Below are 55,746 nucleotides of genomic sequence, written 5' to 3' on the forward strand. Positions count from 1 at the left end.
AGCTCCCCAGCCCTCATACAGCCAGCGAACTACCGCCCACCCACCACGACAAGGGCCACCTAACAAAGCACTACTAGCCGGCCGCCGCACCGCCGGCCGCTGCACCGCCGGCCGCCGCACCGCCGGCCGCCGCACCGCCGGCCGCCGCACCGCCGGCCGCCCGGCCCGCCGTCAGCGTCTTGCCCAGCCACACCTCGGCGTACGGCCGGCGCGCGTCGTACGCCGGGATGGCGGTGAAGCCGTGCCGCGCGTACAACTGCCGTGCCTCCACCAGGTCCACACGGGTGTTCAGCACGATCCGCCCGGCGCCCCAGGCGCGCGCCGTGGACTCGGCCGCCGCCAGCAGCGCCTCCGCGCCGCCGAGCCCGCGCCGGCCGGCCCGTACGTACATCCGTCTCAGCTCGGCCGTACGCCCGTCGAGCCGCCGCAGGCCCACGCACCCGCCCACCACCCGCTCCTCGCCGTGGCGCGCCACGAGCAGTACGCCGTCCGGCGGCGCGAGGTCGTCGCTGGGGTCCTCGGCCAGATGGTGCTCGATCTCCTCCGGTGTGCACCTCCGTCCGTGGTGCAACAGGTACCAGCGGTCGGCCACGTCGACGAGGTACTCCCGCAGCAGCGCGGCCGACTCGGCGGAGCCGACCGGCTGCGGGGCGATGGTCCAGGAAGCGACGGCGTCGGTCATGGCCCGGATCGTCGCACGCGACCCAGCAGGCGCTCAGCCCTTTTTCGGCGCCGCCTGCTGGACGACCTCGAAGGACCACAGCGTCGACCCGGACGCCGCCGGCCGCTGCTTCGGAGCACCCTCGCCACCGCCCTGGTGGGCGGCCTTCATCGGGCCCTCCATCCACGCCGTGAAGTCCTCCTCGCTGCGCCAGCGGGTGTAGACGAGGTACTGGTCGGTTCCTTCGACCGGACGGAGGAGTTCGAACCACTCGAAGCCGTCGGAGTTCTCCACGGAGCCGGCGCGGGAGGCGAAGCGCTGTTCGAGGACCTCGCGCTGTTCGGCCGGGACGGTCAGGACGTTGATCTTGACAACACTCATGGCCCCATCCTGCCGCACGCGCGAGGGGAATCCGGCGAGGGGAGGGCGGAAGCGGTCAGCCCGCCCGGCCCGCGTCCGTCAGGGTGGTGTTGAGCTGGTCCAGGGTCAGGGGCGGGGCCGGGAGGGGGCCGGAGACCTGGGGGCGGAAGCCGTCGAAGAGGAGGGCGAGGTAGCGGCGCCAGGAGCCGGGGGCCGCCGTGGCGGCGGAGGGGACGTAGCGGCCCAGGGCGGCCAGGGCGAACAGGAGGTCCTCCGTCACCACTTCGGGGCGCATCGTGCCCTGCTCCTGGGCACGGCGGACGAGCAGGCCGACCGTCTCGTGGTTGTGCTCGCGCAGTTCGGCCAGGGTCGGGCCCGCCGGGATCGCGGCCGTCATCAGTTCGATCGCGCCCCGGTCGGCGGCCAGCCCTTCGAAGATCCGTTCCATGTAGGCGACGAGCGACGCGAAGGCGTCCTCGCCCTGCCGGGCCTGCTCGCCCGCGGCCATGCTGCGCCCGAGCAACTCGCCGAAGACCGCCTCGATCAGCGCCTCTCGCGTGGGGAAGCGCCGGTAGAGGGTGGCGTTGCCCACGCCCGCGCGGCGGGCGATCTCGTCGAAGGGGACCTCAAGGCCCTGTTCGGCGAAGAGTTCCCGGGCCGCCGCGACGAGGGCCTCCCGGTTGCGCCGGGCGTCGGCCCTCAGGGCCGGGGGCCGCTGTTCACTGCTGCCACTGCTCATGGACCGCACCCTAATGGCCCTTCGGGCGTTGGAATCAGGCCACCTGTGGGAGGTTGTCAGGTGACCTGGGGGTGACCTGCGTCCTTTTGGCAGGACTCAGTAAGGTCTCAAACAGCCCTACGAGGCTGACCGGCTGGGCGACTGGAGGTGCGGCAGAGCGTGGCGGATGCAGAGCGCGGCGGGCTGGGGAGTCCGTCGAGGGCGGGCTCGCGGACCGGCGTGGCCCTGGGAGTCCTGTGGACCCTCGCCGGACTGCTGGCGGTGCGTCAGGCGGCCGTGGTGCTGCGGATGCCGCCGGAGCGCCGGTTCACCGACCTGGAGACGTGGATCGGTGAGAACGGCGTCCTGCACGTCGGCGGATCCCTCTACGAGACCGACCGGTTCACCGGAACGCCCTTCTCCGGCCTGGTCCTGAGACCGCTCACCAAGGCCGCCGAGCAGAGCCTCGGCATCGTCTGGACCCTCGGCACCCTGCTGCTCGTCGTCGCCGTCGCGCTCGTCGCCGCCCGCGCCCTGCCCGGCCGCGCGGACGGCGGGCCCGTCAGCCGCCGCACCGCCCTGCTGGCCGCACCCGTCGCGGTCATCCTGACCGTGGCCTCCCTCCCGGTCCGCAACACCTTCACGCTCGGGCAGACCAGCATCATCCCCGTGCTGCTGGTGCTCCTGGGGTGCTGCCTGCCCCGCGTCGTCCAGGGCTCCGGCCGGGCCAGCGGCGTCCTCGTCGGCATCGCGGCGGCCCTCCAGCCCGCCGTGCTCCTCTTCGCCCCGCTGCTCCGGCTGACCGGCCGCCGCCGCGCCGCCGCGACCACCGGCGTCACCTTCGCGGCCTGCACGGCACTGGCATGGGTGACGATGCCGGACGACTCGTGGACGTACTGGGTGCACCACATCGCCGGGGCCGGCCTCGGCGAGAAGCCCGACGGGCTCGCCAACCAGTCCCTGCACGGCCTGCTGCTGCGCATCGGCCTGCACGGCCCCGTCGAGCTCGCGCTGTACGCGCCGCTGGCGATCGCCGTCGCCGTGCTCGGCCTGCGCCGCGCCGTGCACTACGCCCGGGACGGGCAGCCGCTGCTCGCCACGGCCATCACCGGCTGCGTCGCCGTCGCCGTCTCGCCCACCGCCTGGCAGCACCAGCAGCTGTGGATCCTCCTCGCCGTCGCCGGGCGGGTGGGCCGGCGCCGCTCCGACCGCTTCGTATGGCCGGTGCTCGTCGTGCTCGTCATGACGCTCCCCAGCACGGTCCTCGTGCCGATCAACCCCGTCCTCGCCCCCGTCGGGGAGAACGCCCCGCTGCTGGCCGCCCTGGCCGCCGCCTGCGTGGTGCCGTTCCTCTCCCGCTCCTCCGCGGCGTGGGACGCGCCCGCGCCCACCCCGGTCGCCGAGCCGCAGCGCGGCCGCTTCGCGTGGGTGCCGCTCCTGGGCTTCTTCAAGCGCGCGCTGAACCGCCCGAACCTGCTGCTGGAGCTGATGCTGATACGGGTCGGCTACTGGGTCTACTCGTACGTCCGCGGCCAGGCCCCCGACTCGCGCAGTCTCGCGGAATCCCACGGTCGTCAGATCATCGGCGTCGAGGAGTTCCTGCACATAGACGTCGAGCACGGCTTCAACCACTTCGTGGCGGGCGTCGGCTGGCTCAAGGACAGCATGAATTACTACTACGGCACCTTCCACTTCCTGGTGCCGCTGTCCCTGCTGGGCTACCTGTACCTGCGCCGCCCGGCGACGTACCGCTGGGCGCGCACGGCGCTGGGCTTCGCGACGCTGATGGCGCTCGTCGGCTTCTGGCTCTATCCGCTGGCACCGCCGCGGCTGATGCCGGGCCACGGCTTCATCGACACCGCCAACGGGCCGCAGGACCTGTCCCACCCCGACTTCGGGGCGCTGACGGAGCTGTCCAACCAGTACGCGGCGATGCCCTCGCTGCACATCGGCTGGTCGCTGTGGTGCGGCGTCGTGATCGCGGTGGTGGCTTCGACGTCGTGGACGAAGTGGCTGGGCATGCTGTACCCGCTGCTGACCTTCTCGGTCATCGTCGGCACGGCCAACCACTACGTGCTGGACGCGGCCGGCGGCGCGCTCGTCGTCGCCTCCGGCTTCGGCATCCAGTACGTGCTGACCGGCCCCGGTCGGGGGGCCCTGGCGGTGATCCCGGGGGCGCGGGGCGAGAGCGACGCGCTCAAGCCCGAGCCGGTACGGGCCGGAGGCTGATCCGGCCCGTCCGGGCCCGTCCGGGCGGTGCGGCGGTCAGTCCCCGACCGTGATCAGCGCCGCCGGGTCGGTGACGTCCTTGACGTCGTAGACCGCGTTGAACACCGAGGTCGTGGCGGCGGTCGGGCATCCGAAGCCGCCCGTGACCTTCACCGCGACCTCGGCGTCGGCGACGGTGATCCGTGAGGGAGTGCTCCCGGAGCCGTTGGTGAAGGTGGCCGGGAACGTCACGGGCGCGTCGGGAGCCGCGGTGATGGTGCAGTTGGCCAGGCCGCTGCTCTTGAGCACGAAGCCCCCGGTGGGGATCGTGAGCGAGGCCGTGATGGGCGATCCGTTCTGCATCGAGACGGTCCACGTGCCCGAGGTGGTGACCTTGACGTCCACCGGCAGGCTGGACGAGCAGTCGGAGTAGGTGGGCGCGTTGATGCCGCTGGTCACCGGGCCCGAGGCGTTGGAGTTGGCCGGCGCGTCGGGCACCTTGTTGTTGCCGCTGCCGGCCGAGGGCTCCGAGCTGGAGGCCGCGCAGCTCGCGGTGACGGAGCCGGCCTTGAAGGACGCCTCGCCGTTGAGGGAGGCCGTGAAGGAGTGTCCCGCCGGCCGGACCGTGGTGGACGCCGCGTCCGCGCCCCGGGCCGAGGCGGTGCCCGTGCCGCTCAGGGTCAGCGCGGCGGTGACGGCCAGGCCCGCGCCTGCGGCCAGCAGGGCGCGGTGCCGACGGGGGGTGATGTGGGAGGTCACGGTGACTCCTTGGGTGGGAGGTGGCGTGGTGGTGCCGGTGCCTCTGCCTGCGTCTGTGGCTGTGTCCGTGCCGGGTGCGTCTGTGCATGGTGCGTGTCCGTCCGGGGGCCGGGGAGCGGGGTCCCGGCCGGCTCCGGCGCCGGCTCCAGCGGCGTCCAGGCGAAGATCATGCCGCCGCCGATGACGCCGACGACGGTCCCGAAGAGGAAGCCGCCGAGGTTGGACATCACGAGCGTGGCCGTCGCCACGAGCACGGTGAGGACGCCGGCCAGGCCCCGGTAGTGCGGGGCGAACCACGCGGACAGCCCCATCACGATCATGACCAGGCCCATGAGGACGCCGGGGATCCCCGCGATGCCCTGCTCCAGCATGATCTTCATGGGTGCCAGCGGGATGGCGCAGATCTCGGCGCCCGCGACGACGGCGGCCAGGCCGCCCCAGAACGGGCGGCTCCTGCGCCACCGCCGCCACGCGGCACGCAGCCGGCGCCGGGAGGGTGCCGGGGGGCGGACGGCCTCGGCGCCGCCGCCCGGCACGTCAGAAGCACTCATCCTTGCCGAGCTTGATGGTCATGTTGAGCCCGGAGAGCTTGAACTTCCCGGCGTTGGTCGCCCAGGCGGTCTGGCGCAGGCCCGTCATCTTGATGGACTTGGCCTGCTGTCCGAAGGCGTCCTGCAGGCCCTGCGCGGAGGCCGGCCCCTTGTTGAGGGTCGAGGCGTCCCGGCCGATCTCGATGTTCTCGAACTCGGCGTCGCCGGACATCTGGGTGGCGTCGAGGAAGAGGTCGGTCGCCTCGACGACCTTGCTGCCCTGACCGGCGTGCAGCTTGAGCGAGATGTCGCCGATCATCGGCAGGGTGGTGACCACGGACTGGCACAGGTCGTGGATCTCGGCGTTCTTGATGGCGGTGACGGCGACGGGCAGCAGCTTGCCGCGCGCGTTCTTGTCGATGCCGCCGTACTGGGCGAACCCGTTGCCCGTCAGGCTCGACGCCCCGACCTTGAACTCCTGGCCGGACACGGCGAACGAGGCGGCCAGCGCCCCGTCGGCGAGTGCGACGGCCAGTGCGGCGGTGGCGGCGAAGCCGGGCACGGCGACGACGGCGAACCTGCGCCACCTGACGCGACCCGCCACCTGTCTTCCCTGAGCTTCCTTCATGCGGAGGTCCCCTCGGAGGGTGGAGTACACGAGGGAGCGGGCACTGCGGTGCGCGACGTCGCGCATATGTGCGCCGTCCCGAAGGTGTACCCGAGAGTAAGTCCACCGGTTGAAGCTGACAAGGGTTCAGGTATGGACCGGAAGTCCGGTGGACTCCCTTGGCCGGAAAGGGAGTTGAGGTGCGTGCGGGCCTCTCATGCGTAGGTGACCCGCAGCTCCTTGATCCCGTTCAGCCAGGCCGAGCGCAGCCGGCGCGGCTGCCCGGCGAGCCGGATTCCGGGGGCGGTGTCGGCGATGGCGCCGAAGATGAGGTCGATCTCCAGGACCGCGAGGGACTTGCCCAGGCAGAAGTGCGGTCCGCCGCCCCCGAAGCCGAGGTGGGGGTTGGGGTCGCGGGTGATGTCGAAGACCTCGGGGGCGTCGAAGACCTCGGGGTCGTGGTTGGCGGACGCGTAGAAGAGGCCGACGCGCCGCCCCGCCGCGATGGCGACGCCGCCCAGCTCGGTGTCCTGGGTGGCCGTGCGCTGGAAGGAGACGACGGGGGTCGCCCACCGGACGATCTCCTCCGCCGTGGTGGCCGGGCGTTCGCTGCGGTAGAGCTCCCACTGTTCGGGGTGGGTGAGGAAGGCGTGCATGCCGTGGCTGATGGCGTTGCGGGTGGTCTCGTTGCCGGCGACGGCCAGCATCAGCACGAAGAAGCCGAACTCGTCGGAGCCGAGGTTGCCCTCGTCCTCGGCGGCCACCAGCCGGCTGACGATGTCCCGGGCGGGGTGCCGGGCCGGGTGCCGGGCGCGGTCGGCGGCCAGGTTCATCGCGTAGCCGATGAGCTCCGCCGCGGAGAGCGTGCCGATCTCCTCGGTGACGGCCAGTTCGGGGTCGTCGTAGGAGATCATCTTGTTGGACCAGTCGAAGATCCGGGCCCGGTCCTCCTGGGGGATGCCGATGAGCTCGGCGATGGCCTGCAGCGGCAGCTCGCAGGCGATGTCGGTGACGAAGTCGCCGCTGCCGTGCTCGCGCGCCGCCCGCACGATGGCGCCCGCGCGCTCGCGCAGGGCGGTGCCGAGGGCGCGGACGGCGCGCGGGGTGAAGCCGCGCTGGACGATCCGGCGCACCCGCGTGTGCTCCGGCGGGTCCATGTTGAGCATCATCAGCCGCTGGGCGTCGATCTGTTCGCGTTTGATGCTCGGGTGGAAGCGGATGACCGAGGTGTTGAGGGCCGAGGAGAAGACCTCCGGGCGGGTGGAGACCTCCCGGACGTCCGCGTGGCGTGTGACGGCCCAGTAGCCGTCGTCGTCGAAGCCCGCGAGGCCGTGCGGCTGGGGGATCCACGCCACCGGCGCGCTCCGCCGCAGCCGGGCGAATTCCGGGAGCGGGACGCGGTAGCGGTAGAGGTCCGGGTCGGTGAGGTCGAAGCCGTCGGGCAGCGCGGGACAGGACGACATGGCCACCACTCCACTTCTGACGGGACATCAGAAAGCTGTCGGCCGACGGTAGTGACGAGCCCGTGGACCGGCAAGGGAAACGACGCCATCTGTTGCGGAGCCGGGCCGTGCGCGACCCTTGTGTACCGGGGGTAACGCTCGCAAGACTGCGGGCGGGAAACGGGAACACGTACCACTTCTGCCGGGGGCGCCGGGACGCCCCGCGGACGCGAGGAGAGGACGAGTTGGTCATGGCCGCGGAGCCCGTCATCGTCGAAGCCGTACGCACCCCCATCGGTAAGCGCGGAGGCGCGCTCGCCAATCTGCACCCCGCCTACCTGCTCGGGGAGACCTACCGGGAGGTGCTCGCGCGCACCGGCATCCAGCCCGACTGCGTCGAACAGATCGTCGGCGGCACCGTCACGCACGCCGGCGAGCAGTCGATGAACCCGGCCCGCACCGCCTGGCTCGCGATGGGCCTGCCGTACGAGACGGCGGCCACCACCGTGGACTGCCAGTGCAGCTCGTCCCAGCAGGCCAACCACCTCGTCGCCAACATGATCGCCACCGGCGTCATCGACGTCGGCATCGGCTGCGGGGTCGAGGCCATGTCCCGCGTCCCCCTCGGCAGCGGCTCCAAGCACGGCCCCGGCAAGCCCTTCCCCGACGAGTGGAACGTCGACCTGCCCAACCAGTTCGAGGCCGCCGAGCGCATCGCCCGCCGGCGCGGCCTGACCCGCGAACGGGTCGACGCCCTCGGCCTGCTCTCCCAGCAGCGGGCGGCCAGGGCCTGGGCGGAGGAACGTTTCAAGCGGGAGACCTTCGCCGTGCAGGTGCCCACGACGGAGGAGGAGCAGCTCGCCGGGCAGGGCATGTGGCGCCTGGTCGACCGCGACGAAGGGCTGCGCGACACGAGCCCCGAGGCGCTGGCCGGCCTCAAGCCCGTCATGCCCACCGCCGTCCACACCGCCGGCAACTCCTCCCAGATCTCCGACGGCGCCGCGGCCCTGATGTGGGCCTCCAAGCGCATGGCCCGCGCCCTGCGGCTGCGCCCCCGCGCCCGGATCGTCGCCCAGGCGCTCGTCGGGGCCGACCCGCACTTCCATCTGGACGGGCCCGTCGACGCCACGCGCGCCGTGCTGGGCCGGGCGGGGATGTCCTTGCGCGACATCGACCTGGTGGAGGTCAACGAGGCGTTCGCCTCGGTGGTGCTCTCGTGGGCGCACGTCTTCGAGCAGGACCTGGAGAAGGTCAACGTCAACGGCGGCGCGATCGCCCTCGGTCACCCGGTCGGCGCCACGGGCGCCCGGCTGATCACGAGTGCCCTGCACGAGCTGGAACGGCGGGACGGGGAGTTCGCGCTGATCACGATGTGCGCGGGCGGGGCGCAGGCGACGGGAACGATCATTCAGCGGCTGTGAGGCCGCGGGGTGGTGCCGTTCACGAGCGCGTAGCGCGCACGCACCGCGGCCGGCATCCCCGTACGGGATGCCGGCCGCGGTGGACGTCACACGTCCTGGGGTCCGATCGGTCCGATCGGTCCGATCAGCACCGGTTCCGATCAGTACCAGTGGTGGGTCTGCCAGAAGTTCCAGGCGCCGCAGGGGCTGCCGTAGCGGTCCTTCATGTAGTCCATGCCCCACTTGATCTGGGTGGCGGGGTTGGTCTTCCAGTCGGCGCCGGCGGAGGCCATCTTGGCGCCGGGCAGGGCCTGGACCAGGCCGTACGCACCGCTGGAGGCGTTGGTGGCGGTGTGCTTCCAGCCGCTCTCGTGCTCGACGATCTTGCTGAAGCACTGGAACTGGGCCTCGTTCGAGATCATCTTCCGTGCGATCTCCTGCGTGGCGCTCGTCGAGGGGGCGGCGGCCTGCGCCGGAACGGCGGTCAGGACGGCACCTGCGGTGCCCAGGGCCAGGGCGGCGCCGGCGGCGGCGACGAGCTTGCGGGAGGCGAAGCGGCTGATGGTCGAGAACGTCACGGCGGAAGGTCCTTCCGTCGGGGGCAAGAGCGTGCCGCCCGGAGCGTCGTGCTCCCTGGCGGCTCAACCAACCTGACCGACGCCCGGGGGGTCTGGCAAAGCCCCCTGTGCACGAAGGACCTTCGCAGGACGGCCGCACCGGCCGGCCGGCGTCCCGGGCGCGGAGGCGCGCCGGGTACGGCGTGGCTTCGTATGTGACGGGCCTCATGTGCCCCGCCTCACCGGAAGCGTCAGGGGCGCAGGCCGATGGGCCCCTTACGGTGCGGGTGCGGAGTGGCCCCGGTCACGCGGGTGGGCGGGGCTCCTCGAAGGCGACCGGCGCGTCGAAGGCGGCGCGGCGGGTGGCCCGGCGCAGGGCCTTGAGGACGGTGGGTCCCAGGGTGAGGGTGGCCAGGACCGTCACCAGGGCCCGGGGCAGGTCCCAGCCCAGGGAGGTGGCGAGGCAGTAGGCGACGAAGCGGGCGAGGTTCTCGGCGACGGGGTCGCCGGGCACGAAGGCGACGCCGGAGACGAGGGAGCCGATGTAGGGCCAGCCCTGGAGGTTCATGACCGTGCCGTAGGCGACGGAGGCCACGGACCCGTACGCCGCGAGCATCGCCAGCTCGCGCCGCCCGCGCAGCCGGTCGGGCCCGGGGAGCAGACCGGCGCCCATGGCCACCCAGCCCATGGCGAGCATCTGGAACGGCATCCACGGCCCCACCCCGCCGGTGAGCAGGGCGGACGCGAACATCGACACGGAGCCGAGCACGAACCCGAAACCGGGGCCGAGGACGCGCCCGGCCAGCACCATCAGGAAGAACATGGGCTCGATGCCGGCCGTCCCCGCCCCCAGCGGCCGCAGCGCCGCCCCGGCCGCGGCGAGCACGCCGAGCATGGCGATGGCCTTGGCGTCCAGCCCGCTGTCGGCGATCGTCGCGACGACGACGGCGAGCAGCAGCGGGAGCAGTGCCGCGAACAGCCAGGGAGCGTCCTGCGAGTGCGCGAGCCCGGAGCCGGGGGCGGCGAGCAGCGGCCAGCCGAAGGCGGCGATGCCGATGAGCGAGACGAGCGCGAGCGCGACGACGGCCCGTGGCCCGAGCCGGACGGCCCGCGCCTGCCGGTCGCGGGGGGTGCCCCTGCCGGCCTGCGGTTTTCGGGGCGGCGGGGGCGCTGGGGAACCGCCGGGCTCCGCGGCGGCGGGTTCTGCGACCGGCGGTTCCGCGGTCCTGGGCTGCGTGCCTTCGGGCTCCACGTTCCCCGGCCCCGTACCTGTGGGCCCCGTGGCCGTCCGTCCCTCGCGGGGGCCGCTCGTCACGACGCCTCCCCGAGGGCCGTGCGGATCTGGGGCACCGTGAGCCACGGCAGGGGCGCCAGCACCTTGGCCACCTGGGGGGAGAAGGCCGGGGAGGACACCACGACCTCGGCCGTCGGGCCGTCGGCCACGACCTCGCCCTCCGCGAGGATCACCACGCGGTGCGCGAGCTCGGCCGCCAGTTCCACGTCGTGCGTGGCCAGGACGATGGCGTGGCCCTCGTCGGCCAGGCCGCGCAGGATCTGCACCAGGCGGGCCTTGGCCGCGTAGTCGAGCCCGCGCGTCGGCTCGTCGAGGAGGATCAGCGGCGGCCGCGCCGCGAGCACCACGGCCAGCGCCAGGGCCAGGCGCTGGCCCTCGGACAGGTCGCGCGGGTGCGTGGCGTCGCCCACGCCCGGCAGCAGCCCGGCCACCAGGGCCCGGCAGGTGCCGGGCTCGGCGTCCGCGTCGTCGTCGGCCGCCGCGCACTCGGCGGCGACGGTGTCCGCGCACAGCAGGTCGCGCGGCTCCTGCGGGACGAGGCCGACGTGGCGCAGCAGCTCGCGCGGACCCGTCCGGTGCGGTACGGCCCCGCCCACGCGGACCGTGCCGCGCGACGGCTCGTGCATGCCGACGAGGGTGCGCAGCAGCGTGGACTTGCCCGCGCCGTTGCGGCCCATGAGCGCGACGGTCTCCCCGGCCCGTACGGACAGCCCGACCTCGCGCAGGGCGTCGACGCGCCCGTGCCGGACGGCCAGGCCCGTGACCTCGGCGGCGGCCGCCGCACCCGGCTCCGTGACGGCGGCGGGGCGCCCCACCCTGCTCAGCAGGCGGGCCGCCGCCCCGCGGACGCGTCGCACCGGCGCCGGGGGCCCCGCGTCCGGCACCGGCGGCACGGCGGGCGTCAGGGGCGCCAGCCGCTCCCGCAGGGGCGCGGCCCTGCGGCGGGCGTCGCGCACGGTCAGCGGCAGCGGCGACCAGCCGGCCAGCCGGCCGAGGTCCACGACCGGCGGGTGGACGGGGGAGACGGCCATGACCGAGGCCGGGTCGCCGACGACGGGGGCGGCCCCGGGCCCGGGCAGCAGGATCACCTGGTCCGCGTACTGCACGACCCGCTCCAGCCGGTGCTCGGCGAGCAGCACGGTCGTGCCCAGGTCGTGGACCAGGCGCTGCAGCACGGCGAGGACCTCCTCGGCCGCCGCCGGGTCCAGCGCGGACGTCGGTTCGTCGAGGACCAGCACCTTCGGGTGCGTGGTCAGTACGGACCCGATGGCGACGCGCTGCTGCTGGCCGCCGGAGAGCGTGGCGAGGGGACGGTCGCGCAGGGGCGCGAGGCCCAGCAGGTCCAGGGTCTCCTCGACGCGGCGGCGCATGGTGGCGGGCGGGACGCCGAGGGACTCCATTCCGTAGGCGAGCTCGTCCTCGACGGTGTCGGTGACGAAGTGGGCGAGCGGGTCCTGGCCCACGGTCCCGACGACGTCGGCCATCTCGCGCGGCTTGTGCGTACGGGTGTCGCGCCCGGCCACGGTGACGCGCCCGTGCAGGGTGCCGCCGGTGAAGTGCGGCACGAGCCCGCTGACGGTGCCGAGCAGCGTCGACTTGCCGACGCCGGAGGGCCCGACGAGCAGACACAGCTCGCCCTCGGGGACGGTGAGGTCGACGCCGGTGAGGGCGGGGCGGGGGGCGTCGTCGTAGGAGACCGAGACGTGCTCGAAGCGGATCATTTAGGGGGCCTCCTTCGGGGTGGGTCCGGCAACGCCGGGGTGCTCGGGGCCCCCGACGGCACGGGCGGGGGCGGAGCCCTGCGCCCGCCCGGGGGGCCGGGGGCCGGCCCCCGGTTCCGGGAAGGCGGGGGCACCTTCGAGCGGTGGCCGGGGGAGGGGCCGGGGGTCTCCCTCCGCCGCAGCGGCGAGCGACCTCTGCCCACCGGCCCGGCGGTGCCCACCCGTCATCGCCCCCTCGCGGGAGGCGGCCGGGGCCACGAACGCCGGCAGCAACCCCACCAGTACCGACACCGCCGGCCACACCGGCAGCTCCGGCGCCCCCAGCGGCACCGCCGGCGGGTGCAGGGCCCCCGGGGCGTAGGTGCCCGCCCAGATCATCAGGGCCGCCACCGCCGCGCCCGAGGCCGACACCAGCCAGGCCCGCACGCCCCAGCGGTCGGGGCGGTAGCGGGTGCGCACCGAGCGGCGGCCGCCGAGGCGGAGGCCGGCCAGGGCGGCGGCCAGACCCGCGCCCAGCAACGGCATCCCGTAGCCGCCGCCCGCATCGGCGAGCAGCCCGTACGTACCGGCGCACACGCCCAGCAGGCCGCCCAGCGTCAGGGCGCTCGTGGTGTGCCGCACCGCGCGCGGGACCCGCGCGGTACGGCCGTAGCCGCGGGCGTCCATGGCCGCCGCCAGCGCCACCGAACGCTCCAGCGCCCCCTCCAGCACCGGCAGCCCCACCTGCAGCAGGGCCTTCAGGCCGCGGTCCGGCCGCCCGCGCAACCGCCGGGCCGCCCGCAGCCGCTGGACGTCGGCGACGAGGTGGGGCGCGAAGGTCATGGCGACGACGACCGCCACACCCGCCTCGTACAGCGCACCCGGCAGCGACTTCAGCAGCCGCGCCGGATTGGCGAGCGCGTTGGCCGCGCCCACGCAGACCAGCAGCGTGGCCAGCTTCAGGCCGTCGCAGAAGGCGAAGAGCAGCCCCTCGGCCGTCACCCGGCCGCCGAGGCGCACCCCCTGTGCCCAGTGCGGCAGCGGCACCTCGGGCAGGGTCAGGACCGTGTGCGTACCCGGGATCGGCGAGCCCAGCACGACCGCGAAGGCGAGCCGGATGCCGATGACCACCAGCCCCAGCTTGAGGAACACCCCGTACGAGCGCGCCCACGGGGCGTCCGTGCGCCGGGCGGCGACCACGTACCCGGCCACGCCGACGAGCATCGCCAACAGCAGCACATTGGTGGTGCGGGAGGCCGCGGTCGCCAGGCCCAGGGCCCACACCCACCACGCTCCGGCGTGCAGCGCGGTGCCGCGCAGGGGCGAGCGCATGGGAGAACGCACGGGGGAGCGCAGGGGCGTGCGTACGGGCGAGGGCGGGGCAGCCTGCGCCCCGCCCGTCCCCACCGTCCGGCTCATCGCCCTCGTCCCCGCTGCCCTCGCCGTACGTCCTGCCCGGCCGCCCACCGGCGACCCCGTCCCGCTCGTGCGGTTCATCCGCGGCGACGTCGCCGCGCCTGCCACACCGCCGCGCCGCCGAGCACCGCGACGACCGCGATGCCGCCGATCAGCCCGGCGGACGGGCCCTCGCCGCCCTCGTCCCCGTCCTTCTTGTCCTTCGTCCCCTCCGCCGCGGAGCTCGCGGCGCCCGCGTCGGGCGTGCCCTGCGCGTCCACCTTCTCCCCGCAGCCGGCCTTCGGGTACCCGGCGATCGCGCACAGCAGCGCGTCGGAGTTGTAGCGCAGCGGCTTCGCGACCGCCGCGAGCGCCTCCGCGGCGCTCGCGTCCGGCGCGACCTGCGCACAGGCCGTGCGGGCCGCGGGCGGGCTCTCGCCGCCGGGCGCGTCGGTGGCCGTGCCGAAGTCGATGACGACGGCGAGGCGCTTGCTGCCCTCCTTGGCCGGCGTGCCCTCGCACACCGACCCGAAGCCGGCCGCCGTGCGCGGCTGCGCGGCGTCGGCGGAGTCCTTGCTCACCGCGAAGCGGAAGCCGACGGCCGTGCCGTCGCCGGGGCGCAGCGTGCCCGGCCCCTGCGTCGCGTACGTCCACCCGGAGCCGGAGCCGGAGCCGGAGCCCGTGCCCTGCTGCCAGAACGACCAGTAGCGGTAGCCGTCCGCGTGCGCCGGGGCCGCGCCGAGCAGCGCCAGGAGGCCGGTGAGCAGGACGGCGCCCAGGGCGCGGGTGCCCGTCCGGGTCACAGCTGGGTCTTCTTCTTGCGGCCGCTCATCAGGAAGCCGACGCCGACGCTCGCGACGAAGAACACGGCGACGAACCACCAGACGCCGAAGCCGCCGCCGTCGTCCTTCTTCTTCTCGTCCTTCTTCTCCGAGGAGGACGCGGCGGCCTCCGGCTTCGGGCCCGTCTCGTTCAGCGCGGCCACGAGGTCGGTGCCGCCGAAGTCGCGCGGGTCGCCCCCGGCCGCGTGCGTGGCGAGGACGAGCTTGGCGAGCTTGCCGGGGTTGCCCTTGGCCCACTCGGCGGTGCCGCTCTCCTTGGAACGCAGCCACGCCAGCGGCTTCTCGGCCGCCTCGCGGTGGCCGCCCGCGGCCAGGGCGAGCGCCGCGTCGGCGGTGTTGCCCTGGTCGGGCTTGGCGGGGGCGCCGGGCATGGAGGGCATGAGGTAGCCGCCGTTCTTGGCGAGCGCCTCGGAGAGGTAGCCGTCCACGGCCTCGGCGGCCGCCGGGGCGTCCTTGGGCCGGGCGTTGTCACCGCCGGAGCCGGCCGGGCAGTCCAGTGGCTTGAGGGGCTGGTCGGAGCCCTTCTGCAGCGGCTCGACGAGGTAGCCCTTGCCCCGCGTGGCGAGCCCGGCGGCCGCGCTGGCGAGGTTGTCGGCGCGCAGGCCGTCCTTGTCCTTGAGGTAGGAGAAGGCGCCGCGCTCGCCCTCCTTGCCCTCGCAGCCCAGCTGGAAGGCGAGCAGCGTCTCGACGGGGTTCTTGCCGTTCTTCGCCGCCGCCTTGGCCGGGTCCTGCCCCGCGGCGGCGAACGCGCCGAGGGCGATGGAGGTGGAGTTGGCGTCGGTGGGGCTGCCGGCCTGGTAGCCCCAGCCGCCGTCGTCGTTCTGGTGGGCCTTGAGCCAGTCGAGGCCCTTCGTGACGACCGCGGCGCGCCCGCCGACGGCCGCGAGGCCCTGCACCGCGGCGGCGGTCGCGTCGGTGAACTCCTCCTTCTGCGGGTCGCACGCCTTGGAGGTGTCGGCCCGGTACCCCGGGAAGCCGCCGTCCGCGCACTGCTGCCCCGCCAGCCAGTCGACGGCGGAGGCGGCCGGGCTCGTGCCCGTCGCGTGCTGGGCCATGAAGGCGAGGGACTGCCGGAACACACCGTCGAACTTCGGGTCGCCCGTGCCGTACAGCCCCGGGGCGGCCGGGGAAGGCGAGCCGTCGGCGAGGGCGGCGGGGGCCGCGGCCACGCCCAGGACGGCGGCGGTGGCCAGGGCCACGGCGGCGCGGCGCACGTGGACGGCGGGGGAGGGGGCCATGGAGTGGTACCTCTCGGGTGGGTGCCCGGCACGGTGCCGAGGGTCGCTTTTGCGGTGGCTGAACACTTTATCCGGCCGTTTTCCGGCGCCTCATACCGCCATGTGCACGGCCGTACGCACCGGCCGGGTGTGCGGCCGCCCGTGCCGGCCGTGTGCGGGGCTGCCCGTGCCGGCCGTGTGTGCCGCTGTCTGTACCGGCCGCGTGTGCCGCCGTGCGTACCGGCCGTGTGTGCCGCTGTCTGTACCGGCCGCGTGTGCCGCCGTGCGTACCGGCCGTGTGTGCCGCTGTCTGTACCGGCCGCGTGTGCGGCTGTGCGTGCCGGGCGGGTGTGCGGCCGTCCGCGCCGGCCGCATGCGCGGCTGCCCGTGCCGGCCGCGTCTGCCGCTGTCCGTACTGACCCCGTGTCCGGCACCCGTACCGGCACGCGCCCGCCACGCGTAACGCCACGCGCCCGCCACCCGTACCGGCACGCGCCCGCCACGCGCACCGGTGCGCGCACCGCCCACGGCCGCCACCCCGCCACCACGCCCCCGACGCGGTCACGCGCATGGCCGGCCGCCTCGTCCCCGTGCCTTCCCGTGCCCGCCCGCACCCACTACAACGGAACCGAACGCAAATTCTGATTGAGCGTCAGAAACGGGCGGGAGGCCACCACGATGGGCGCACTCATCGAGCACGGGCAGCTCTTCATCGGCGGCACGTTCACGGAGCCGGCCGCCGGCCGCGGTGCGGACGTCATCGACGTCGTCTCACCCCACACCGAGGCCGTCATCGGCCGCGTCCCGCACGCCTCGCGCGCCGACGTCGACCGGGCCGTGGCCGCCGCCCGCCGGTCGTTCGACTCCGGGGTCTGGTCCGGGCTGCCCCTCGACGAACGCATCGCCGTGGTCGCCCGGATCAAGGACGGGATCGCCGGCCGCTACGAGGAGATCGCCCGGCTCGTCTCCGCCCAGAACGGCTCCCCCTACTCCTGGAGCCTCCTCGCCCAGGCCCTGGGCGCCGTGATGGTCTGGGACTCCGCCATCACCATCGCCCGCGGCTTCCCCCACGAGGAGCGGCGGGCCGGCCTCCTCGGCCCCCTGCTCGTGCGGCGCGAACCCATCGGCGTCGTGGGCGCCGTGGTGCCCTGGAACGTGCCGCAGTTCCTGGCGGCGGCCAAGCTGGCGCCCGCGCTGCTCGCGGGCTGCTCCGTGGTGCTCAAGCCGTCGCCGGAGACGCCCCTGGACTCCTACGTCCTCGCCGAGGTCCTCGCGGCCTCCGGCCTGCCCGAGGGGGTGGTGTCGATCCTGCCCGCGGACCGCGAGGTCGGCGAGTACCTGGTCGGCCACCCCGGCCTCGACAAGGTCTCCTTCACCGGCTCCGTCGCCGCCGGCCGGCGCGTCATGGAGGTCGCCGCCCGGCGGCTGACCCGGGTCACCCTCGAACTGGGCGGCAAGTCCGCCGCCATCGTCCTGCCCGACGCCGACCTCGACGCCGCCGTCTCCGGCATCGTCCCCAGCGCCTGGATGAACAACGGCCAGGCGTGCGTCGCCCAGACCCGCATCCTCGCCCCCCGCAGCCACTACGCCGAGCTCGCCGAGCGCCTCGCCGCCGCGGCCTCCGCGCTCGTCGTCGGCGACCCGCTCGACGCCACCACCGAGGTCGGCCCGCTCGTGGCCCGCCGGCAGCAGCAGCGGTCCCTGGACTACATCGCCCTCGGCCAGCGCGAAGGGGCCAAGGTCCTCGCCGGCGGCGGCCGGCCGCGCGGGCAGGGCACGGGCTGGTACGTCGAGCCGACGCTGTTCGGCGACGTCACCAACGACATGCGGATCGCCCGGGAGGAGATCTTCGGGCCCGTCGTCTGCCTCCTGCCCTACGAGGACGAGGAGGAGGCCGTCCGCATCGCCGACGACTCCGACTACGGGCTCTCCGGCAGCGTCTGGACGCGCGACGTCGAACGCGGCCTCGCCGTCGCACGCCGCGTGCGCACGGGCACGTACTCGGTGAACACCTTCAGCCTGGACATGTTCGGCCCGTTCGGCGGCTACAAGGACTCCGGCCTCGGCCGGGAAGGCGGGCCCGAGGGCTACGCCGAGTACTTCGAGCAGAAGACCATCCACCTGCCGGCCGGATACGAGGGCGCGAAGGCGGAGGGCGCGCCGTGAGCGCCCCGCGCTGGCGGGTGTCGGTCGACCGGGCGCTGTGCGTCGGCTCCGGCCAGTGCGCCGGCGCCGCGCCCGCGGCCTTCCGGCTGGACGGCGCGCGCCGGGCGCACCCGGTGGCGGAGGAGACCGACCCCTCGGCGGCGGTCCTGGACGCCGCCGAGGGCTGCCCCGTCGAAGCCGTCCTCGTCCGTGAACTCGGCACCGGGCGGGCGGTGTTCCCACCGGACGAGCCGGACGCGTAGCATCCATCGAACACCTGGTACGGACATATGTTTACGCATGCGTTCCGCACGGGTTGTTCGTGACACACGTGACTGTCCTGGCCCTCTGCAGCGTGGAAATCTCTTCCCGTCGCAGCCGAGGGGGGTTCCATGGACAAGCGGTACGAGGTCTACTGCCTGGCGGACAGGCACTTCTACGAGATCCCGGACCGGATGTCCGAGCGCTCCGCGCAGCAGGGCCAGGGGCAGGGCCGGAGCGGGGGTGACGGCGAGGGCGCCGGTGACGCCCAGGGCGTCAACGGTCTCTTCGCCACCGCCCGCCGGCCCGTCCCCGACGGCTGGAAGAGCACCCGCCACGGCGACTGGCTCCAGCTCACGCCCGTCGACGCCACCGGCGCCCCGCGCCCCGGACAGCCGGCCCAGGGCTGGAAGATCCACGTCACCGCCACCGCGCAGACCGCCGACGCCACCGCCGCCGCCGTCTGGGACTACTGCACCGCCCGGGACGTACCGTTCAAGTTCGTCCCCACGCCGCGCCAACTGCACCTGCGCAACAGCAAGTACGCGGCCCGCGACCACAGCGGGAAGTTCGCCACCGTCTACCCGGCCGACGAAGCCGCCCTGCACACCGTCCTCACCGGTCTGCACGAGGTCCTCGCCGGCCGCCCGGGCCCGTACATCCTCACCGACCTGCGCTGGCACGAAGGGCCGCTCTACGTGCGCTACGGCGCCTTCGCCCGCCGCTACTGCACCGACGCACAGGGCGCCCTCGTCCCCGCCGTCGAGGACCCCACCGGCACGCTCGTCCCGGACCTGCGCAACCCGGCGTTCCAGACGCCCCCGTGGGTGACCCTGCCCGGCTTCCTGGCACCCCACCTGGCCGCCCGGAACGCCACCACCGTCGGTGATCTGCCCTACCGCATCGAGAAGGCCCTGCACTTCTCCAACGGCGGCGGCGTCTACCGCGGCACCGACACCCGCGACGGCCGCGCCGTCGTCCTCAAGGAAGGCCGGCCCCACGCCGGGCTCGCCGCCGACGGGGCCGACGCGATCGCCCGGCTGGAACGGGAGAAGGACGCGCTGGAACGGCTCGCCGGGCTCGGCGTCGCGCCCGCCGTCCGCGACTGGCTCGCCGTCGGGGACCACCGCTTCCTCGTCATGGACTTCGTCGAGGGCCGCCCCCTCAACTCCTTCTTCGCCGAACGCCACCCGCTGCTCGCCGTCGACCCCGACCCGGCCGCCGTGGCCGACTACACCGCGTGGGCGCTGCGCATCCACCGGGCGGTGGAGGAGGCCGTGGAGCGCGTGCACGCCGAGGGCGTGGTCTTCAACGACCTGCACATGTTCAACATCCTCGTCGCGCCGGACGAACGGTCCGTGACGCTGATCGACTTCGAGGCCGCGGCCCCCGCGTCCGCGAGCGGCCGGCAGATCGTCGCCCACCCCGGCTTCGTCGCCCCGCCGGACCGGACGGGCACCGCCGTGGACCGCTACGCCCTGGCCTGCCTGCGGCTCGCGCTGTTCCTGCCGATCACCACGCTGCTGGCCATCGACCGCGCCAAGGCGGCGCACCTCGCGGACGTCATCGCGGAGCACTTCCCGGTGCCGCGGGAGTTCCTCGACGAGGCCGTCGCCGAGATCGGGGGCGTGGTCGCGGACGAGGTCGTGCCGGTGGGGGCGGCGGCCCCCTCCGGGCGCGGGGAGCCGAGGCGCACGCCCGCCGGGCTGCCCGAGCCGGGGGACTGGCCGCGCAGCCGGGACTCCATGGTCCGGGCCATCTTCGCCTCCGCCACGCCCGACCGTCACGACCGGCTCTTCCCGGGCGACATCGCGCAGTTCTCGGACGGCGGCGGGCTCGGCCTCGCGCACGGCGCCGCCGGCGTCCTCCACGCCCTCGCCGAAACCGGCGCCGAGCGCTACGAGGACGGCGAGAAGTGGCTGCTCGACCGCACCGACCCGGTGCCGCCCGGCACACCGCTCGGCCTCTACGACGGCCTCGCCGGCGTCGCCCTCGTCCTCCACCGCCTCGGGCACACCGAGCGCGCCCTCGACCTCGTCGGCTCGCTGCTCGCCGAGCAGTGGCGGCGCCTTCCGTCCGGGCTGTACGGCGGCCTGGCCGGGGTGGGCCTGGTCCTCGACCACCTGGCCGAGGCCACGGGGGAACGGGCCCTGCGCGAACGGGCGGAGGAGGCGGCACAGTTGCTTGCCGACCGGCTCGCGGGCGCGCAGGCCGGGGCCGCCGGGCGGCGGCGTGCCGGGCTGATGCACGGAGCCGCCGGGCCCGCCCTGCTCTTCCTCGGGCTGCACCGGCGCACGGGTGCGCCCGACCTCCTCGGTCTGGCGGCCGCCGCCCTCCGCGCCGACCTCGCCCAGTGCGTACGGACGCCCCTCGGCTCGCTCGACGTCAACGAGGGCTGGCGGACCATGCCCTACCTCGGCGACGGCAGCGTCGGCATCGGCGCGGTGCTGGACGACTACTTCGCCCACGGTGGCGGGGAAGCCGGCGGGGCGGCAGGCGCGGAGGACCTCGCCGAGGCCCGCACCGCGATCCTCCTCGCCGCCCGGTCCCGCTTCTACGCCCAGCCCGGCCTGATGCAGGGGCGCGCCGGAATGGTCTGGCATCTCAGCCGCACCACGACGCCGGGCGTACGGGAGGGCGACGTGGCCGCCCAGGTGGCCGGGCTCGGCTGGTACGCCATGCCGTACGAGGGCGAACTCGCCTTCCCCGGCCATCAGATGATGCGGCTGTCGATGGACCTCGCCACCGGAACGGCCGGCTGTCTGCTGGCGCTCGGTGCCGCCCTCGGCGGCGACCGGCCGGCGCAGCTGCCGTTCCTTCCGCCCCTGCGGGGGCCCCAGAGCCGGTTCCCCAGCGATGGGGAGCCGTGACCAGCAAGTCCGTTTGTACCGACCCGTTCGTCCCCATGAAAGGAAAGAACCATGGCGCTTCTCGACCTGCAGAGCCTGGAGTCCGACGAGCTGTCCCACGGCGGCGGCGGTGGCGGCAGCAACGTGAGCCTGCTGCTGTGCTGGAGCACGGCGAGCGTCGCGCTCTGCCTGTGACCCACGTCTGCGGGTAACCGCTCTTGGTGGGCCCTCCTGGCGGGGGGCCCATCGGCGCGTCCTCCGGGCGCCGTCGCCGGGCGCGCCGCCCCCTCCCGCAGGGAGCGAACCGGCGGGAGGGGGCGGGGGCGGGGCGGGCCCTGGCAGGGGGCGTAAAGCGATATTTGCGGCGGCGTGCGGAGCTCGCTGCACCAGGTGCAGTCGCCGTAAATATTGCAGCCCCGAGAAGGGCCCGCCCCGTCCCCGCCCCCGCTCCAACCACCCGCCCGGAAGGGGGGCCGCATGGCCGCTACCGCATCGTCCTGCGAGGCGGGCGACCGCGGGGGGCGGATCCTCCGCGACGCGGTGCGGCACAGCGCCGGTCGTACCGTCGTCCTCGCATTCGTCGCCACCGCGAGCACCGCCGCCGCCCTCGCCCTGCCCGCCGTCCTCGGGCACACCCTCGACCTGTTGCTCGCCCGCCGCGACGCGGAAGCCGGGTGCTGGGTACTGCTGTGCGCGGTCCTCGTCGGGGTGCCCGTCGTGCTGGACGCGCTCGACGAGCTGCTCACCGCCACCACCGCCGCCCGGACCACGGCGTGGCTGCGCCACCGTGCGCTGGGGCACGTCCTCGCCGCCGGGCCGCCGGCCACCGCCCGGATCCCGGCCGGCGACCTCGTCACCCGGCTGGTCGGCAACGCCGCCCACGCCGGTACCGCCCCCGCCTCCCTCGCCGGGACCCTCGCCGCGCTCGCCGCGCCGCTCGGCGGCATCGTCGCGCTCGCCCTGACCGACGTGTGGCTCGCCGTGGCGTTCCTCGCCGGGGCCCCCGTGCTCGCTCTGCTGCTGCGGTCCTTCGCCCGCGCCTCCGCCGACAGCCTCACCGGCTACCAGCGGCTGCAGGGCGAGATCGCCGGGCGCCTCGTCGAGGCCCTGGCCGGTGCCCGGACCATCGCCGCCGCCGGTACCGCCGGGCGCGAACGGGCCCGCGTGCTCGCCCCGCTCGCCGGGCTCGCCGAGCACGGCCACCGCATGTGGAAGGTGCAGGGCCGCGCGACGGCCCAGGCCGCCACGCTCGTACCGCTGCTGCAGATCATCGTGCTCGCCGTCGCCGGGTACGAACTGTCCCGCGCCAGGCTGAGCGTCGGCGAGGTGCTGGCCGCCTCCCGCTACGCGGTGCTGGCGGCGGGCATCGGCGCGCTCGTCGGACACCTCAACGCCCTGGTGCACGGCCGCACTGCGGCCGGTCGCCTCGCGGAGGTCCACGCCCTCGCCCCCGTCCGGCACGGCACGCTGCGGTTGCCGCCCGGGGGCGACGGCACGCTGCGGTTGCGCGGTGTGAGCGCGGTGCGGGGCGGGCGGCGGGTCCTGCGCGAGGTGGACCTGACGGTCCCCGGCGGCACCACGCTGGCCGTCGTCGGCCGCTCCGGCACCGGGAAGTCCGTGCTCGCCGCCGTCGCCGGGCGCCTCGCCGACCCGGACGCCGGCGAGGTCACCCTCGACGGCGTCGCCCTGCGCGACCTCACCCGTGAGGAGCTGCGCGCGGCCGTCGGCTACGCCTTCGCCCGCCCGGCGCTCCTGGGCGGGACCATGGGCGGCACCGTGGCCTTCGGCTCCTTCACGCCGGACCGGGACGCCGTCGTGGCGGCGGCCCGGGCCGCCTGCGCCGACGACTTCGTACGGAAACTGCCCGAGGGCTACGGCACGGCCTGCGCCGCCGCCCCGCTCTCGGGCGGCGAGACCCAACGCCTCGGCCTCGCCCGGGCCTTCGCCCACGCCGGCCGGCTGCTGGTGCTCGACGACGCCACGTCGAGCCTGGACTCGGTCACCGAGGCGAAGGTGGCCGGGGCCCTGCTCCACGACGTGGCGGCCCGCACCCGCCTCGTCGTCGCCCACCGCCCCTCCACGGCGGCCCGCGCCGACCGGGTCGCCTGGCTCGACGACGGCCGCGTCCGGGCGGTGGGCACCCACGAGGAACTGTGGCGGCTGCCCGGCTACCGGGCGGTGTTCGAGGAGTGAGCGCGACCCGAAGGGAGGTGCCCTGCGGTGCCGAAGACGCCGATGGGCCGGTGGAGTGACGGGCTGGGGTTCCTGCTGCGCCGGTGGCGCGTGCTCGCCGGGCTCGCCGCATGGTCCGCCGTGGAGGCGGTGCAGACGTTCGCCACCGGCTACGCCCTCGCCCGGGCGCTGGACGCGGGGTTCCTCGCCGGCCGGCCGGGCACCGGCCTCGGCTGGCTGGCCGTCGCCGCCGTGGCCGTGGTCGTGGGGGCGTACGGCACCGGACGGACGTACGGGGGCGTCGCCGCGCTCGTGGAACCGTTCCGGGACGGCCTCGTGCGGCGCGTGGTCGGACGGGCGCTGCGGGACGGGGACGACGGCGAGGCCGTGTCGCGGCTGACGCACCAGGTGGAGATCGCCCGCGACGCCTTCGCGGGCCTGGTGATGGTGGCCCGCTCGTTCGTCTTCACCGCCGCCGGGGCGCTGGCGGGGCTCTTCGTGCTGGCCCCGGTGCTGCTGGCGGTGGTGGTGCCGCCCCTGGTCCTGGGGCTGGTGCTGTTCCTGGCGACCCTGCGGCCCATGGCGCGCCGGCAGGAGGCGTTCCTGGTGGCCGACGAGGCGGTCGCCACGTCGCTGGGCGAGGTCTGCGCCGGTGTGCGGGACGTGACCGCGGGCGGTGCCGAGGAGTACGTGCGCCGGGAGACGGGCGCTCTCGTGGACGCGGAGCTGCGCGCGGCCAACGCCCTGGCGCGCTGGTCCGTGGCCCGCGTCGTGGCGCTGGCGGTGGCGGGCCGCCTCCCGGTGATCCCGCTGCTGGTGGCGGCACCCTGGCTGCTGGCCCGCGGTGTCTCACCGGGGGCGCTGGTGGGTGCTCTGACCTACCTGACCCAGTCCCTGCTCCCGGCCCTGCAGAACCTGATCCACGGCCTGGGCGCGAGCGGTACCCGTCTGATGGTGGTGGCGCGCCGGCTCACCACCCCGCCGCCTGCCCCACGGACCGCCGCCGTGCCGTCCGCCGGCGTCCCGTCGTCGGCCGGCTCGCCCGCCGTCGAGCTGCGCGGGGTCACCTTCGGGTACGGCCCGCACGCCGAGCCCGTGGTGCGGGGGCTCGACCTCGTCGTGCCGGCCGGGGAGCACCTGGCCGTCGTCGGGCCCAGCGGGGTCGGCAAGTCGACGCTGACCGGGCTGGTGGCGGGCCTGCTGGAGCCGTGGAGCGGTGAGGTGCGGGTGGGCGGGGTGCCGGCCGGGGAGCGCGGGGCACGGCGGTCGCGGGTCCTCATCCCGCAGGAGGCGTACGTCTTCTCCGGCACCCTCGGCGACAACTTCCGCTACCTGCGCGACGGTCCCGTCCCCGACCACGAGGTCATGGCCGCCGTCGAGGCGATCGGCGCCGGCCGGCTCCTGAGCGGGGGAGGGCTCGACGCGCCCGTGGTGCCGGGCGCGTTGTCGGCCGGGGAGCGGCAGCTGGTCGCGCTCGTCCGCGCCTACCTGTCGACCGCCCCCGTGGCGCTGCTCGACGAGGCCACCTGCCACCTCGACCCGGCCGCCGAAGCGCACGCCGAGCGCGCCTTCGCGGCGCGGCCCGGCGGCACGCTGGTGGTCGTCGCGCACCGCGCGGGCTCGGCCCGCCGCGCGGATCGCGTCCTCGTCATGGACGGGCCCGGCACCCTCGTCGGGACGCCACGCGAGCTGCTGGCCCGTTCGGCGCTCTACCGCGACCTGCAGGGGGCGTCACAGCCAGCCGGCGCCGCGCGAGATGCGGATCGCGTCGACGCGGTTCCTGGCCCCGGTCTTGCGGGTGATGGCCGCCATGTAGTTGCGCACCGTGCCGTTGGACAGGTGCAGGCTGCGCGCGATCTCCCCGACGGAGGCCCCCTCGGCCGCGAGTGACAGCACGCTTAACTCCCGCCGCGTCAGCGGGATCTCGGCCGCCTGCAGGAAGCCGAAGCCGAGTGACTCGTCGATGTAGCGCTCGCCCTTCGCCACATGCCGTATGCCCTCCACCAGCCGGTCTGGTGAAGCGTTTTTGCTCAGGTACCCCAAGGCCCCCATCTCGTAGGCCCGGCGCAGCGGCCCCGGCCGTCCCGCGGTCGCCAGGGCGAGCAGCGCCCCCGGCTCGCCCCCGTTGCGACATCGGTTCCCCAACTCGCCGAGACCGCATTCCCCGCCCGCGTGGGGGCTGTCCATGTCCACCACGTACACCTCGGGACGCAGCGCCCGCGAGGTGGAGAGGGCCCCGGGCCAGGACGCGGAGGACACCTCCAGGTCCGGTTCTCTGCCGATGAGCACCGCCAGGGCCATGCGCAGCAGATAGGTGTCGTGTATCAGAAGAACTCGGGTCACTTACGTCTCTCCCCGCTCCGTGTAGCGAACCACCTCGGGCACGTCGATAAATACATACCGGCGCGGCCCACCGTTACGGGGGCGGTTACCCCGTCCACGGGGGGCGCAAGGACGCGGGCGGGAGGTCATGCACGCCTCAACTACGGGTGCCCTGCGCCTGCCGAGTCATTCCTGCCGCCGTACGGCGCCTGCCGGGTCGATCAGCCGGCAGGCCGTTTCGATGTCGGTGGCGACCTGGGCGATCGACGCCCGGCCCGACAGCCAGGTGATGAGCGCGGAGTGCCAGGTGTGCTCGATGACGCGCACGGCCGAGAGCTGGAGGGCGGTGGGCCGGCTGCCCGCCGGGCCCATGGCGTCCAGGATGATCGCCGTGGTGAGCCGCGAGACGGTCTCGACCTCCGCGCTCACCGAGCGGTCCGCGAAGGTCAGGGCGCGCACCATCGCGTCGGCCAGGTGCGGCTCGCGCTGCATCGCGCGGAACGCCCGCATCAGCGTCCGGGCGACCCGCGCCGCGGGGTCCTCGTCGGTCGGCGGGCGCTTGCGCAGCGTCTCGTGCAGGTCCTCCAGCTGGTCCTGCATGACGGCGACCAGGAGGTGGACCTTGGAGGGGAAGTAGCGGTAGAGCGTGCCGAGCGCGACGCCCGACGACTCGGCGACCTCCCGCATCTGCACGGCGTCGAAGCCGCCGCGGCCGGCCAGCCGGGCGGTGGCCTGCAGGATGCGGCGGCGCCGGGCTTCCTGACGAGCCGTCATGGGAGCGGCGGGGGTCATGGGGGCGACAGAAGTCATGGCCGGCCCGGGGTCCGTCGTCATATGTCCGTATGTCCCATTCCGTGGCGCCTTGCTCCAGCGGTGCCTGTGCGGCCCGGACGGCACAGCATGGCAGGGGTCGGGCCGTGGCGCGAATCACCCGGCGCTGCTCTTTCGGGCCTCTGACATGCCGGTAGATTCAAGCCTCTGGACGACCCAGTCTGAAACTTGTTCTAGATTAGCGCGACCCGTTACGCTCCGGCGGAACAGCCAGCGAGAAGGAGGCCGGAGTGACCGCTGAGGCCACGGAGGCATCGCTCACGCGAAACCGCAGCAGCCTCCGGGAGCGGAGCGGCGGCGGGGACGGCGAAGGACCGCTGCGCATCGCGCTGCTCACCTACAAGGGAAATCCTTTCTGCGGCGGTCAGGGCGTCTATGTGCGCCACCTCTCCCGTGAACTCGCCCGGCTCGGCCACTCCGTCGAGGTCATCGGCTCCCAGCCCTACCCCGTGCTCGACGACGCCGGGACGCAGGACGGCGACGGCGGCTCCGCCCCCGGCCGGCTGACCCTCACCGAGCTGCCCAGCCTCGACCTCTACCGCCAGCCCGACCCCTTCCGCACTCCCGCGCGCGAGGAGTACCGCGACTGGATCGACGCCCTGGAGGTCGGCACGATGTGGACCGGGGGCTTCCCCGAGCCGCTGACCTTCTCGCTGCGCGCCCGCCGCCACCTCGCCGCCCGCCGCGGCGCGTTCGACGTCGTCCACGACAACCAGACCCTCGGCTACGGGCTCCTCGGCGGCCCCGGCGTCCTCGGCGCCCCCCTGGTCACCACCGTCCACCACCCCATCACCGTCGACCGGCAGCTGGAGCTGGACGCCGCGGCGGACTGGAAGCGCCGTGCCTCCGTGCGCCGCTGGTACGGGTTCACGCGGATGCAGAAGCGCGTCGCCCGGCGCCTGCCGTCCGTCCTGACCGTCTCCGGCTCCTCCCGGCAGGAGATCGTCGACCACCTCGGCGTCGACCCCCGCAAGGTCCACGTCGTCCACATCGGCGCCGACACCGAGCTGTTCTCGCCCGACCCCGCCGTCCCCGTCACGCCCGGCCGGATCGTCACCACCTCCAGCGCCGACGTCCCCCTCAAGGGCCTCGTCCACCTCGTGGAGGCGCTCGCCCGCCTGCGCCGGGACCACCCCGGCGCCCACCTCGTCGTCGTCGGCAGGCGCGCCGAGAACGGGCCCGTCGCCGCCGCCATCGAGCGGCACGGGCTCGGCGGCGCCGTCGAGTTCGTCAAGGGCATCACCGACCGCGAGCTCGTCGACCTGGTCCGCTCCGCCCAGGTCGCCTGCGTCCCCTCCCTGTACGAGGGCTTCTCCCTGCCGGCCGCCGAGGCCATGGCCACGGGCACGCCGCTGGTGGCCACGACCGGCGGTGCCATCCCCGAGGTCGCCGGCCCCGACGGCGAGACCTGCCTGGCCGTGCCGCCCGGCGACGCGGACGCCCTGGCCGCCGCCCTGTCCCGGCTGCTCGGCGACGAGGAGCTGCGGCGGCGGCTCGGCGCCGCGGGCCGTGAGCGGGTACTGGCCAAGTTCACGTGGCGGCAGGCGGCGATCGGCACGGCCGAGCACTACCGTCAGGCGATCGCGGTCGCCCGCGCCAGGGCCGCACGGCCGGCGGGCAGGCGCGGCCAGTGGCTCGCCTGAGTTCCTCCCCGACCCACCCCGCGCGGCGAGCGCCGCGCACCGCCCTGCCCCGCCGGACGAAAGCAAAAACGTGCTGACCGTCGATTTCTCCCGCTTCCCGCTCGCCGCCGGCGACCGCGTCCTCGACCTGGGATGCGGCGCGGGCCGGCACGCCTTCGAGTGCTACCGGCGCGGCGCCCGGGTCGTCGCCCTCGACCGCAACGCCGAGGAGATCCGCGAGGTCGCCAAGTGGTTCGCCGCCATGAAGGAGGCCGGCGAGGCCCCCGAGGGCGCGACCGCCACCGCCATGGAGGGCGACGCGCTCGCACTGCCCTTCCCCGACGCCAGCTTCGACGTCGTCATCATCTCCGAGGTCATGGAGCACATCCCGGACGACAAGGGCGTGCTCGCCGAAATGGTGCGCGTCCTCAAGCCCGGCGGCCGGATAGCCGTCACGGTGCCGCGCTACGGTCCGGAGAAGGTCTGCTGGGCGCTCAGCGACGAGTACCACGAGGTCGAGGGCGGTCACATCCGCATCTACAAGGCCGACGAACTGCTCGCCAAGATGCGCGAGGCCGGCCTGAAGCCCTACGGCACCCACCACGCCCACGGCCTGCACAGCCCCTACTGGTGGCTCAAGTGCGCCTTCGGGGTCGGCAACGACAAGGCGCTGCCCGTCCGCGCGTACCACAAGCTGCTGGTCTGGGACATCATGAAGAAGCCCAGGGCCACGCGCGTCGCCGAGCAGCTCCTCAACCCCGTCATCGGCAAGAGCTTCGTCGCGTACGCGACCAAGCCGCACCTGCCCACCGCGGCGGCCGCCGAATGACCCCCTTCGGCCAGGGCCCCAGCAGCACCGAGCGCCTCGTCCTGCCCGGGGTGCTCACGGCCGACGAGGCCGCCCGCACCGTCGCCGGCATCGCCGCGGTGCAGCGGCCCGACGGCGCCATACCGTGGTTCCGCGGGCACCACCTCGACCCCTGGGACCACGTCGAGGCCGCCATGGCCCTGGACGCGGCCGGCGAGCACGCCCGCGCCGAGGCCGCCTACCGCTGGCTCGCCGACCACCAGAACCCCGACGGCTCCTGGTACGCGGCCTACGCCGACGGCGACGCGGACGAACCCACCGACCGCTCCCGCGAGACCAACTTCGTCGCCTACGTCGCCGTCGGCGTCTGGCACCACTACCTCTCCACCGGCGACGACGCCTTCCTCGACCACATGTGGCCGACCGTCTTCGCCGCCGTGGAGTTCGTCCTGCGCCTGCAGCAGCCCGGCGGCCAGATCGGCTGGAAGCGGGAAGCGGAGGAGAACGGCGGCCGGGACGTCACCGACGCCCTGCTCACCGGCTGCTCCTCCATCCACCAGGCCCTGCGCTGCGCCCTGGCCATCGCCGAGCACCGCGAGGAGCCGCAGCCCGACTGGGAGCTGGCGGTGGGGCTGCTGGGGCACGCGATACGTCACCACCCCGAGCGGTTCCTGGACAAGGGCCGCTACTCCATGGACTGGTACTACCCCGTACTCGGCGGCGCCGTGACCGGCGCGGCCGCGAAGGAGCGCATCGAGGCGCGCTGGGACGACTTCGTGGTCCCCGGGCTCGGCGTGCGCTGCGTGGTGCCCAACCCCTGGGTGACGGGCGGCGAGAGCTGCGAACTCGCCCTCGCCCTGTGGGTGATGGGCGAGTCCGACCGGGCCGTGGAGATCCTCCAGTGGATCCAGCACCTGCGCGCGGAGAACGGCCTGTACTGGACCGGCTACGTCTTCGAGGACGAAGCGGTGTGGCCGGAGGAGCTCACCACCTGGACGGCGGGCTCGCTGCTGCTGGCCGTGGCCGCCCTGGGCGGCCACGACGCCACGGCCACGGTCTTCGGCGGCGACCACCTGCCGGCCGGCCTGGAGCCGGACTGCACCTGTGGAGGGCCGGCCCGGGCCTGACGCTTGCGCGGCGCCGCCCGGGCGGTGCCGTCCCGTGGCGTACGGGAGCGGTTCTCGCCGGGCGCCTCACACGGTGTGCGGCGCGAGCACGGTGCCGACGGCGCCCACCGCCTCCAGCGCCGCGTCCACCTGCCCGGGCCGCTCGACGTGCGCCACCGGCACCACCGAGCGCAGGTACCGGTTGAACTGCGAGGGCCCCAGCACGACGGCCAGTGCGGGGCCGTGCCGCCGCAGCCCGTCGAGGAGCTTCGGCACGCTCACGCCCGTCGTGGTGATGCGCAGGAAGAGGTCCCGCACGTCCCCGGCCGTGGTGAGCGTGCGGGACTCCAGGCAGGAGCAGACCGGAATCCGAGGGTCCAGGAAGTCCATGCCCGCGATCTCGGCCGCCATGCCCTCGCTGATGTGCTGTTGGATCGGAGAATGCGTCGCGGGCAGGTCCGGCGAGATCTTGGCGACCTGGTGCCCGGGCGGCAGCGCGTCCGCGAGCCGCTCCAGCTGGTCCAGGTACCCCGAGAACATCACGCACCGCATCGTGCCGTCCCCCACGGGCCCGAGGTCGACCCCCCGGTGCGAGCCGCCCACCCGTTCCGGCGCGTAGGCGTCGCCGTCCGGGTCCTCTCGCACCGGTATCCCCACGAAGGCGACGCCCTGTGCCCTCCCGGCGGTCCGTCGCCGGTGCTCCGGCGACTCGTCCCACGACCGTGCGAACAGCGTGAACAGGGCCTCGCGGCTGACGGATCCCGCGATGCACGCGGCGACCAGGGCCCCCAGACTGAGCCCGCCCGTCACCGAGGGCCGCACCCCGTGCTCGGCCAGCACGTCGTGCACGGCGAGTGCCTGCGCGGCCTGTTGCAGCGCCTTCACCCGGCGCGGGGGCGCGCCCGAGGGCGGTTGGCTGCGGCCCAGCAGTTGATCCGCGTCGTACCCGGTCCACTCCCCGACCTGCCGGTATGCCGCCCGGGCGGCGGAGCGCTGCTCGTACATCGGGGCGGCAACCGACCCCTCGTTGTGCATTCCGCCGAAAACGTAAGCAATCGTCATACGACTGGAGCGTGCCAGGCGTTGATCACGCCGGGACAGGTCGCCTCGGGCCGTAATGGGAAGGCTTGTTTCCCATCATTTTCCGTTGAAACCGGACCGTTTTCCCGGGAGGGGGGCCGCCCCCGCACGCATTCGGCGGTGTACGGGCCCGGACGGCGGGCCGGGCCCGTTCGCGGGCCGCCCGCAGGGGGCTGATTCCCGCCGGGGGTCCGTTCGTGTTCCTGGCCGAGAACCGGAAGGCGTTGTTCCCCAATGGGGCCGGGCCGGCCGGGGAAACAACCCGCAGCCGTCGGACCGGTGACAATCTAAGGTGGCGTCATGAGCCTGCTGTCCCATGAGCGTTACTGCGACGAGATCCTCACTCAGACCGACGCGTTCCGTGCGGCCCTGCGCGGGGCGGATCCCGGCACCACCGTCCCCACCTGCCCCGACTGGAGCCTCGCCCAGCTCGTCCTGCACGTCTCCGGCGCCCAGCGCGGAGCCGCGGCGATCGTCCGCGACCGGATCCAGGAGTTCACCGTCCCGACCGCCGTCGCGGGGGAGGCGCCGGAGGCCGACAAGCTCGACATCGACGCCCTCGACGCCTGGCTGGCCGACGGCGCGCAGCAGGTCGTGCAGGCCCTGCGCGAGGCGGGGCCGGACGCCCGGGTGTGGACCTTCGGCGGCGAGCCGAAGGCGGGCTTCTGGGCCCGCCGCATGACGCACGAGACGGTCGTCCACCGCGCCGACGCCTGCGCGGCGTCCGGCGCCGAGTACACCGTCGACCCGGTCGTCGCCGCGGACTGCCTCGACGAGTGGCTGGAGATCGTCACGTCCCCGCAGGCCGTGGCCTTCCGGCCGGTGTACGGGGAGCTGCCCGGCCCGGGCCGCACCCTGCACCTGCACGCCACGGACACCGGCCCCGGCCTGAACGCCGAGTGGTTCATCGACGCCACCGGCCCCTCGGTCACCTGGCGCCGGGCCCACGAGAAGGCGGCCGTCGTCGTGCGCGCGCCCCTGACCGAGCTGCTGCGCGTGTTCTACCGGCGCACGCCCGTGGACACCCCCGGCGTCGAGGTGCTGGGCGACCGCGAGGTGCTCGACTTCTGGCTGGAGCGGGCCAGCTTCTGATGAGAGCCCGTCACCCGGGGCCGTCGCGCCGCGCCCTGCTGCCCGCCGCCCTGCTGCTGCTCGTCACGGCGTGCGGCGGCGGGTCGGAGCCGGCCGCCCGCCCCGGGGCGGCGGGCGCCCACGACCCGCTCTTCCCCCGTCTCGGCAACGACGGGTACCACGTCCGCCACTACGGCCTGACGCTCGACTACGAGCCCGCGGACAACCACCTCTTTGCCACCGCCGTCATCACCGCCCGGGCCGAGCAGCACCTCAGCGCCTTCAACCTCGACCTCAAGGGCCTGACCGTGCGCAGCGCCCGCGTCGACGGCGAGCCGGTCCGCACGTCCCGCAAGGGCAGCGAGCTGACGGTCGAGCTGAACAAGCCGGTCGCCAAGAACCGCACGTTCGAGACGACCATCGTCTACGACGGGAAGCCGCAGGCCGTCGAGGACGCGGACGGCTCCACGGAGGGCTGGGTCCGCACGGAGCACGGGGCCGTGGGGCTGGGGGAGCCGGCGGGCTCGATGGCCTGGTTCCCGGGCAACCACCACCCGTCCGACAAGTCCACGTACGACATCGCGGTGACCGTGCCGGCCGGCCTGACGGCCGTGGCCAACGGCCAGTTGAAGCGCAGGGAGGACAAGGGCCCGGAGGGCGCCCGGCGCACCACCTTCACCTGGCACACCGGCGAGCCGATGGCGAGCTACCTGGCCAGCGTCGCCGTGGGCCGGTTCGAGGTGACGACGTTCAGGACGGCCAGGGGCCTGCCCGTGTACATCGCCGCGCATCCCGGGGAGACGGAGCCGGCGGCCCGGGTGGCCAAGGTGCTGCCGGAGGTCATCGACTGGGAGAGCGGCCTGTTCGGGCCGTACCCCTTCGCGTCCACGGGCGCGGTCATCGACCGCAACCCGCACGTCGGTTACGAGCTGGAGACGCAGCCCAAGCCGTACTTCCACGCCGCGCCCAACGACAGGCTCGTGGTGCACGAGCTGGCCCACCAGTGGTTCGGGAACTCGCTCACGCCCGCCCGGTGGTCGGACATGTGGCTGAGCGAGGGCTTCGCGCAGTACGCCGAGTGGATGTGGGAGGAGAAGAGCGGCGGGCGTTCGGTCCGGCAGATCTTCGACGACTACTACGACGGCAGGGACCCGGAGAGCAAGGGCGCGGACGGCGAGACCATCTGGGACTTCCCGCCGGACGGGCCGACGGCGGAGACGGTGTCCGGCCTGCCGGTCTACGGGCGCGGGGCCATGGTGCTGCACAAGCTGCGCGAGAAGCTCGGGGACCGCGCGTTCTTCGGCCTCGTGCGCGACTGGGCGGCGCAGTACCGCTATCAGAACGTCAGCACGGACACGTTCGTGGAGTTCTGCGAGGACCGGGGCGACGTCGGCGAGGTCTTCGACGTCTGGCTCCGGGGGAAGGGCAGACCCGCCAGGCGGTGAGCCACCGTCAGGCGGGTCGTCGGGCGGGCGTCAGGCGTTGAGCTCGGCGAGCAGGCGCAGGGTGCCGGGGTCCGGTGCGGTGACGAGCAGGTCGGTGACCGGGCCCGCGCGCCAGAGTTCCAGCCGCTCGGCGATGCGCTCGCGGGGGCCGACGAGGGAGATCTCGTCGGCGAAGGCGTCGGGCACGGCGCCCACGGCCTCCTCCCGCCGCCCGGCCAGGAACAGCCGCTGGACGCGGCGGGCCTCCTCCTCGTAGCCCATGCGCCCCATCAGGTCGGCGTGGAAGTTGCGGGCGGCGTGGCCCATGCCGCCGATGTAGAAGGCCAGCATCGTCTTGACCGGGCGCAGCCCCTCCGTGACGTCGGCGCACAGCCGTGCCCGGGCCAGGGGCGCGACGATGAAGCCCTCGGGAGCGGCGGCGAGGGCGGCGGCGTGCAGGTCCGTGCGCGAGGGCGACCAGTACAGCGGCAGCCAGCCGTCGGCGATGCGGGCGGTCTGGGCGACGTTGCGCGGGCCTTCGGCGCCCAGCAGTACGGGCAGGCCGGCGCGGCGCGGGTGGGTGATGGAGCGCAGGGGCCTGCCCAGGCCGGTGGCGCCGGGCCCGGTGTAGGGCAGGGGGTGGAAGCGGCCGTCGAGGGCGACGGGGGCCTCGCGGCGCAGCACTTGCCGGACGACGTCGACGTACTCGCGGGTCGCGGTCAGTGGGCTCTGCGGGAACGGGCGCCCGTACCAGCCCTCCACCACCTGCGGGCCGGACAGCCCCAGGCCGAGCAGCACGCGCCCGCCGGAGAGGTGGTCGAGGGTCAGCGCGTGCATGGCGGTGGCGGTGGGCGTGCGGGCCGCCATCTGGGCCACGGCCGTGCCGAGCAGGATGCGGCTGGTGTGCGCGGCGATCCAGGTCAGCGGGGTGAAGGCGTCGGAGCCCCAGGACTCGGCGGTCCACACGGAGTGGTAGCCGAGCCGCTCGGCCTCCCGGGCGAGGGCGAGGTCGTGGGGCCGGGGACCGCGGCCCCAGTAGCCGAGGGCGAGACCGAGCCGCATGGGAGCCTCCCGCACGCCGATTGCCGACGGAACTGACGGGGTGTCAGTTCAGGGGAGGGTAGGCCGCCGCCCGTGCGGCGACAAGACGGCGGCCCGCCGGGAAGTACCCGGCGGGCCGCCGCAAGAGGCCGTGCGATGCGCTCAGCCGCGCTGGATGCCCGTGGTGTCCTGCAGGAGGCCGCGACGGCCGTCCTGCGTCTGCGCCACGAGCGCCTGACCGCGCTGCTCGACCGCCAGGTACCAGGTGCCGGGCGCGAGCTCGGCGATCTGGTTCGGCGAGCCGTCCTCGGCGAACAGCGGGCGGTTGACCGGCACCGCGAACCAGAACGGGGCGAAGTCGCCGCCGGCCGCCGGGGCCGGCTGGGCCGCGGCCGCCGGCTGCGGAGCCGGGGCGCCGCCCGCCTGCGGCTGGGCCTGCGCCGGACCGGGCTGGGCGCCGTAGGGCTGCGGGGCCTGCGCACCGTAGGGCGACGGACCGGCACCGGGCTGCATGCCGCCCGGACCCGGGTAGCCGTAGCCCTGCGGGGCGCCGTAGGGGGCCGCCGCGGGCTGCGGAGCACCCATCAGCGGGGCCTTGAGGGCCGGGGTGCGCGGGGTGAGCGCCGCCACGACGGCGAGCACGAGGTTCGCGATGAGCGCCAGGATCTGGCCGACGCCGGGCGAGATCTGGTCCACGTCCGGGCCACCGAAGATCGTCCACAGCGAGGACCAGGCGGCGAACACGGCGAGCGCGATGCCCCACTGCTCCAGGCCCAGCCCGATGACCTTGCGGCCCTCCGGCTGGAAGCGGGCGACGACGACCAGGGCGGCGGCGATGATCCCGGCGAGGAAGATCGACGGCAGTACGGGGAAGAGTTCAGGCTTCCAGCCGATCGGCTCCTTGGGGCAGTTGATCGACGACCCGCAGTCGTACGAACGGAAGCTGAGGAACGAGGCGATGAACAGCAACACCGCTGCTCCGGTCACCACGCCGTCGCCTCTAGTGAGGGAGCGGATGTTCACCTAAAATCCTTTGTCAGTGCTTGTCGGGGCTGTCGTTGATATGTCGCTGTCGCCGGTACGCGAGATGCCGGGGGCGCGAGGGCGCGGGGGTGGCGGCCACCCATCGTACGGGGAACCTATCGCCCGGGAGCTCCGGGCGTCTCCTTCGTATCACCCTCGTGACACGGCCGTGGCCTGCTGGTACTTACCCGCGCAGGAAGTCCTTGATGCCGTCCGCAATACCTTGCGCCGCTTTTTCACGCCATGCCGCATCGGTGAGCTGGGCGGCATCCTGCGCGTTGCGCATATTGCCGCATTCGATGAAGACCTTGGGAATCGTGGAGAGATTGAGCCCCCCGAGATCCCCCCGCGTGTCGAGCCCCGTTCCCTTGCCGATGTAATTGGAGGGGGCACTGCCGGTGGTGCGCACGAAGTTGCCCGCGATGCGCGCGCCCAGCTCCTTCGACGGCCCCACGATGGCGGAGGTGTCCGCGCGTCCGCCGCGCACCGCGGCGGGCAGGATCACATGGAAGCCGCGGTCGCCGGCGCCGGCGCCGTCCGCGTGCAGGGACACGGCGGCGTCGCCGTGCGCGGCGTTCCCGATCTCGGCGCGCTCGGTCACGCACGGCCCGTACGGCCGGTCCCCGTCGTGGGTCAGCACGACCTTGGCGCCCTGCGCCTGCAGGATCGTCCGCAGCCGGTGCGCCACGTCCAGGGTGAAGGTGGCCTCGGAGTAACCGGAGTTGGTCTCGGTGCCGGTGGTGTCGCACTCCTTGTGACCGGTGCCGATGTCGACCTGACGGTTGATCTCGGCGGTGTGCTGGGCGTTGCGCGTGTTGTGGCCCGGGTCGACGACGACGACCTTGCCCTTGAGCGGCCCGTCCGCGGCGCCCTCCGCGGCCGCGGGAGCGGGTGCGGAGGGGGTGGGGGCGGCGCTGGTGGCCGCGGCCGCGGAGGACGGCGCCCCGGACGGCTCGGGCCGGGGCGCGGGGCGGACCTGGGCGGACGAGGACGCGGCGACGGGCTGCCGTCCGGCGTCGTCGGCGGCCCCGTCCCCGGAACCTCCCCCGCCGCCCGAACAGCCCGTCAGGCCGGCGGCCGCCAGGAACAGCGCTGTCGCCCCGGCGAGGAATCGCGGGGATATCGGGGAACCACTGCCGTTGGACACGCGGGCGATGCTAGCGCTGCCGCTCAGATCCCGAGACCAGTACGCCGCAGTACGCGCAGGGAGCGCGTCACAGAGACCTCGGTGAACGCCCCTGACGCAAGGGCCCTGCGGTACACCCGGTACGGGGCCTGGCCGCCGTCGGCGGGGTCGGGGAAGACGTCGTGGATGACGAGCAGGCCCTCGGGCGCGAGGTGCGGCGCCCAGCCCTCGTAGTCGGCGGTGGCGTGCTCGTCGGTGTGCCCGCCGTCGATGAACACCAGCCCCACGGGCGTGCCCCAGACCTTCGCCACCTGCGGGGAGCGCCCCACGACGGCGACGACGTGCTCCTCCAGCCCGGCCCGGTACAGCGTCCGGCGGAACGTCGGCAGCGTGTCCATGCGCCCCACGCCGGGCGTCTCGTCCACGACGGACGGGTCGTGGTACTCCCAGCCGGGCTGCTGCTCCTCGCTGCCGCGGTGGTGGTCGACGGTCACGGCGACGGTGCCGCTCTCGCGGGCCGCGTCGGCGAGGAGGATCGTCGAACGGCCGCAGTACGTCCCCACTTCCAGCAGGGGCAGGCCGAGCCGGCCCGCCTCGCGGGCCGCCGCGTGCAGGGCGAGGCCCTCGTCCACCGGCATGAATCCCTTCGCGGCCTCGAAGGCGGCGAGTATGTCGGGCTTGGGCGGCATGGTGGGTCCCCGTTCTGTACGTGTACGGCTGCGGCCGTGGGCCATTTTTCCCCAGCCCCGCCCCTTCCCGTTTCCCGGGGCTCCGCCCCGGACCCCGGTCCTCAAACGCCGGACGGGCTGATTCGTGCCCGGACCGGGGGAAATCCAGCCCCCCCCCCCCGGCTACAGCCAGCCGTTCTGGCGCGCCGCGCGCACGGCCTCCATCCGGTTCCGCGTCCCGGTCTTCCCGATCGCCGCCGACAGATAGTTCCGCACCGTCGCCGGCGACAAGTGCACCTTCGCCGCGATGTCCACGACCGTCGCCCCGTCCACCGCCGCCGACAGCACGTCCCGCTCCCGCTGCGTCAGCGGGTTCGGGCCCGCGCTGAGCGCGGCCGCCGCCAGGGCCGGGTCGATGACGCGCTCGCCGGCCAGGACGCGGCGGATGGCGGCCGCGAGGTCCTCGACCGGGCCGTCCTTGACGAGGAAGCCCGAGGCGCCCGCCTCCATGGCGCGCCGCAGATAGCCGGGGCGGCCGAAGGTGGTGAGGATCAGCACCCGGCACTCCGGCAGCCGCACCCGCAGGTCGGCGGCCGCGTCCAGGCCGCTGCGGCCGGGGAGTTCGATGTCGAGCAGGGCGATGTCGGGGCGCGTCCGAAGGGCCTGCGGGAGGATGTCGTCGCCGCTGCCCACCTGGGCGACGATCTCCATGTCCTCCTCCAGGCCGAGCAGCAGTGCGAGCGCCCCGCGCATCATCCCCTGGTCCTCGGCCAGCAGAATCCTGGTCAGCTCGCTGCTCACGCGGCCCGCTCCTCCTCGTCGTTCTCGTCCACCGGGAGTTCCGCCACGAGGCGGAACCCGCGTCGCCCGTCCGGCCCGGACGTCAGCGAGCCGCCTGCCGAGGCCAGCCGCTCGGTCAGGCCCTTGAGGCCGTTGCCGCCCGTGCCGGGTGCCGTGCCCGGTGCCGTGTCCGACCCTACGCCGCGCCCGTCGTCGCTGATCTCCAGATGGACCCGGTCCGGCTCCCCGCGCACCTCGATGGCGCACTTGGCCGCCCCGCTGTGCCGCACGACGTTGGTGACGCCCTCGCGCACGACCCACCCCAGCAGCGCCGCCGTCTGCGGCGGCAGCGGCGGCCCGGACTGGCGGATGTCGGCGGTGATGCCGGAGGCGTCGAGCAGGGACCGCGCCCGGTCGAGCTCGGTCGCCAGGCTTCCCTCGCGGTAGCCGGTCACGGCCTCGCGGATCTCGGTGAGGGCCTGGCGGCCCACCGCCTCGATGTCCGCGGCCTGGCCCATCGCCGCGTCCAGGTTGCGGGGCGCCAGGCGGCGCACCGCCTCCGCCTTGACCACGATGACCGACATTGTGTGGCCGAGGAGGTCGTGCAGGTCGCGGGAGAAGCGCAGGCGCTCGCGCTCCACCGCGGCGTGCGCCAGCTGCTCGCGCGTGGCCCGCAGCTGGGCGACGGTCTCGGAGAGGTTCAGGATCGCGGCCGCGACGAGCCCGGACAGCGACGTGCCCCAGGCGATGGCCAGGACGTTCTCCGTACCGCTCTGCGCGGACAGGACCACCCCGACCGTGATGCCGTAGCCGCCCATGGCCACCGACAGCCACCGCCCCCGGTTGCGCAGCACGATGCCGGCCACCAGCGACAACAGCGGGAAGAACAGCAGCCAGTCGCCGCCGTACCCGATGGACATCGCGTACGTGACGACCGTCAGCCCGCCCAGCAGGACCAGCGGGAGCGGCGTCAGGCAGCGGTCCTCGTCGAGCCCGACGACGACCGCGGTGACGTAGAGCGCGACGAAGACCACGAGGCCGGCGACGGCGAGCCACGGCAGCGGGACCCTGCCCCGGCAGAGGTCGACCACGTCGCCCGTGAGAATGAACAGCCAGGGCATGAACGTCGCCGGTGTCGGCCGCTTCATCGGCCGCACCCCTCCCAGCAGGCCGGGCCGTCCGCGCCCGCCCTTCACCACCGTGTCTTCCATGCCACCGACCCTACGGAGTCCGGCCGTACGTCCCGTAGTCGCACATGTCCCCGGACGCCCATGACATTTGTCTTCCCCCGCCCTGCGCCATCGGCTATACAGGAAGGCCGCGCCGGGTGGAACGCGTTCTACTCCTCGGTCCTCGTCAGACGGGAGCACGGAACTCCATGCCCATCGACCCCGCCAAGGCCACCGCCGCAGCCCCCACCACCGTCCCCCTCTCCTGGGACCACAAGGACGTCCTGCTCTACCACCTGGGCATCGGAGCCGGGTCCCGCCCGGACAGGCCCCATCCCGCCACCGACCCCGACGAACTCCGCTACACCCTGGAGAGCCGGCTCCACGTCCTGCCCTCCTTCGCGACCGTCGCCGGCGGCGGCAGGACGGTGGCCGCCACGCTGTCCATGCCCGGCATCGACGTCGACCTCGCGGCCGTGCTGCACGGCGGACAGTCCGTCACCCTCCACCGCCCGCTGCCCGTCCGCGCCGCCGACGCCGGCGCGACCGCGCGCGTCGCCGCCGTCCACGACAAGGGCAAGGCGGCCGTCATCGTGCTGCGCACCGACGTCGCCGACGACGACGGCCCGCTGTGGACGGCGGTCAGCGAGATCTTCGTCAAGGGCGAGGGCGGCTTCGGCGGCGAACGCGGCTCCAGCGAACGCCTGGAGACCCCCGCCACCGAGCCCGACCTGACCGCCTGCCGTCCCGTCCGCGAGGACCAGGCCCTGCTCTACCGCCTCTCCGGCGACTGGAACCCGCTCCACGCCGACCCCGAGTTCGCGGGGCTCGCCGGCTTCGACAAGCCGATCCTGCACGGCCTGTGCTCGTACGGCATCGTCCTCAAGGCCGTCGTCGACACCGCCCTCGGCGGTGACGTCTCCCGCGTCCGCTCGTACGCCACCCGCTTCTCCGGTGTCGTCTACCCCGGCGAGACCCTGCGCGTGCGCATCTGGCGCGACACCCCCGGCCCCGGCCGCATCCAGGTCGTGGCCACCGCCGTGGAGCGCGGGGACGCGCCCGTCCTCACCGACACCGTCGTCGAGCACACCTGAGCAGGTGACACCGAAGGGAGCAGCCCCATGCGTGCCGCCGTACAGCAGAAGACCGGTCAGGACCTGCTCGAAGTGCTCGACGACGTCGAAGCGGTCGGCTTCGGCCCCGGCAAGGTCAGGCTGCGCATCCGGGCCGCCGGACTGTGCCACTCCGACCTCTCGGCCATGTCCGGGGTCCTGCCGCAGCCCGCGCCCTTCGTCCCCGGCCACGAGGGCGCGGGCGACGTCGTCGAGGCCGGCGAGGGCGTCACGCACGTCGCGCGCGGCGACCGCGTCCTCGTGTGCTGGCTGCCCGCCTGCGGCAGCTGCCCCTCGTGCCGGCGCGGGCAGAGCCAGCTGTGCCTGGCCGGGTTCATGAACTCCGGCACCCCCAACTTCAGACGCCGCACCACCGACGTCTTCGGCTTCGCCGGCACCGGCGCGTTCGCCGAGGAACTCGTCGTCGACGCCGGGTGCGCGGTGCCCATACCCGACGACGTGCCCTACGAGGTCGCCGCCCTCCTCGGCTGCGGCGTCACCACGGGACTCGGCGCGGCCCTGAACACCGCGCGGGTGGCGGCCGGTTCGTCGGTCGCCGTCATCGGGTGCGGCGGCGTCGGCATCAGCGTGATCCAGGGCGCCCGGGTCGCGGGCGCGGCGCAGATCCTTGCCGTCGACCCCGTGGAGGGCCGCCGCGAGGCCGCCCTGCGGTTCGGTGCCACCGAGGCCGTCGCCCCCGAAGGGCTCGCCGGGACCAAGGCCCGCCTCACCGGCAACGAGGGCTTCGACTACGTCTTCGAGGTCGTCGGCAGGTCCGCCACCGCCCGCACCGCCTACGAGGCCACCCGGCGCGGCGGCACGCTGTGCGTCGTCGGGGCGGGGGCGCTGGACGACCACCTGCAGCTCAACATGTTCGAGCTGTTCTTCGACGAGAAGAGGATCCTGCCGTCGCTGTACGGCGGCGGCGACGTCCTGCGTTCCTACGAGCGCGCCATCGCCCTCTGGCGGGCCGGCCGCATCGACCTCGAAGGTCTGATCACCCACCGCGTGCCGCTCGCCCGCATCAACGACGCCGTCGAGCAGATGCGCACGGGCGAGGCGCTGCGCACCTGGATCACGATGTGAGACCGCTGTGAGACCCGACCGGAGAGGGGACCACCGGCCATGCTGAACGGTGCCACCGCCGTCGTCACGGGCGCCGGGCGCGGCCTCGGCCGCGCCGAGGCCCTCGAACTCGCCCGCCTCGGCGCGAACGTCGTCGTCAACGACTACGGCCGGCCCGGCCGCGACGGCTCCGGTGAGGCGTCCGCGGCCCCCGCCGAGGAGGTCGCCGCACAGATCCGCGCGGCGGGCGGGCACGCCACGGCCCACTGCGGCGACGTCGCCGACTTCGAACAGGCCTGCGAACTCGTGCAGTTGGCCGTCGACACGTACGGCGCGCTGGACATCCTCGTCAACAACGCCGGCATCCTGCGCGACCGCATGGTCTTCTCCATGACCGAGGACGAGTGGGACGCGGTCGTCCGCGTGCACCTGAAGGGCCACTTCAACACCACGCGCTTCGCCGCCGCGCACTGGCGGGACCGCTCGAAGGCCGCGGGCGGCGCGCCGGTCCACGGACGGATCGTCAACACCTCGTCGGAGGCGTTCCTGGCCGGCTCGGCCGGGCAGCCGAACTACGCGGCCGCCAAGGGCGGCATCGTGGGGCTGACCACGTCGACGGCCGCGGCGCTGCGCAAGTACGGCGTGACGGCGAACGCGATCTGCCCGCGGGCGCGGACGAGGATGACGGAGGACGTCTTCGGCGCCGCTCCGGGGGCCGGGGGCGGCCTCGACCCGCTCGCGCCCGAGCACGTCCCGCCGCTGGTGGCGTATCTGGCGTCGCGGGCGGCGGGGCGGATCACCGGGCAGGTCTTCGTGGTGCACGGCGGGATGGTGGCCGTGATGGAGAGGCCACGGGTGGGCGCGCGGTTCGAGGCGAAGGGGGACCTCTTCGCGGCGGAGGAGCTGGACGCGCTCCTGACCCCCTATTACGCGGAGCGTGCGGAGGGCGAGGGCTTCGCGGCGCCGGAGGTGCTGCGGCTGAAGCGGGGTTAGCCGGGTGGGGCCGGACGGGGCGGTGGGGCCGGGCCCGCCCCGCCCCTTCCCGTGAGCGGGGCTGCGCCCGAGGGGCACGGGCCCCGGTCACGGGAAGGGGCGGGCAGGAGAGGAGCAGCGAACTCCGGGTCAGTTCGCCTGGGGGCGGCGGTGCTTGCCGGGTGCGGGGGCCGGGGCAGCGGGGCGTTCGTCCGGCGAGGCCGGACCGCGGTGCCTGCCGGAGCCGGCGGCTGCGGCCTGGGCGGACGCCTCTGCGGGGCGCGCCTCGGTCGTGTCGGTTCGGGCATCGGGCATGGGGAAGTCACTCCGTCGGATGGGGATGCGTGCTCTGCGCGTGCGCGTCGGGGCCACAGCAGTGGCGTACCGCGCCGCAGGCACCCCGGGTGCCCGGCCGGACAGCTGTGCGGCCCCCGCCCGAGTCTAACGGGACCTTGATCATCGAGCCACCCGTGCCGAAGGCGTGTCCGTCCGTTACGGCGTACGGGCGCAGGGCGCCTGCTGCAGTGGAACGGGCCGGGGCGCCGGCACCGAGGCGGGGTCCGCGTCCGGGTCCGCATCGGCGTCGTCGGGGGCCGGCCGCGAGGTGCTGGACGTCGCGGCGGCCGTGCCCGCCCCCGGCACCAGGACGTCCCCGTCCTCCGAGACCCGCAGCCGCGCCAGCCCGCACGGCACCGACGCCGTGACGAACGGCAGCTTGAGCTCTCCGCCGGCCGTCCACAGTCCGGCCCCGGCCAGCCAGCCGGCCGGGCCCTGGAACTGCTGCAGCTGCTTCTTCGCGGGCCGCCACACCCCCACCCAGCTGGTCGTGGCCCCGGGGACGGCGGGGCCGGGCGGCGCCGCGTCGATCCGGAAGGCCACCGAGCTCGCCTCCGGCGCCAGGCCCTGTCCGGGCTGGGCGGCGAAGGGGGTGAGCGTCGTGTCGGCCAGCAGCAGGCATTCGGGGAAGCGCACCGGGCGGGCGGAGCCGAGGACGCCCCAGCCGACCCGGTCGACGCCGGGTGCGTCGGACCGGACGATGAGCAGCCCGCTGTCCGGCTCGGCCAGCAACAGGCGGTCGTTGCTCTTCTCCGCGATCTGCAGCAGCGGGCTGGTCTCGCCGCCCCGGCCCAGGTCGACGACGACGGCCTTCGTCAGCCCGTCCAGCTCCCGGTCCAGCGCGAGCAGCCGCCCCGAACGGTCCAGCCAGGCGCCGCCCTCGCACAGCCCGGGCACCGTCGCCAGGAGCTCGGGGCCGGTCGTGCCGCCGTGGACGCGCCAGAGGGTGGTCTGCTGCTCGCCGTGCACGAGGGCGTAGGCGGACGAGCCGTCGGGCGCGGGCGGCAGCAGGGACAGCCGCGGGCACTCGATCGCGCCCAGCGGCAGCTCGCCGGTGCCCGACCCGGCGGGGTAGAGCAGCGAGAGCGCGAACCGCTCGGCCACCCGGCGCCGGATCAGGACCCGGCCGTCGGTCAGCGGCAGCACCTCGCTGTCGGCCTCCTCGGGCTGGCTGCCGGGCAGCGACACCGCGTAGGGCTCCGGGCCGTCGAGGGTCCAGCGCTCGGGGAACCAGCCGTCGGTGCCCTGGCCGAGAGCCAGCCACGCCGCGTACGAGCCGTCCACCGTGACGGTGAACGCCGGGCGCCGCGTGTCCGCCGGAGAAGCACTCCGCGGGGTGGTTTGAGCGGTGCTCTGGGCGCCGTGAGGAGCACAGACCGTCATGAGAAACGTCACCTCCGGCACAGAACGTAGTTATCGCGGTCGCGACTGCACCTCGCCACCCCCGGCGCTTCACGCGTACGGGTGTGTCTTGTTTCGTTCGGCTGAGGAACGGGGGGCTGGTGTGCTGTGCTGGCCAGGGCCTATTAAGGTAAGGCGAACCTAAGTGGTCGCCGGAGGTGGCTGACCTGGCCCTCTTGACCGGTCCGGCACCCACCCCCGGCGCCCGCCGGCCCCCCACCCCCGTCAGGAGCCCCCCATGTCCCTGCGCCGCCGCGGCACCGCCGCCGTCGCCCTGTCCGTAGCCGCCGCGCTCGCGCTCACCGCCTGCGGCGCGTCAGACGGCGAGGACAAGGCGGGCAAGGACGGCGGCGCGGGCTCCAAGAGCGTCGCGCAGGGCGGCAAGGACTTCGGCAAGGCCGCCGAGGACACCGCCAGGATGGGCACGGACGCCCAGCCCGGGCAGTTCCCGCGCACCGTCACCCACGCCCTCGGCAGGACCGAGATCAAGGAGAAGCCCCAGCGCGTCGTCGTCCTCGACGTCGGCGAGCTCGACAACGTCGTCTCCCTCGGCATCAGGCCCGTGGGCTGGGCCGCCAGCGAGGGCAGCAAGGACATCCCCGAGTACCTGAAGAAGGACATCGGCGAGCCCAAGAGCGTCGGCACCATCAACAACCTCAACCTTGAGGCGATCAACGAGCTCAAGCCCGACCTGATCCTCGGCAGCAAGCTGCGCGCGGAGAAGACCTACAAGGACCTCTCCAAGATCGCCCCCACCGTCTTCTCGGTCCGCCCCGGCTTCACCTGGAAGGAGAACTACCTCCTCAACGCCGCCGCGCTCGACAGGACGGCCGACGCCAGGAAGCAGCTCGCCGACTACGAGGCCAAGGCGAAGAAGCTGGGCGAGGACCTCGGCGGGAAGAAGCCGACGATCACCATGCTCCGCTACATGCCGCAGTTCACCCGCCTGTACGCGCAGCAGTCCTTCATCGGCACCATCCTCAAGGACGCCGGCCTGCCCCGGCCGAAGAACCAGCAGGTGGACAAGCTCGCCGAGGAGATCAGCCCGGAGAACATCGACCGGGCCGACGCCGACTGGATCTTCACCGGCGTCTACGGCGACCCGGAGAAGACCAAGCGCGACGCCGCCGAGGACAACCCCCTGTGGAAGACCCTGACGGCCGTCAAGGAGGGCCGGGCCAAGAACGTCCCCGACGAGACCTGGTACCTGGGCCTCGGCGTCACCGCGGCGAACAGCGTCCTCGACGACCTGCGCGGTTTCCTGGTCAAGTAGCGGGGCTCGCGAGCGGCCGGCAGCACGCGTCAGTGAAGTACGGGCACGGGGACAGGTAGCCTTTCCCCGTGCCCGTACTGTCTGAAGTCATCGCCGCCCTCGACGCCCTGTGGCCCCCGGAGCGGGCCGAGCAGTGGGACGCCGTCGGTACGGTCTGCGGCGACCCCGACGCCACCGTCACCCGGGTCCTCTTCGCCGTCGACCCCGTCCAGGAAGTCGTCGACGAGGCCGTGCAGCTCGGCGCCGACCTGCTCGTCACCCACCATCCGCTCTACCTGCGCGGAACGACGACGGTCTCGGCCGGCACCTTCAAGGGCCGCGCCGTGCACACCCTCATCAAGAACGACATCGCCCTGCACGTCGCGCACACCAACGCCGACCGCGCCGACCCCGGCGTCTCCGACGCCCTCGCCGGCGCCCTCGACCTGCGCGTCACCGGCCCCCTCGTGCCCGACGCGAGCGACCCGGCCGGCCGCCGCGGCCTGGGCCGCATCTGCGAGCTGGACCCGCCGATGAGCCTGGCCGACTTCGCCGAGCGCGCCGCCAAGCGCCTGCCCGCCACCGCGCAGGGCATCCGCGTCGCCGGCGACCCGCAGCGCACCGTCCGCACCGTCGCCGTGTGCGGCGGCTCGGGCGACTCCCTCTTCGACGAGGTACGGGCCGCCGGCGTCGACGCCTACGTCACCGCCGACCTGCGCCACCACCCCGCCTCCGAGGCACAGCAGCACAGCCCGCTCGCGCTGGTCGACGCCGCGCACTGGGCCACCGAGTGGCCCTGGACCGAGCAGGCCGCGGCCCAGCTCGACGAGATTTCCGACCGGCACGGCTGGGGCCTGCGCACCCACGTCTCCCGTACGGTCACCGACCCCTGGACCGCCCACGCGGCATCGTCCGCTCACAACCACTAACAGGAGCCCCCAAATAAACGCCGCGCCCGCCGACCAGATCCGCCTCCTCGACCTCCAGGCCCTGGACGTCCGCCTCACCCAGCTCGCCCACAAGCGCAAGAGCCTCCCGGAGCACGCCGAGATCGTCACCCTCGAAGGCGACCTCGCCCAGCACCGCGACCTGCTCGTCGCCGCGCAGACCGAGGAGAGCGACTGCGCCCGCGAGCAGACCAAGGCCGAGCAGGACGTCGACCAGGTCCGCCAGCGCGCCGCCCGCGACCAGCAGCGCCTGGACTCCGGTGCCGGCATGTCCCCCAAGGACCTGGAGAACCTCCAGCACGAGGTCGCCTCCCTCGCCAAGCGCCAGGGCGACCTGGAGGACGTCGTCCTGGAGGTCATGGAGCGCCGCGAGGCCGCCCAGGAGCGCGTGACGGAGCTGACCGGCCGCGTCGAGTCCGTCCAGGCCAAGGTCAACGACGCCCTCTCCCGCCGGGACGCCGCCACCGTCGTCATCGACGACGAGGTCGCCACCGTCACCAAGGAGCGCGAGGTCGTCGCCGCCTCCATCCCCGCCGACCTGATCAAGCTCTACGACAAGCTGCGCGCCCAGTCCGGCGGCGTCGGCGCCGCCCGCCTCTACCAGCGCCGCTGCGAGGGCTGCCAGCTGGAGCTGAACATCACCGAGGTCAACGAGGTCCGCGCCGCGGCCGCCGACGCGGTCGTCCGCTGCGAGAACTGCCGCCGCATCCTGGTGCGCACGCCCGAGTCCGGCCTGTAAGCCCCATGGCGAACCGCTTCATCGTCGAGGCCGACGGTGGTTCCCGGGGCAACCCGGGCCCCGCCGGCTACGGCGCGGTCGTCCTCGACGCCGCCAGCGGCGAGGTGCTGGCCGAGGCCGCCGAGTACATCGGCACGGCGACCAACAACGTCGCCGAGTACAAGGGCCTCATCGCCGGCCTCGAAGCCGCCGGGGCGATCGACCCGGACGCCGAGATCCAGGTCCGCATGGACTCCAAGCTCGTCGTCGAGCAGATGTCCGGCCGCTGGAAGATCAAGCACCCGGACATGAAGCCGCTCGCCGCCCGGGCACAGCGCCTCTTCCCCGCCGGCCGGGTCGCCTACCAGTGGATCCCGCGCGAGAAGAACAAGCACGCCGACCGCCTGGCCAACGAGGCCATGGACGCCGGCAAGGCGGGCCGCCAGTGGGAGCCCGGCCGCTCGTCCGCCGGCCTCGCCGCCACGGCCCCGGCGGCCACCCCGGGCGGATCCGCGACCGGCGTCGCGGCGGCACTGGAGGTGCCCGCCGCCGAGCCGCTCGCCGAGCCCAAGGCTGCGCCCGTCGGCTGGGCGGCCCCCGCCGACCTCGGCGCGCCCACCACGCTGGTCCTGCTGCGTCACGGGGAGACGGCCCTCACCCCGCAGAAGCGTTTCTCGGGCAGCGGCGGCACGGACCCGGAGCTGTCGCCCGCCGGCCGCCGCCAGGCCGAGGCGGCCGCGGCCGCCCTCGCCGCCCGCGGCACCATCCAGGCCGTCGTCACCTCGCCCATGCGCCGCTGCCGCGAGACCGCCGAGGCCGTCGCCACCCGGCTGGGCCTCGACGTCCGCGTCGAGGACGGCCTGCGCGAGGCCGACTTCGGCACATGGGAGGGCCTGACCTTCGCCGAGGTCCGCGAGCGCTTCCCCGAGGACCTCGACGCCTGGCTCGCCTCCTCCAAGGCCGCCCCCACCGGCGGCGGCGAGAGCTTCGCGACGGTGGCCCGCCGCGTCGCCGTCGCGCGGGACAAGATCCTCGCCCGCTACGCCGGCCGCACGGTGCTCCTCGTGACGCACGTGACGCCCGTCAAGACGCTCGTACGCCTGGCCCTCGGCGCGCCGCCCGAGTCGCTGTTCCGCATGGAACTCTCGGCGGCCTCGCTGTCGGCCGTCGCCTACTACGCGGACGGCAACGCCTCGCTGCGGCTGCTGAACGACACCTCGCACCTGCGGTAGGCGGCACCGGGACGTACGGAAGGGCCCCCGTTGCGGAAGCAACGGGGGCCTTGTCGTCGGCCGGAACGTCTACGGGAACGTTCACGGGAACGTCTACGGCACGGGCTCCACGTGCCCGCACGTACCGCAGACCCACAGCGGGCCCTCGGAGTCGTACTGCTGCCACGCCGTCCGCAGGCACCGCGAGCAGCCGGTGGTGACGATCCCCATCCGGGGACTTATGACGGGCGGTTCCGGGGTCGTGTCGGCGTACTCGATGATCTGTGCCCTGACCCGGTCATCGGTCGTATTGGCCATCCGGAGCAGATGTGCGACTCGCGAGCGTGCTTCGTCAACGAAATCGTTCATGGCGGCAGCAGGTTATCGCCCCGCCGGTCACCGGCGTTCACATGTTGTCAGTGAACCGCCCGTTGGTGTCGCCCCATGGCGTCGGCCATCGCGGCCGCGGTATGCGCGTCCCCCTCCCGCACCGCCTGCGCGCGCCGCCGCTTGATCTCCGCGCACTGTGCGCACCGCCCCGTCAGCAGCCGCCGCAACCCGGCGACGATCTGCTGTGCCACCTCCACGCGGAGCGGCGGAAACGTCACATATCCGGTGCCGCTGACCGGCTCGCCGGCGGCGATGTGCAGGGCCCAGCCGTGCTGACGGCACACGGCCTGCAGCTCGGCGGCCGTCTGGGCGGAGACGCGCCGCAGGTCGGCGTCGGAGGGGAAGGGGGTGGTGGGGGAGGAGGCAGGCGCCATCGGGTTCCTCGTGCTTGGCAGGGAAATCACCCCATGTGGGTGACCAACTCGCTGTTGTCACTCCAGAGTTCCGTGTGCCGTCCTACGCTCACAACGTTTTGCACGTGCCATGGGCAAGCTGTCACAGGGGGCGACGACGTGAAGCGACGCAACGGCAACGGCGGGAGCGCGGCGGCCACGACGGCGGCGGTGTTCGGGGAGGTGCTGAGGCACCACCGGGAGGTCGCGGGGCTGACGCAGGAGGAACTGGCGGGGAAGATCCCGTGCGACCGGTCGCTGGTGGCGAGGGTGGAGGCGGGTAGCCGGGTTCCGCAGGAGCAGTTCGTTCAGGCGTGTGACCAACTGCTGGGAACGGGGGTGATGTTCGAGAGGCTGCGGGGGAGCATCGACTGGTATCCGGAGGTCAGCCATCCGGACTGGTTCAAACGGCGGGTTGCCATGGACGCCGAGGCGGTAGTGCTGCGTCTCTATCAAGCGCAAGTGATTCCGGGCTTGTTGCAGACTGAGGAATATGCGTCTGCGCTATTCGCCAGGGCAGCCAGAGGCGAAGAGCGAGGGCGTGTCGAAGAGCGGGTCCGGGCCCGAATGAGTCGCCAGCAGCGCTTCCTCGACCCAGATGGCCCGCTGCTCATCGCGCTGCTCGACGAGAGCACAATCCGCAATGTCGTCAGGGACGCTGAGGTGATGCGCGGCGAGTGCGCTCACCTGCTGGCGATGGGGCGACAGCCCAACGTCTGTATCCAGGTGGTTCGGGCCTGCGACGGTGACCTCATCCGCCCCAAGGTCTCCATGTCCTTGATCAAGCTGCCCAATGGCGAGGAATGGCTGTACTCGGAGTCGCTGGAGCGCGGGCACTTCAACAACGATCCGGCAGTTATCGCCGGGCAGTCCCAGACCTATGATGTGCTCAGGGCGGACGCCCTGTCTGCCCGTGAGTCCGCCGCTCTGATCAGAGATGTGATGGAAGGGTACGGGCACGATGACTGTATGGAGCAAGAGCAGCTACAGCGACGTGGACGGCGGCGACTGCATAGAAATAGCCCCCGGTATCCCCGGATTGGTCCCGGTAAGGGACAGTAAGGCGGCCCCCCAGGGGCCGGAAGTGGTGTTCCCGGCCCCGGCCTGGGCGGCGTTCGTCGCCGACGTCAAGCGTGGTGCCCTCTAGGCGTCAGCCGTCCTGGCGTTGGACGAGGTCCCCGTCGACCCTGGCGCGCCTCACCACTTGCTCGCCGGGGCCCGCCAGCGTCTGCTCGATCGAGCGGCCTTCGACGTCCTCGAACTCCTGGCGGCGGTCGGCCGCGCGGTCCGCCACCGTCAGCCACGCCTGGAGGCCGCCGCCCACCACGACGAGCACGGCCGTGCAAACTCCCCAGGCCAGCGACCACTTCTGCGTCAGCATGCCGGTCGCGACGTTCACGGCTGCCGCCACCACGACCGTTCCCGCGGCCGCCAGCATTCGTTTACCCTGTGACCCCACCACACACCCCCTGTGATACACGCAACAGAGCCAGTCTCTACCACCGGGGGAGCGCATGCGCAGAGAACCGCGGCAATCAGTCAAGGGAACGAAGGTGGGGCGGGACCTGGTCCAGATCCAGGTCATGGACGGACGGCAGGTCACGGACACCGACCGTGCCGCGCGCAGGCTGCGCGAGGAGGTCCGCAAGCGGGTGGGCGGCGAGGTCGCGCGGCGCAGGCTGGAGCACCCGGAGCCGATCAAGGTCCGTTGGTCGCCCAGCGGGCGGCCGGTCCAGTCGCCGGCGGTGGTGCTGGGGACCGGGAACCTGACCCGGCAGGGTGATGTCACCCAAGTACCGGAGTTCTTCCGCAGCCTGCCCCGGCGGCAGCTGGTGGTGCTGGGGGCGCCCGGAGCGGGGAAGAGCGTGCTCGCGCTGCTGCTCGCCAGGGAGCTGCTCACGTCGTGGCAGGACGGGGAGCCGGTGCCGGTTCTGCTGTCGCTGTCGTCGTGGAGGCCGGCGGTCACGTTACGCAGGTGGATGGCCCGGCGCCTCCGGGCGCTCAGCCCGGAGCTCGACAAGAGGACGGCGCAGCGGCTGGTCGACGAGGGCAAGGTGATGCCCGTACTGGACGGCCTGGACGAACTGCCCGTGGCGTTGCACGCCCGTGCGGTGCAAGAGATCGAGACGGCCGTTGCCGAGGGCGTACCCCTGCTGGTGACCTGCCGTGCCGCCGAGTACGAGAGCACGGTGGAGGAGTCCGGTGACTTCCTCACCAGGGCCGCCGTCGTGGAGCTGGAGTCCGTGGAGCCCGAGGCGGCGATCACCTACCTCGAACACTCCAAGGTGGCGGAGGACCGACGCTGGGACGGGGTCTTCAAGGCCCTGCGCAGGGCTCCGAAGAGCCCGGTGGCCGCGGCGCTGTCGTCTCCGCTGATGCTGGACCTGGCGCGCACGGCCTACCGCGCGGGCTCGACCGACCCGGGGGAGCTGCTGACGGGGAAGCGGTTCGGGAAACGGCGTGAGATCGAGTCCCATCTGCTGGAGAGGTATCTCCCCACGGTCTACGCCGAGTCGTCCGACACCCGGTACGGGCCCGAGCAGGCCAGGCGGTACCTGACGGTCATCGCGCGCCGCATGCGCCGCGACGGCACGTTCGACTTCGCCTGGTGGCAGATCGACTCGCTGATCACGGGTCCTCTGGTCGGCACGGCCTACGGCTGTGTGTGGGGGTGGTTCTTCTCCCTGCTGTTCGGGCCGGTCGTGGGTGTGATCGCCGGGCTGCTGTCCGGTGCGTGCGGCTACGTCGCGTACGCCGCGGTCCGCAGCGGGCGCAAGCAGGTGTACATCGCGAAGGACGCGCTGCACGGCCCGCGGGCCACCCTCCTGCGGTACGGGCTGCTGGGAGCGCTGTCGGGCCTGGTCGTGGCCTGTGTCGTGGGGGTGGTCGTCGGCTGCTGGCTGCATGTCGCGGTGCACGTTCCGGCGGGGACCGCGTGGGTGTACGGCCTGCTCGTCGGCGCGGGTCTGGGCTCGGCCACGCTGCTCGGGTCGGCCTGGGGCGCGTACCAGCTGTCGCGTGCGTGGTTCGGGCTGACGAAGCGGCTTCCGCCGAGGCTGATGCGCTTCCTCGACGACGCGCACGAGCTGGGGGTGCTGCGGCAGACCGGTGCCGTCTACCAGTTCCGTCACGCGCGGCTGCAGGAGCAGCTGAGCGGCGGGGGCCGGCCGTCGAAGGGTTCGATCCTGGAGGCCGAGTGGGACGGGCGCTGGCGCTGGAAGCCGCTTCTGCCCTTCGTGCCGGCGGCCACGCAGTTCGGCTTCGCGCTGATGGGGCTGAGCATCGTGGCGATGGTCAGCTACATGGCCTCCAGTGGCGTGTCCCTCGACCACCGCTCCGGTTCGAAGCCGAGCACCAGCGTGTCCTCGCTCTGCAACAACGACGCCACCGGCCAGACGTGCCACTCCATCAGGACGCTGACGTGGACGGTACCGGCGGGCTCGTCCGTCGCGACGGAGCTCGGGGCATCGGCCCGTCGTTCCGTCTCCGTCCTCGGACTCGGCGGCGGGATGGAGGCCCGTGGCTGCGCCAAGGCGTCCGTCGAGGTCGGCGTGCGCCTCAAGGGGCACGCCGCGCGGCCCGTGGTCGTGACGGTGGGGCAAAGAGACCCTTCGGGCAAGGGACGGGCGCTGGACCGCGCCCTGCGGTTCCAGGGCGAGCTGCCCGTCTCCGTCACCCTGCGCAGGCTGGACCGGGAACCCTGCGACCTGCAGTTCGCCTGGACGGAACCGGAGTTGACGGCCGACATCTACGCGTACGCCAGGTCCCGCTTCGGCGTGCCCTCCGCCGACTGAGGGGCGGCACCGGACACCGCTTCCCGTTGGGCTGGAGGCTGCACGTCAGCTCGGCGCGGGCCTGTGCGGCCCGTCCGTACCGGCCGGGGCCGCCGGGCCCCGGTCCGGGTGCGTACGCGGCCTCAGAGCTCGGTCACCACGACGTCCAGGGCCCACGGCGTGCCCCGCTTGGCCGGGGCGTCGCCCTCGACCGCGTAGCCCAGCTCGCGCAGGGCGTCGGCGAGCTCGCGCGGGGAGGCGGGCTCGTACCCGGCGGTGAGGAGGTCGCGGACGAGGCGGCCCTTGGTGGCCTTGTTGAAGTGGCTGACGACGGAGCGCTTCTCGACGCCGTTCACGGTCTTCGACTGCAGCACGCGCACGGTCGCCGTGCGTTCGGCGAGCTCGCCCTTGGGCTTCCAGGCCGTCGCGTAGGCGGCGGAGCGCAGGTCGAGGACGAGGCCGTCGCCCGCCGCCTCGGGAAGGGCCTCGGCCATGGGGGCGCGCCAGTGCGCGCCGAGCGCGCCCAGGGCCGGGAGCTTGACGCCCATCGAGCAGCGGTAGGAGGGGATGGCGTCGTCGATGCGCACCGCGCCCCACAGGCCGGAGAAGACGAGCAGCGACCGGCCGGCGGCGCGCCGGGCGGCGGCGCCGAGGCCGGCGATGCCGAGGGCGTCGTAGAGGACGCCGGTGTAGATCTCGCCGGCGGGGCGGGTCGGCGCGGTCCGCAGGACGGCGTTCTTGGCGATCTCGCCGCGCAGGCCGGGGCTGAGGCCGAGGACACCGGCGGCCTTCTCCTCGTCGCCCGCGCACAGCTCGGTGAGCTCGTCGAGCACGGCCCGGCGGTGGTCGGTGAGGGCGGGCAGGGAGAGCGAACCGAGCTCCAGCACCGGTCCGGCACCTCCGGTGGCTTTCCCCTCGGACGGCGGCAACAGCACGAGCACGGTGTGAATCTCCCCATCGGAACGTCGCGGATCCGTGCCACCCTAACGCCGTCGGCCCGTCGGCCCGTCGGCCCGCCCGTCTGCTCCTCCGGCCCGTCGGCCCGCCCGTCTGCTCCTCCGGCCCGTCCGCCCTGACGCCGTCCGCCACGCTCGCCGTGCCGCACGCCGGTGCCGCCCCTAGGCTCGGGATCATGCCCCGCCGCCCGATCCGCGTGACGGACACGGAGCGCCACCCGCTTCTGTCGGCACTGCGTGAGGTACGTGAGAGGGCGCACGTGCCGGAGGGCTTCCCGGCCCGGGCGCTCCAGGAGGCCGAGCAGGCCGCGCGGCACCCGCGCATGCCCGCGTACGACGCGACGGACGTGCCGCTGTTCACGATCGACCCGCCGGGGGCGAAGGACCTCGACCAGGCGATGTTCCTGTCCCGGCGGAAGACCGGGGGCTACCGCGTGCACTACGCGATCGCGGACGTCGCCGCGTTCGTACAGCCGGGCGGTGCGCTGGACCAGGAGGCGCACGAGCGGGTGATGACGCTGTACTACCCGGACGTGCGGGTGCCCCTGTACCCCGGGAGCCTGAGCGAGGGCGCCGCGAGCCTGCTGCCGGACCACGACCGGCCGGCCGTGCTGTGGCAGCTGGACATGGACACGGACGGGAAGGTGGTGGCCACGGACGTGCGGCGGGCCGTGGTGCGCAGCCGGGCGCAGCTGGACTACGCGGGCGTCCAGCGGGCCGTCGACACCGGGACGGCCGAGGAGCCGCTGTCGCTGCTGCGGGAGATCGGGGCGCGGCGGCAGGAGCTGGAGCGGACGCGCGGCGGGATCTCCCTCAACGTGCCGGAGCAGGAGGTGGTGCTGCGGGAGGACGGCGGCTACGCGCTGCAGTACCGGGTGCCGCTGCCGGCGGAGGAGTGGAACGCGCAGATCTCCCTGATGACGGGCATGGCGGCGGCCCGGCTGATGCTGGACGCGGGGACGGGCATCCTGCGCACGCTGCCCGCCGCGCCTGCGGGGGCGGTGGAGAGGCTGCGGCGGGTGGCGAAGGCGCTGGGGGTGGGGTGGCCGGAGGGCATGCCGTACCCGGTGGTGGTGCGGGCGCTGGACCCGCACCATCCGCAGCACGCGGCGTTCCTGCAGGAGTGCACGACGCTGTTGCGCGGTGCCGGCTACGTGGTCTTCGACCGCGACCGCCCCACCACCCACCCGGTCCCCGCGGACCCCGTGCACGCGGCGCTGGCGGCCCCGTACGCCCACTGCACGGCGCCGCTGCGCCGCCTGGTCGACCGCTGCACCTCCGAGCTGTGCCTGGCGGCGCGCGCCGGGCTGGAGGCCCCCGAGTGGGTGCGCGCGGCGCTGGACGGGCTGCCGGCCACGATGGAACGCGGTGCGCGGCGGGCGGCGGAGGCGGAGCGGGAGTGCGTGGACCTGGTGGAGGCGGCGCTGCTGCGCGACCGCATCGGGGAGGTCTTCGAGGGCTACGTGGTGGACGTGATCGAGTCCCGCCCGACGGCGGGCACGGTCCACCTCTACGACCCCGCGGTGGTCGGTCACGTCGAGGGCGACGGCGACGGGCCGCCGCTGGAGCTGGGCCGGCGCATGCGGGTCCGGGTGATCGAGGCGAACCCGGGTCAGGAAAAGGTCTGGTTCGCCCCGGCGTGAGCGGCCGGTACCATGGTCGACACGGTGGATGAGCCGGCCGGGCGGCCGCGTGGGACCTTCACGGGTCCCCCGAGGAACGTCCGGGCTCCATACGGCAGGGTGGTGGGTAACGCCCACCCGGGGTGACCCGCGGGACAGTGCCACAGAAAACAGACCGCCGGAGTCCTCGGATTCCGGTAAGGGTGAAACGGTGGTGTAAGAGACCACCAGCGCCTGGGGTGACTCAGGCGGCTAGGTAAACCCCACCCGGAGCAAGGTCAAGAGGGGTCGTTTCCGAACGGCCCTGCGCGGACGACCGAGGGCTGCCCGCCCGAGTCCGCGGGTAGACCGCACGAACCTGGCGGCAACGTCAGGTCTAGATGGATGGCCGCCTCCCCGAGGGCCGCAAGG

Annotated in this window: 50 protein-coding genes, 1 other RNA gene and 1 pseudogene (1 of these 52 only partly in view); 25 read left to right on the forward strand and 27 right to left on the reverse strand. The window is 74.0% G+C overall.

Annotated elements, in window-relative coordinates:
- Positions 1–73: 73 nt before the first annotated feature.
- From IE182_RS27155 to IE182_RS27165, 3 genes are read right to left on the reverse strand one after another with little or no spacing between them, the layout of a single operon-like run.
- Entirely contained in the window at positions 74–682 is a 609-nt protein-coding gene (locus IE182_RS27155) for a GNAT family N-acetyltransferase (protein ID WP_190112597.1), read from the reverse strand.
- Positions 683–715: 33 nt separating this feature from the next.
- Positions 716–1,042 carry an antibiotic biosynthesis monooxygenase family protein gene (locus tag IE182_RS27160; protein WP_190112598.1) on the reverse strand — a complete coding sequence of 109 codons (327 nt, stop codon included), beginning with the start codon at positions 1,040–1,042 and terminating at the stop codon, positions 716–718.
- Positions 1,043–1,097: 55 nt separating this feature from the next.
- The gene (locus IE182_RS27165) at positions 1,098–1,760 is read right to left on the reverse strand and encodes a TetR/AcrR family transcriptional regulator (protein WP_190112599.1); all 663 of its coding nucleotides are present in this window, start codon (positions 1,758–1,760) and stop codon (positions 1,098–1,100) included.
- Between the two features lie 159 nt (positions 1,761–1,919).
- On the opposite strand from IE182_RS27165, the gene IE182_RS27170 reads away from it, so the two are divergent.
- Positions 1,920–3,968 carry a bifunctional glycosyltransferase 87/phosphatase PAP2 family protein gene (locus tag IE182_RS27170; protein WP_190112600.1) on the forward strand — a complete coding sequence of 683 codons (2,049 nt, stop codon included), beginning with the start codon at positions 1,920–1,922 and terminating at the stop codon, positions 3,966–3,968.
- A gap of 36 nt (positions 3,969–4,004) precedes the next feature.
- Here IE182_RS27170 and IE182_RS27175 read toward each other — a convergent pair whose 3' ends face one another.
- The 4 genes from IE182_RS27175 to IE182_RS27190 form a co-directional block, all read right to left on the reverse strand.
- Positions 4,005–4,706, reverse strand: a complete 702-nt coding sequence (locus tag IE182_RS27175) for a hypothetical protein (protein WP_190112601.1) — start codon at positions 4,704–4,706, stop codon at positions 4,005–4,007.
- Complete coding sequence (locus IE182_RS32245; protein ID WP_229845147.1) at positions 4,703–5,257, reverse strand: DUF6114 domain-containing protein; 555 nt, start codon at positions 5,255–5,257, stop codon at positions 4,703–4,705. The genes IE182_RS27175 and IE182_RS32245 overlap by 4 nt, the downstream gene beginning before the upstream one ends.
- On the reverse strand, positions 5,244–5,864 hold the full coding sequence (locus tag IE182_RS27185; RefSeq protein WP_190112602.1) for a DUF6230 family protein: 621 nt from the start codon (positions 5,862–5,864) through the stop codon (positions 5,244–5,246). Before IE182_RS27185 ends, IE182_RS32245 begins: the two co-directional genes overlap by 14 nt.
- 194 nt (positions 5,865–6,058) lie before the next feature.
- On the reverse strand, positions 6,059–7,306 hold the full coding sequence (locus IE182_RS27190) for a cytochrome P450 (RefSeq protein ID WP_190112603.1): 1,248 nt from the start codon (positions 7,304–7,306) through the stop codon (positions 6,059–6,061).
- A 230-nt stretch (positions 7,307–7,536) separates the two neighbouring features.
- On the opposite strand from IE182_RS27190, the gene IE182_RS27195 reads away from it, so the two are divergent.
- Positions 7,537–8,706: a steroid 3-ketoacyl-CoA thiolase gene (locus tag IE182_RS27195; RefSeq protein WP_190112604.1), complete on the forward strand. Its 1,170-nt coding sequence runs from the start codon at positions 7,537–7,539 to the stop codon at positions 8,704–8,706.
- Positions 8,707–8,846: 140 nt separating this feature from the next.
- On the opposite strand, the gene IE182_RS27200 is transcribed toward IE182_RS27195, so the two are convergent.
- The 6 genes from IE182_RS27200 to IE182_RS27225 form a co-directional block, all read right to left on the reverse strand.
- Complete coding sequence (locus IE182_RS27200; RefSeq protein WP_190112605.1) at positions 8,847–9,263, reverse strand: aggregation-promoting factor C-terminal-like domain-containing protein; 417 nt, start codon at positions 9,261–9,263, stop codon at positions 8,847–8,849.
- Positions 9,264–9,546: 283 nt separating this feature from the next.
- Complete coding sequence (locus IE182_RS27205; RefSeq protein WP_229845148.1) at positions 9,547–10,557, reverse strand: ECF transporter S component; 1,011 nt, start codon at positions 10,555–10,557, stop codon at positions 9,547–9,549.
- Positions 10,554–12,257: an ABC transporter ATP-binding protein gene (locus IE182_RS27210; protein WP_190112606.1), complete on the reverse strand. Its 1,704-nt coding sequence runs from the start codon at positions 12,255–12,257 to the stop codon at positions 10,554–10,556. The genes IE182_RS27205 and IE182_RS27210 overlap by 4 nt, the downstream gene beginning before the upstream one ends.
- Positions 12,258–13,568, reverse strand: coding sequence for an energy-coupling factor transporter transmembrane component T (locus IE182_RS27215; protein ID WP_229845155.1), 1,311 nt, complete (start codon positions 13,566–13,568; stop codon positions 12,258–12,260). It lies immediately after the preceding gene.
- 161 nt (positions 13,569–13,729) lie between these two features.
- Positions 13,730–14,434, reverse strand: coding sequence for an SCO2322 family protein (locus tag IE182_RS27220; RefSeq protein WP_190112607.1), 705 nt, complete (start codon positions 14,432–14,434; stop codon positions 13,730–13,732).
- Complete coding sequence (locus IE182_RS27225; protein ID WP_190112608.1) at positions 14,431–15,711, reverse strand: SCO2321 family membrane protein; 1,281 nt, start codon at positions 15,709–15,711, stop codon at positions 14,431–14,433. Before IE182_RS27225 ends, IE182_RS27220 begins: the two co-directional genes overlap by 4 nt.
- 657 nt (positions 15,712–16,368) lie before the next feature.
- On the opposite strand from IE182_RS27225, the gene IE182_RS27230 reads away from it, so the two are divergent.
- The 6 genes from IE182_RS27230 (at position 16,369) to IE182_RS27255 (ending at position 25,007) form a co-directional block, all read left to right on the forward strand.
- Positions 16,369–17,856 carry an aldehyde dehydrogenase gene (locus IE182_RS27230; RefSeq protein WP_190112609.1) on the forward strand — a complete coding sequence of 496 codons (1,488 nt, stop codon included), beginning with the start codon at positions 16,369–16,371 and terminating at the stop codon, positions 17,854–17,856.
- Complete coding sequence (locus tag IE182_RS27235) at positions 17,853–18,098, forward strand: ferredoxin (protein ID WP_190112610.1); 246 nt, start codon at positions 17,853–17,855, stop codon at positions 18,096–18,098. Before IE182_RS27230 ends, IE182_RS27235 begins: the two co-directional genes overlap by 4 nt.
- A 129-nt stretch (positions 18,099–18,227) precedes the next feature.
- Complete coding sequence (lanKC, locus tag IE182_RS27240; protein ID WP_190112611.1) at positions 18,228–20,966, forward strand: class III lanthionine synthetase LanKC; 2,739 nt, start codon at positions 18,228–18,230, stop codon at positions 20,964–20,966.
- A gap of 51 nt (positions 20,967–21,017) precedes the next feature.
- A complete protein-coding gene (locus IE182_RS27245) occupies positions 21,018–21,140 on the forward strand; it encodes a SapB/AmfS family lanthipeptide (RefSeq protein ID WP_190112612.1) in 123 nt (40 codons plus the stop codon).
- Between the two features lie 282 nt (positions 21,141–21,422).
- Positions 21,423–23,138 (forward strand): ABC transporter ATP-binding protein, encoded by a 1,716-nt coding sequence (locus IE182_RS27250; protein WP_190112613.1) that lies wholly within the window; start codon positions 21,423–21,425, stop codon positions 23,136–23,138.
- 42 nt (positions 23,139–23,180) lie between these two features.
- A complete protein-coding gene (locus IE182_RS27255; protein WP_229845156.1) occupies positions 23,181–25,007 on the forward strand; it encodes an ABC transporter ATP-binding protein in 1,827 nt (608 codons plus the stop codon).
- Here the strand turns inward: IE182_RS27255 and IE182_RS32660 are convergent.
- Positions 24,933–25,418 (reverse strand): annotated as a pseudogene (locus IE182_RS32660) (LuxR C-terminal-related transcriptional regulator); the annotation flags it as partial. The gene IE182_RS27255 and the pseudogene IE182_RS32660 sit on opposite strands and share 75 nt — an antisense overlap.
- 207 nt (positions 25,419–25,625) lie before the next feature.
- A complete protein-coding gene (locus tag IE182_RS27265) occupies positions 25,626–26,231 on the reverse strand; it encodes a TetR family transcriptional regulator (protein ID WP_373303623.1) in 606 nt (201 codons plus the stop codon).
- Positions 26,232–26,500: 269 nt separating this feature from the next.
- On the opposite strand from IE182_RS27265, the gene IE182_RS27270 reads away from it, so the two are divergent.
- The 3 genes from IE182_RS27270 (at position 26,501) to IE182_RS27280 (ending at position 29,827) form a co-directional block, all read left to right on the forward strand.
- Positions 26,501–27,913 carry a glycosyltransferase family 4 protein gene (locus IE182_RS27270; protein ID WP_190112615.1) on the forward strand — a complete coding sequence of 471 codons (1,413 nt, stop codon included), beginning with the start codon at positions 26,501–26,503 and terminating at the stop codon, positions 27,911–27,913.
- 70 nt (positions 27,914–27,983) lie between these two features.
- Positions 27,984–28,721, forward strand: a complete 738-nt coding sequence (locus IE182_RS27275; RefSeq protein WP_190112616.1) for a class I SAM-dependent methyltransferase — start codon at positions 27,984–27,986, stop codon at positions 28,719–28,721.
- On the forward strand, positions 28,718–29,827 hold the full coding sequence (locus tag IE182_RS27280; protein ID WP_190112617.1) for a prenyltransferase: 1,110 nt from the start codon (positions 28,718–28,720) through the stop codon (positions 29,825–29,827). Before IE182_RS27275 ends, IE182_RS27280 begins: the two co-directional genes overlap by 4 nt.
- A 66-nt stretch (positions 29,828–29,893) precedes the next feature.
- Here the strand turns inward: IE182_RS27280 and IE182_RS27285 are convergent, their stop codons facing one another.
- Positions 29,894–30,868 carry an ACP S-malonyltransferase gene (locus IE182_RS27285; protein WP_190112618.1) on the reverse strand — a complete coding sequence of 325 codons (975 nt, stop codon included), beginning with the start codon at positions 30,866–30,868 and terminating at the stop codon, positions 29,894–29,896.
- A gap of 318 nt (positions 30,869–31,186) precedes the next feature.
- Here IE182_RS27285 and IE182_RS27290 point away from each other — a divergent pair, with 318 nt between their 5' ends.
- Positions 31,187–31,978, forward strand: coding sequence for a maleylpyruvate isomerase family mycothiol-dependent enzyme (locus IE182_RS27290; RefSeq protein WP_190112619.1), 792 nt, complete (start codon positions 31,187–31,189; stop codon positions 31,976–31,978).
- Positions 31,978–33,402, forward strand: coding sequence for a M1 family metallopeptidase (locus tag IE182_RS27295; protein ID WP_190112620.1), 1,425 nt, complete (start codon positions 31,978–31,980; stop codon positions 33,400–33,402). Before IE182_RS27290 ends, IE182_RS27295 begins: the two co-directional genes overlap by 1 nt.
- Positions 33,403–33,432: 30 nt before the next feature.
- Here IE182_RS27295 and IE182_RS27300 read toward each other — a convergent pair whose 3' ends face one another.
- From IE182_RS27300 to IE182_RS27325, 6 genes are all read right to left on the reverse strand, one after another.
- On the reverse strand, positions 33,433–34,443 hold the full coding sequence (locus IE182_RS27300; protein ID WP_190112621.1) for an LLM class F420-dependent oxidoreductase: 1,011 nt from the start codon (positions 34,441–34,443) through the stop codon (positions 33,433–33,435).
- Positions 34,444–34,584: 141 nt separating this feature from the next.
- Positions 34,585–35,445, reverse strand: a complete 861-nt coding sequence (locus tag IE182_RS27305; RefSeq protein WP_190112622.1) for a DUF5336 domain-containing protein — start codon at positions 35,443–35,445, stop codon at positions 34,585–34,587.
- A gap of 184 nt (positions 35,446–35,629) precedes the next feature.
- A complete protein-coding gene (locus IE182_RS27310; protein ID WP_229845149.1) occupies positions 35,630–36,592 on the reverse strand; it encodes an N-acetylmuramoyl-L-alanine amidase in 963 nt (320 codons plus the stop codon).
- Positions 36,593–36,615: 23 nt separating this feature from the next.
- Entirely contained in the window at positions 36,616–37,260 is a 645-nt protein-coding gene (locus tag IE182_RS27315) for a class I SAM-dependent methyltransferase (RefSeq protein WP_190112623.1), read from the reverse strand.
- A gap of 162 nt (positions 37,261–37,422) precedes the next feature.
- A complete protein-coding gene (locus tag IE182_RS27320; RefSeq protein ID WP_190112656.1) occupies positions 37,423–38,028 on the reverse strand; it encodes a response regulator transcription factor in 606 nt (201 codons plus the stop codon).
- A gap of 8 nt (positions 38,029–38,036) precedes the next feature.
- Positions 38,037–39,230 carry a sensor histidine kinase gene (locus tag IE182_RS27325; RefSeq protein ID WP_190112624.1) on the reverse strand — a complete coding sequence of 398 codons (1,194 nt, stop codon included), beginning with the start codon at positions 39,228–39,230 and terminating at the stop codon, positions 38,037–38,039.
- 167 nt (positions 39,231–39,397) lie between these two features.
- Between IE182_RS27325 and IE182_RS27330 the strand changes: the two genes are divergently transcribed.
- Genes IE182_RS27330 through IE182_RS27340 form a run of 3 tightly spaced genes read left to right on the forward strand, consistent with a single transcriptional unit; the run spans position 39,398 to position 42,358 of the window.
- Positions 39,398–40,282, forward strand: coding sequence for a MaoC/PaaZ C-terminal domain-containing protein (locus tag IE182_RS27330; RefSeq protein ID WP_190112625.1), 885 nt, complete (start codon positions 39,398–39,400; stop codon positions 40,280–40,282).
- Positions 40,283–40,309: 27 nt separating this feature from the next.
- Positions 40,310–41,386 carry a Zn-dependent alcohol dehydrogenase gene (locus tag IE182_RS27335; protein WP_190112626.1) on the forward strand — a complete coding sequence of 359 codons (1,077 nt, stop codon included), beginning with the start codon at positions 40,310–40,312 and terminating at the stop codon, positions 41,384–41,386.
- 39 nt (positions 41,387–41,425) lie between these two features.
- On the forward strand, positions 41,426–42,358 hold the full coding sequence (locus IE182_RS27340) for a 3-oxoacyl-ACP reductase (RefSeq protein ID WP_190112627.1): 933 nt from the start codon (positions 41,426–41,428) through the stop codon (positions 42,356–42,358).
- Positions 42,359–42,487: 129 nt separating this feature from the next.
- Here the strand turns inward: IE182_RS27340 and IE182_RS27345 are convergent, their stop codons facing one another.
- On the reverse strand, positions 42,488–42,652 hold the full coding sequence (locus tag IE182_RS27345; protein ID WP_190112628.1) for a hypothetical protein: 165 nt from the start codon (positions 42,650–42,652) through the stop codon (positions 42,488–42,490).
- Between the two features lie 177 nt (positions 42,653–42,829).
- Entirely contained in the window at positions 42,830–44,056 is a 1,227-nt protein-coding gene (locus IE182_RS27350; RefSeq protein WP_190112629.1) for a hypothetical protein, read from the reverse strand.
- Between the two features lie 256 nt (positions 44,057–44,312).
- On the opposite strand from IE182_RS27350, the gene IE182_RS27355 reads away from it, so the two are divergent.
- The 4 genes from IE182_RS27355 to IE182_RS27370 all read left to right on the forward strand — a co-directional run bounded on the left by IE182_RS27355 (position 44,313) and on the right by IE182_RS27370 (position 48,223).
- The gene (locus tag IE182_RS27355; protein ID WP_190112630.1) at positions 44,313–45,347 is read left to right on the forward strand and encodes an ABC transporter substrate-binding protein; all 1,035 of its coding nucleotides are present in this window, start codon (positions 44,313–44,315) and stop codon (positions 45,345–45,347) included.
- A gap of 68 nt (positions 45,348–45,415) precedes the next feature.
- The gene (locus tag IE182_RS27360; protein WP_190112631.1) at positions 45,416–46,255 is read left to right on the forward strand and encodes a Nif3-like dinuclear metal center hexameric protein; all 840 of its coding nucleotides are present in this window, start codon (positions 45,416–45,418) and stop codon (positions 46,253–46,255) included.
- Between the two features lie 13 nt (positions 46,256–46,268).
- Positions 46,269–47,012 carry a zinc ribbon domain-containing protein gene (locus tag IE182_RS32665; protein WP_190112657.1) on the forward strand — a complete coding sequence of 248 codons (744 nt, stop codon included), beginning with the start codon at positions 46,269–46,271 and terminating at the stop codon, positions 47,010–47,012.
- Positions 47,013–47,017: 5 nt separating this feature from the next.
- Positions 47,018–48,223, forward strand: a complete 1,206-nt coding sequence (locus IE182_RS27370) for a bifunctional RNase H/acid phosphatase (RefSeq protein ID WP_190112632.1) — start codon at positions 47,018–47,020, stop codon at positions 48,221–48,223.
- A gap of 395 nt (positions 48,224–48,618) precedes the next feature.
- Here the strand turns inward: IE182_RS27370 and IE182_RS27380 are convergent, their stop codons facing one another.
- On the reverse strand, positions 48,619–48,966 hold the full coding sequence (locus IE182_RS27380) for a hypothetical protein (RefSeq protein ID WP_190112634.1): 348 nt from the start codon (positions 48,964–48,966) through the stop codon (positions 48,619–48,621).
- A gap of 138 nt (positions 48,967–49,104) precedes the next feature.
- Between IE182_RS27380 and IE182_RS27385 the strand changes: the two genes are divergently transcribed.
- The gene (locus tag IE182_RS27385) at positions 49,105–50,046 is read left to right on the forward strand and encodes a helix-turn-helix domain-containing protein (protein WP_229845151.1); all 942 of its coding nucleotides are present in this window, start codon (positions 49,105–49,107) and stop codon (positions 50,044–50,046) included.
- Positions 49,979–50,131: a DUF397 domain-containing protein gene (locus tag IE182_RS32265; protein ID WP_229845152.1), complete on the forward strand. Its 153-nt coding sequence runs from the start codon at positions 49,979–49,981 to the stop codon at positions 50,129–50,131. The genes IE182_RS27385 and IE182_RS32265 overlap by 68 nt, the downstream gene beginning before the upstream one ends.
- A 3-nt stretch (positions 50,132–50,134) precedes the next feature.
- On the opposite strand, the gene IE182_RS27390 is transcribed toward IE182_RS32265, so the two are convergent.
- Complete coding sequence (locus IE182_RS27390) at positions 50,135–50,422, reverse strand: hypothetical protein (protein ID WP_190112636.1); 288 nt, start codon at positions 50,420–50,422, stop codon at positions 50,135–50,137.
- 115 nt (positions 50,423–50,537) lie between these two features.
- Here IE182_RS27390 and IE182_RS27395 point away from each other — a divergent pair, with 115 nt between their 5' ends.
- Positions 50,538–52,778, forward strand: a complete 2,241-nt coding sequence (locus IE182_RS27395; protein ID WP_190112637.1) for an NACHT domain-containing protein — start codon at positions 50,538–50,540, stop codon at positions 52,776–52,778.
- Positions 52,779–52,900: 122 nt separating this feature from the next.
- Here IE182_RS27395 and yaaA read toward each other — a convergent pair whose 3' ends face one another.
- Positions 52,901–53,698 carry a peroxide stress protein YaaA gene (gene yaaA, locus IE182_RS27400; RefSeq protein WP_190112638.1) on the reverse strand — a complete coding sequence of 266 codons (798 nt, stop codon included), beginning with the start codon at positions 53,696–53,698 and terminating at the stop codon, positions 52,901–52,903.
- Positions 53,699–53,889: 191 nt separating this feature from the next.
- On the opposite strand from yaaA, the gene IE182_RS27405 reads away from it, so the two are divergent.
- Positions 53,890–55,356: an RNB domain-containing ribonuclease gene (locus IE182_RS27405; protein ID WP_190112639.1), complete on the forward strand. Its 1,467-nt coding sequence runs from the start codon at positions 53,890–53,892 to the stop codon at positions 55,354–55,356.
- A 29-nt stretch (positions 55,357–55,385) separates the two neighbouring features.
- Positions 55,386–55,746, forward strand: an RNA gene (gene rnpB, locus IE182_RS27410) — RNase P RNA component class A; it runs 41 nt beyond the window's last position.

The organism is Streptomyces cinnamoneus, from assembly GCF_014650495.1.
In the GTDB taxonomy this organism is placed as follows: Bacteria; Actinomycetota; Actinomycetes; order Streptomycetales; family Streptomycetaceae; genus Streptomyces; species Streptomyces cinnamoneus.

Coding starts and splice junctions, on each gene's coding strand:
- IE182_RS27390 (WP_190112636.1), bottom strand. CDS start 50,422: ATGCTGGCGGCCGCGGGAACGGTCGTGGTGGCGGCAGCCGTGAACGTC.
- IE182_RS27315 (WP_190112623.1), bottom strand. CDS start 37,260: ATGCCGCCCAAGCCCGACATACTCGCCGCCTTCGAGGCCGCGAAGGGA.
- IE182_RS27285 (WP_190112618.1), bottom strand. CDS start 30,868: ATGACGATTGCTTACGTTTTCGGCGGAATGCACAACGAGGGGTCGGTT.
- IE182_RS27245 (WP_190112612.1), top strand. CDS start 21,018: ATGGCGCTTCTCGACCTGCAGAGCCTGGAGTCCGACGAGCTGTCCCAC.
- IE182_RS27290 (WP_190112619.1), top strand. CDS start 31,187: ATGAGCCTGCTGTCCCATGAGCGTTACTGCGACGAGATCCTCACTCAG.
- IE182_RS27405 (WP_190112639.1), top strand. CDS start 53,890: ATGCCCCGCCGCCCGATCCGCGTGACGGACACGGAGCGCCACCCGCTT.
- IE182_RS27330 (WP_190112625.1), top strand. CDS start 39,398: ATGCCCATCGACCCCGCCAAGGCCACCGCCGCAGCCCCCACCACCGTC.
- IE182_RS27325 (WP_190112624.1), bottom strand. CDS start 39,230: ATGGAAGACACGGTGGTGAAGGGCGGGCGCGGACGGCCCGGCCTGCTG.
- IE182_RS27295 (WP_190112620.1), top strand. CDS start 31,978: ATGAGAGCCCGTCACCCGGGGCCGTCGCGCCGCGCCCTGCTGCCCGCC.
- IE182_RS27300 (WP_190112621.1), bottom strand. CDS start 34,443: ATGCGGCTCGGTCTCGCCCTCGGCTACTGGGGCCGCGGTCCCCGGCCC.
- IE182_RS27215 (WP_229845155.1), bottom strand. CDS start 13,568: ATGCGCTCGCCCCTGCGCGGCACCGCGCTGCACGCCGGAGCGTGGTGG.
- IE182_RS27250 (WP_190112613.1), top strand. CDS start 21,423: ATGGCCGCTACCGCATCGTCCTGCGAGGCGGGCGACCGCGGGGGGCGG.
- IE182_RS27195 (WP_190112604.1), top strand. CDS start 7,537: ATGGCCGCGGAGCCCGTCATCGTCGAAGCCGTACGCACCCCCATCGGT.
- IE182_RS32245 (WP_229845147.1), bottom strand. CDS start 5,257: ATGAGTGCTTCTGACGTGCCGGGCGGCGGCGCCGAGGCCGTCCGCCCC.
- IE182_RS27165 (WP_190112599.1), bottom strand. CDS start 1,760: ATGAGCAGTGGCAGCAGTGAACAGCGGCCCCCGGCCCTGAGGGCCGAC.
- IE182_RS27335 (WP_190112626.1), top strand. CDS start 40,310: ATGCGTGCCGCCGTACAGCAGAAGACCGGTCAGGACCTGCTCGAAGTG.
- IE182_RS27185 (WP_190112602.1), bottom strand. CDS start 5,864: ATGAAGGAAGCTCAGGGAAGACAGGTGGCGGGTCGCGTCAGGTGGCGC.
- IE182_RS27340 (WP_190112627.1), top strand. CDS start 41,426: ATGCTGAACGGTGCCACCGCCGTCGTCACGGGCGCCGGGCGCGGCCTC.
- IE182_RS27190 (WP_190112603.1), bottom strand. CDS start 7,306: ATGTCGTCCTGTCCCGCGCTGCCCGACGGCTTCGACCTCACCGACCCG.
- IE182_RS27255 (WP_229845156.1), top strand. CDS start 23,181: ATGGGCCGGTGGAGTGACGGGCTGGGGTTCCTGCTGCGCCGGTGGCGC.
- lanKC (WP_190112611.1), top strand. CDS start 18,228: ATGGACAAGCGGTACGAGGTCTACTGCCTGGCGGACAGGCACTTCTAC.
- IE182_RS27265 (WP_373303623.1), bottom strand. CDS start 26,231: ATGACCCCCGCCGCTCCCATGACGGCTCGTCAGGAAGCCCGGCGCCGC.
- IE182_RS27155 (WP_190112597.1), bottom strand. CDS start 682: ATGACCGACGCCGTCGCTTCCTGGACCATCGCCCCGCAGCCGGTCGGC.
- IE182_RS27380 (WP_190112634.1), bottom strand. CDS start 48,966: ATGGCGCCTGCCTCCTCCCCCACCACCCCCTTCCCCTCCGACGCCGAC.
- IE182_RS27160 (WP_190112598.1), bottom strand. CDS start 1,042: ATGAGTGTTGTCAAGATCAACGTCCTGACCGTCCCGGCCGAACAGCGC.
- IE182_RS27355 (WP_190112630.1), top strand. CDS start 44,313: ATGTCCCTGCGCCGCCGCGGCACCGCCGCCGTCGCCCTGTCCGTAGCC.
- IE182_RS27350 (WP_190112629.1), bottom strand. CDS start 44,056: ATGACGGTCTGTGCTCCTCACGGCGCCCAGAGCACCGCTCAAACCACC.
- IE182_RS27225 (WP_190112608.1), bottom strand. CDS start 15,711: ATGGCCCCCTCCCCCGCCGTCCACGTGCGCCGCGCCGCCGTGGCCCTG.
- IE182_RS27210 (WP_190112606.1), bottom strand. CDS start 12,257: ATGATCCGCTTCGAGCACGTCTCGGTCTCCTACGACGACGCCCCCCGC.
- IE182_RS27370 (WP_190112632.1), top strand. CDS start 47,018: ATGGCGAACCGCTTCATCGTCGAGGCCGACGGTGGTTCCCGGGGCAAC.
- IE182_RS27280 (WP_190112617.1), top strand. CDS start 28,718: ATGACCCCCTTCGGCCAGGGCCCCAGCAGCACCGAGCGCCTCGTCCTG.
- IE182_RS27345 (WP_190112628.1), bottom strand. CDS start 42,652: ATGCCCGATGCCCGAACCGACACGACCGAGGCGCGCCCCGCAGAGGCG.
- IE182_RS27230 (WP_190112609.1), top strand. CDS start 16,369: ATGGGCGCACTCATCGAGCACGGGCAGCTCTTCATCGGCGGCACGTTC.